This is a genomic window from Curtobacterium sp. 'Ferrero' (genome assembly GCF_002412165.1).
Taxonomy (GTDB): Bacteria; Actinomycetota; Actinomycetes; order Actinomycetales; family Microbacteriaceae; genus Curtobacterium.
Window position 1 is genome coordinate 1 of sequence record NZ_NXIA01000017.1, and the last position, 57,471, is coordinate 57,471.

53 protein-coding genes and 1 pseudogene (1 of these 54 only partly in view) are annotated in these 57,471 nt (G+C 70.4%); 35 read left to right on the forward strand and 19 right to left on the reverse strand.

All coding sequences use genetic code 11. From position 1 onward, the window contains the following. The 4 genes from Csp2054_RS18200 to Csp2054_RS13765 form a co-directional block, all read left to right on the forward strand. Positions 1 to 365, forward strand: a 365-nt coding sequence (locus Csp2054_RS18200) for a hypothetical protein (RefSeq protein ID WP_096900024.1), incomplete at its 5' end; no start/stop codon positions are given. Beyond that, complete coding sequence (locus Csp2054_RS13755) at positions 362 to 970, forward strand: hypothetical protein (RefSeq protein WP_096900026.1); 609 nt, start codon at positions 362 to 364, stop codon at positions 968 to 970. The genes Csp2054_RS18200 and Csp2054_RS13755, both read left to right, overlap by 4 nt. After that, the gene (locus Csp2054_RS13760) at positions 967 to 1,593 is read left to right on the forward strand and encodes a hypothetical protein (protein WP_096900028.1); all 627 of its coding nucleotides are present in this window, start codon (positions 967 to 969) and stop codon (positions 1,591 to 1,593) included. The genes Csp2054_RS13755 and Csp2054_RS13760 overlap by 4 nt, the downstream gene beginning before the upstream one ends. A 40-nt stretch (positions 1,594 to 1,633) precedes the next feature. Then, positions 1,634 to 2,230 carry a GNAT family N-acetyltransferase gene (locus Csp2054_RS13765; protein WP_176491709.1) on the forward strand — a complete coding sequence of 199 codons (597 nt, stop codon included), beginning with the start codon at positions 1,634 to 1,636 and terminating at the stop codon, positions 2,228 to 2,230. On the opposite strand, the gene Csp2054_RS13770 is transcribed toward Csp2054_RS13765, so the two are convergent. Together Csp2054_RS13770 and Csp2054_RS13775 are read right to left on the reverse strand one after the other, a co-directional pair. Continuing rightward, positions 2,227 to 3,570 carry a M23 family metallopeptidase gene (locus Csp2054_RS13770; protein WP_141399270.1) on the reverse strand — a complete coding sequence of 448 codons (1,344 nt, stop codon included), beginning with the start codon at positions 3,568 to 3,570 and terminating at the stop codon, positions 2,227 to 2,229. The genes Csp2054_RS13765 and Csp2054_RS13770 overlap by 4 nt on opposite strands. Positions 3,571 to 3,635: 65 nt before the next feature. Next, positions 3,636 to 5,294 carry a hypothetical protein gene (locus tag Csp2054_RS13775; protein ID WP_141399271.1) on the reverse strand — a complete coding sequence of 553 codons (1,659 nt, stop codon included), beginning with the start codon at positions 5,292 to 5,294 and terminating at the stop codon, positions 3,636 to 3,638. 98 nt (positions 5,295 to 5,392) lie between these two features. Here Csp2054_RS13775 and pyrE point away from each other — a divergent pair, with 98 nt between their 5' ends. The 4 genes from pyrE to Csp2054_RS13795 all read left to right on the forward strand — a co-directional run bounded on the left by pyrE (position 5,393) and on the right by Csp2054_RS13795 (position 10,511). Further along, positions 5,393 to 5,944 carry an orotate phosphoribosyltransferase gene (gene pyrE / locus Csp2054_RS13780; RefSeq protein WP_096900033.1) on the forward strand — a complete coding sequence of 184 codons (552 nt, stop codon included), beginning with the start codon at positions 5,393 to 5,395 and terminating at the stop codon, positions 5,942 to 5,944. Continuing rightward, positions 5,941 to 8,130, forward strand: coding sequence for a septum formation family protein (locus tag Csp2054_RS13785; RefSeq protein ID WP_096900034.1), 2,190 nt, complete (start codon positions 5,941 to 5,943; stop codon positions 8,128 to 8,130). The genes pyrE and Csp2054_RS13785 overlap by 4 nt, the downstream gene beginning before the upstream one ends. Positions 8,131 to 8,198: 68 nt before the next feature. Further along, positions 8,199 to 8,843 (forward strand): HEAT repeat domain-containing protein, encoded by a 645-nt coding sequence (locus tag Csp2054_RS13790; RefSeq protein ID WP_096900035.1) that lies wholly within the window; start codon positions 8,199 to 8,201, stop codon positions 8,841 to 8,843. Between the two features lie 381 nt (positions 8,844 to 9,224). After that, positions 9,225 to 10,511 (forward strand): sodium:proton exchanger, encoded by a 1,287-nt coding sequence (locus Csp2054_RS13795; RefSeq protein WP_096900036.1) that lies wholly within the window; start codon positions 9,225 to 9,227, stop codon positions 10,509 to 10,511. An 826-nt stretch (positions 10,512 to 11,337) separates the two neighbouring features. Here the strand turns inward: Csp2054_RS13795 and Csp2054_RS13800 are convergent. Further along, positions 11,338 to 12,027: a metal-dependent transcriptional regulator gene (locus Csp2054_RS13800; RefSeq protein WP_096900037.1), complete on the reverse strand. Its 690-nt coding sequence runs from the start codon at positions 12,025 to 12,027 to the stop codon at positions 11,338 to 11,340. A 22-nt stretch (positions 12,028 to 12,049) separates the two neighbouring features. Between Csp2054_RS13800 and Csp2054_RS13805 the strand changes: the two genes are divergently transcribed. Continuing rightward, a complete protein-coding gene (locus Csp2054_RS13805) occupies positions 12,050 to 12,931 on the forward strand; it encodes a CPBP family intramembrane glutamic endopeptidase (RefSeq protein ID WP_176491710.1) in 882 nt (293 codons plus the stop codon). Between the two features lie 91 nt (positions 12,932 to 13,022). Here Csp2054_RS13805 and Csp2054_RS13810 read toward each other — a convergent pair whose 3' ends face one another. Continuing rightward, the gene (locus Csp2054_RS13810; RefSeq protein WP_096900039.1) at positions 13,023 to 13,820 is read right to left on the reverse strand and encodes an HAD-IIA family hydrolase; all 798 of its coding nucleotides are present in this window, start codon (positions 13,818 to 13,820) and stop codon (positions 13,023 to 13,025) included. Positions 13,821 to 13,935: 115 nt separating this feature from the next. Between Csp2054_RS13810 and Csp2054_RS13815 the strand changes: the two genes are divergently transcribed. Together Csp2054_RS13815 and Csp2054_RS13820 are read left to right on the forward strand one after the other, a co-directional pair. Continuing rightward, a complete protein-coding gene (locus Csp2054_RS13815) occupies positions 13,936 to 14,607 on the forward strand; it encodes a TetR/AcrR family transcriptional regulator (RefSeq protein ID WP_096900040.1) in 672 nt (223 codons plus the stop codon). Next, a complete protein-coding gene (locus Csp2054_RS13820; RefSeq protein ID WP_096900041.1) occupies positions 14,604 to 15,242 on the forward strand; it encodes a TrmH family RNA methyltransferase in 639 nt (212 codons plus the stop codon). The genes Csp2054_RS13815 and Csp2054_RS13820 overlap by 4 nt, the downstream gene beginning before the upstream one ends. A gap of 31 nt (positions 15,243 to 15,273) precedes the next feature. On the opposite strand, the gene Csp2054_RS13825 is transcribed toward Csp2054_RS13820, so the two are convergent. Further along, a complete protein-coding gene (locus tag Csp2054_RS13825; RefSeq protein ID WP_096900042.1) occupies positions 15,274 to 16,494 on the reverse strand; it encodes a PP2C family protein-serine/threonine phosphatase in 1,221 nt (406 codons plus the stop codon). Positions 16,495 to 16,623: 129 nt separating this feature from the next. Beyond that, positions 16,624 to 17,274 (reverse strand): response regulator transcription factor, encoded by a 651-nt coding sequence (locus Csp2054_RS13830; protein ID WP_096900043.1) that lies wholly within the window; start codon positions 17,272 to 17,274, stop codon positions 16,624 to 16,626. A gap of 194 nt (positions 17,275 to 17,468) precedes the next feature. Here Csp2054_RS13830 and Csp2054_RS13835 point away from each other — a divergent pair, with 194 nt between their 5' ends. Genes Csp2054_RS13835 through Csp2054_RS13870 form a run of 8 tightly spaced genes read left to right on the forward strand, consistent with a single transcriptional unit; the run spans position 17,469 to position 25,872 of the window. After that, entirely contained in the window at positions 17,469 to 18,392 is a 924-nt protein-coding gene (locus tag Csp2054_RS13835) for a bacteriorhodopsin (RefSeq protein WP_176491711.1), read from the forward strand. Further along, positions 18,379 to 19,641 carry a lycopene cyclase family protein gene (locus Csp2054_RS13840; RefSeq protein WP_096900045.1) on the forward strand — a complete coding sequence of 421 codons (1,263 nt, stop codon included), beginning with the start codon at positions 18,379 to 18,381 and terminating at the stop codon, positions 19,639 to 19,641. The genes Csp2054_RS13835 and Csp2054_RS13840 overlap by 14 nt, the downstream gene beginning before the upstream one ends. Before the next feature lie 5 nt (positions 19,642 to 19,646). Then, a complete protein-coding gene (locus Csp2054_RS13845) occupies positions 19,647 to 20,735 on the forward strand; it encodes a Brp/Blh family beta-carotene 15,15'-dioxygenase (protein WP_141399272.1) in 1,089 nt (362 codons plus the stop codon). Continuing rightward, the gene (locus Csp2054_RS13850) at positions 20,732 to 21,823 is read left to right on the forward strand and encodes an AI-2E family transporter (protein ID WP_176491712.1); all 1,092 of its coding nucleotides are present in this window, start codon (positions 20,732 to 20,734) and stop codon (positions 21,821 to 21,823) included. The genes Csp2054_RS13845 and Csp2054_RS13850 overlap by 4 nt, the downstream gene beginning before the upstream one ends. Positions 21,824 to 21,882: 59 nt before the next feature. Then, the gene (locus tag Csp2054_RS13855) at positions 21,883 to 22,167 is read left to right on the forward strand and encodes a YrhK family protein (protein WP_096900048.1); all 285 of its coding nucleotides are present in this window, start codon (positions 21,883 to 21,885) and stop codon (positions 22,165 to 22,167) included. A gap of 12 nt (positions 22,168 to 22,179) precedes the next feature. After that, positions 22,180 to 22,701 (forward strand): CBS domain-containing protein, encoded by a 522-nt coding sequence (locus Csp2054_RS13860; protein WP_096900049.1) that lies wholly within the window; start codon positions 22,180 to 22,182, stop codon positions 22,699 to 22,701. After that, on the forward strand, positions 22,698 to 23,984 hold the full coding sequence (locus Csp2054_RS13865; RefSeq protein WP_096900050.1) for an SLC13 family permease: 1,287 nt from the start codon (positions 22,698 to 22,700) through the stop codon (positions 23,982 to 23,984). Before Csp2054_RS13860 ends, Csp2054_RS13865 begins: the two co-directional genes overlap by 4 nt. A 37-nt stretch (positions 23,985 to 24,021) precedes the next feature. Then, a complete protein-coding gene (locus Csp2054_RS13870) occupies positions 24,022 to 25,872 on the forward strand; it encodes a BCCT family transporter (protein ID WP_096900051.1) in 1,851 nt (616 codons plus the stop codon). A gap of 213 nt (positions 25,873 to 26,085) precedes the next feature. Here Csp2054_RS13870 and Csp2054_RS13875 read toward each other — a convergent pair whose 3' ends face one another. The 5 genes from Csp2054_RS13875 to Csp2054_RS13895 form a co-directional block, all read right to left on the reverse strand. Beyond that, a complete protein-coding gene (locus Csp2054_RS13875) occupies positions 26,086 to 27,153 on the reverse strand; it encodes a LacI family DNA-binding transcriptional regulator (RefSeq protein ID WP_096900052.1) in 1,068 nt (355 codons plus the stop codon). A 155-nt stretch (positions 27,154 to 27,308) separates the two neighbouring features. Then, a complete protein-coding gene (locus Csp2054_RS13880; RefSeq protein ID WP_096900053.1) occupies positions 27,309 to 28,109 on the reverse strand; it encodes an NAD-dependent epimerase/dehydratase family protein in 801 nt (266 codons plus the stop codon). Positions 28,110 to 28,220: 111 nt separating this feature from the next. Further along, on the reverse strand, positions 28,221 to 30,455 hold the full coding sequence (locus Csp2054_RS13885; protein ID WP_096900054.1) for a YhgE/Pip domain-containing protein: 2,235 nt from the start codon (positions 30,453 to 30,455) through the stop codon (positions 28,221 to 28,223). 1 nt (position 30,456) lies between these two features. Then, positions 30,457 to 31,179 (reverse strand): hypothetical protein, encoded by a 723-nt coding sequence (locus tag Csp2054_RS13890; RefSeq protein ID WP_096900055.1) that lies wholly within the window; start codon positions 31,177 to 31,179, stop codon positions 30,457 to 30,459. After that, positions 31,176 to 31,832 (reverse strand): TetR/AcrR family transcriptional regulator, encoded by a 657-nt coding sequence (locus Csp2054_RS13895; protein WP_096900089.1) that lies wholly within the window; start codon positions 31,830 to 31,832, stop codon positions 31,176 to 31,178. Before Csp2054_RS13895 ends, Csp2054_RS13890 begins: the two co-directional genes overlap by 4 nt. 226 nt (positions 31,833 to 32,058) lie before the next feature. Here Csp2054_RS13895 and Csp2054_RS18205 point away from each other — a divergent pair, with 226 nt between their 5' ends. Then, on the forward strand, positions 32,059 to 35,649 hold the full coding sequence (locus Csp2054_RS18205; protein WP_176491713.1) for a S8 family peptidase: 3,591 nt from the start codon (positions 32,059 to 32,061) through the stop codon (positions 35,647 to 35,649). A 75-nt stretch (positions 35,650 to 35,724) separates the two neighbouring features. After that, positions 35,725 to 35,895 (forward strand): hypothetical protein, encoded by a 171-nt coding sequence (locus tag Csp2054_RS18210; protein WP_176491714.1) that lies wholly within the window; start codon positions 35,725 to 35,727, stop codon positions 35,893 to 35,895. A gap of 133 nt (positions 35,896 to 36,028) precedes the next feature. Here Csp2054_RS18210 and Csp2054_RS18215 read toward each other — a convergent pair whose 3' ends face one another. Then, positions 36,029 to 36,187 (reverse strand): hypothetical protein, encoded by a 159-nt coding sequence (locus Csp2054_RS18215; RefSeq protein WP_176491715.1) that lies wholly within the window; start codon positions 36,185 to 36,187, stop codon positions 36,029 to 36,031. Between the two features lie 169 nt (positions 36,188 to 36,356). Here Csp2054_RS18215 and Csp2054_RS13905 point away from each other — a divergent pair, with 169 nt between their 5' ends. Continuing rightward, complete coding sequence (locus Csp2054_RS13905) at positions 36,357 to 37,652, forward strand: adenylosuccinate synthase (protein ID WP_096900090.1); 1,296 nt, start codon at positions 36,357 to 36,359, stop codon at positions 37,650 to 37,652. 2 nt (positions 37,653 to 37,654) lie between these two features. Beyond that, positions 37,655 to 38,212 (forward strand): low molecular weight phosphatase family protein, encoded by a 558-nt coding sequence (locus Csp2054_RS13910; RefSeq protein ID WP_176491716.1) that lies wholly within the window; start codon positions 37,655 to 37,657, stop codon positions 38,210 to 38,212. Between the two features lie 39 nt (positions 38,213 to 38,251). Here the strand turns inward: Csp2054_RS13910 and Csp2054_RS13915 are convergent, their stop codons facing one another. Then, entirely contained in the window at positions 38,252 to 38,971 is a 720-nt protein-coding gene (locus tag Csp2054_RS13915; RefSeq protein ID WP_176491717.1) for a CPBP family intramembrane glutamic endopeptidase, read from the reverse strand. 154 nt (positions 38,972 to 39,125) lie between these two features. Here Csp2054_RS13915 and Csp2054_RS13920 point away from each other — a divergent pair, with 154 nt between their 5' ends. From Csp2054_RS13920 to Csp2054_RS17850, 7 genes are all read left to right on the forward strand, one after another. Then, on the forward strand, positions 39,126 to 40,574 hold the full coding sequence (locus tag Csp2054_RS13920) for a polysaccharide biosynthesis tyrosine autokinase (RefSeq protein WP_096900059.1): 1,449 nt from the start codon (positions 39,126 to 39,128) through the stop codon (positions 40,572 to 40,574). Positions 40,575 to 40,650: 76 nt separating this feature from the next. Continuing rightward, positions 40,651 to 41,529 carry a hypothetical protein gene (locus Csp2054_RS13925; protein ID WP_096900060.1) on the forward strand — a complete coding sequence of 293 codons (879 nt, stop codon included), beginning with the start codon at positions 40,651 to 40,653 and terminating at the stop codon, positions 41,527 to 41,529. A 13-nt stretch (positions 41,530 to 41,542) separates the two neighbouring features. Next, complete coding sequence (locus Csp2054_RS13930; RefSeq protein WP_255252755.1) at positions 41,543 to 43,009, forward strand: sugar transferase; 1,467 nt, start codon at positions 41,543 to 41,545, stop codon at positions 43,007 to 43,009. A 134-nt stretch (positions 43,010 to 43,143) separates the two neighbouring features. Continuing rightward, a complete protein-coding gene (locus tag Csp2054_RS17845) occupies positions 43,144 to 44,271 on the forward strand; it encodes an O-antigen ligase family protein (RefSeq protein ID WP_141399273.1) in 1,128 nt (375 codons plus the stop codon). Next, positions 44,258 to 45,547, forward strand: coding sequence for an oligosaccharide flippase family protein (locus Csp2054_RS13935; protein ID WP_096900062.1), 1,290 nt, complete (start codon positions 44,258 to 44,260; stop codon positions 45,545 to 45,547). Before Csp2054_RS17845 ends, Csp2054_RS13935 begins: the two co-directional genes overlap by 14 nt. A 14-nt stretch (positions 45,548 to 45,561) precedes the next feature. Beyond that, positions 45,562 to 46,650 carry a glycosyltransferase family 4 protein gene (locus tag Csp2054_RS13940; RefSeq protein ID WP_176491719.1) on the forward strand — a complete coding sequence of 363 codons (1,089 nt, stop codon included), beginning with the start codon at positions 45,562 to 45,564 and terminating at the stop codon, positions 46,648 to 46,650. A gap of 319 nt (positions 46,651 to 46,969) precedes the next feature. Beyond that, positions 46,970 to 47,503 (forward strand): hypothetical protein, encoded by a 534-nt coding sequence (locus Csp2054_RS17850; protein ID WP_141399274.1) that lies wholly within the window; start codon positions 46,970 to 46,972, stop codon positions 47,501 to 47,503. 394 nt (positions 47,504 to 47,897) lie between these two features. Here Csp2054_RS17850 and Csp2054_RS13945 read toward each other — a convergent pair whose 3' ends face one another. Then, entirely contained in the window at positions 47,898 to 49,013 is a 1,116-nt protein-coding gene (locus Csp2054_RS13945) for a glycosyltransferase family 4 protein (RefSeq protein WP_096900064.1), read from the reverse strand. Between the two features lie 915 nt (positions 49,014 to 49,928). After that, positions 49,929 to 51,080 (reverse strand): glycosyltransferase, encoded by a 1,152-nt coding sequence (locus Csp2054_RS13950; RefSeq protein WP_217990926.1) that lies wholly within the window; start codon positions 51,078 to 51,080, stop codon positions 49,929 to 49,931. Positions 51,081 to 51,284: 204 nt separating this feature from the next. On the opposite strand from Csp2054_RS13950, the pseudogene Csp2054_RS13955 reads away from it, so the two are divergent. The 3 genes and pseudogenes from Csp2054_RS13955 to Csp2054_RS13965 all read left to right on the forward strand — a co-directional run. Beyond that, positions 51,285 to 52,004: pseudogene (locus tag Csp2054_RS13955) on the forward strand (GDP-L-fucose synthase family protein); the annotation flags it as partial. Between the two features lie 36 nt (positions 52,005 to 52,040). Beyond that, a complete protein-coding gene (locus Csp2054_RS13960; protein ID WP_141399275.1) occupies positions 52,041 to 53,861 on the forward strand; it encodes a DUF4012 domain-containing protein in 1,821 nt (606 codons plus the stop codon). Between the two features lie 393 nt (positions 53,862 to 54,254). Continuing rightward, entirely contained in the window at positions 54,255 to 54,818 is a 564-nt protein-coding gene (locus Csp2054_RS13965) for a sortase (protein ID WP_096900067.1), read from the forward strand. A gap of 75 nt (positions 54,819 to 54,893) precedes the next feature. Here Csp2054_RS13965 and Csp2054_RS18220 read toward each other — a convergent pair whose 3' ends face one another. Next, positions 54,894 to 55,067, reverse strand: coding sequence for a hypothetical protein (locus tag Csp2054_RS18220; protein ID WP_176491721.1), 174 nt, complete (start codon positions 55,065 to 55,067; stop codon positions 54,894 to 54,896). Between the two features lie 134 nt (positions 55,068 to 55,201). Beyond that, a complete protein-coding gene (locus Csp2054_RS13970; protein ID WP_176491722.1) occupies positions 55,202 to 56,077 on the reverse strand; it encodes a VanZ family protein in 876 nt (291 codons plus the stop codon). Positions 56,078 to 56,336: 259 nt separating this feature from the next. Here Csp2054_RS13970 and Csp2054_RS13975 point away from each other — a divergent pair, with 259 nt between their 5' ends. Beyond that, positions 56,337 to 56,666: a hypothetical protein gene (locus Csp2054_RS13975; RefSeq protein WP_096900069.1), complete on the forward strand. Its 330-nt coding sequence runs from the start codon at positions 56,337 to 56,339 to the stop codon at positions 56,664 to 56,666. Here the strand turns inward: Csp2054_RS13975 and Csp2054_RS18225 are convergent. Then, positions 56,647 to 56,802 (reverse strand): hypothetical protein, encoded by a 156-nt coding sequence (locus tag Csp2054_RS18225; RefSeq protein WP_176491723.1) that lies wholly within the window; start codon positions 56,800 to 56,802, stop codon positions 56,647 to 56,649. The genes Csp2054_RS13975 and Csp2054_RS18225 overlap by 20 nt on opposite strands. On the opposite strand from Csp2054_RS18225, the gene Csp2054_RS13980 reads away from it, so the two are divergent. Then, positions 56,795 to 57,172, forward strand: coding sequence for a hypothetical protein (locus Csp2054_RS13980; protein WP_096900070.1), 378 nt, complete (start codon positions 56,795 to 56,797; stop codon positions 57,170 to 57,172). The genes Csp2054_RS18225 and Csp2054_RS13980 overlap by 8 nt on opposite strands. An 85-nt stretch (positions 57,173 to 57,257) precedes the next feature. On the opposite strand, the gene Csp2054_RS13985 is transcribed toward Csp2054_RS13980, so the two are convergent. Then, a protein-coding gene (locus tag Csp2054_RS13985) for an SOS response-associated peptidase (protein WP_096900071.1) crosses the window boundary here: on the reverse strand, positions 57,258 to 57,471 show its 3' portion. It continues 515 nt past the right edge of the window; only the last 214 of its 729 coding nucleotides appear in the window; the start codon falls outside the window, past its right edge; the stop codon is at positions 57,258 to 57,260.

A 57,471-nucleotide genomic window follows, 5' to 3' on the forward strand; every position in this document is an offset into this window, starting at 1 on the left:
GCGGGGCCGTGCCCGGCGGGGCCGTGCCCGGCGGCACCGTGCCCGGCTGGGACCGGATCGGGTCCGCAGCGCTCGTCCGCACCGCGCAGGCGGTCGCGGCCGAGGCGCTCCGCGCACCGGCCCGGGAGGTCCGTGCCCGGGTCACCGACGACGGCCGCGGATCCCTGGCGGTCTGGGTCACCGCACCGCTCGTCCTCCCCGTGCTCGGCACCGGGGCCGGACGAGACGAGCCGGTGCTGCGCACCGCCCACCGGGCGCGGCAGGTGATCGCCGAGCGGGTGCGGGCCATCACCGGACGGCAGGTCGACCGGGTGGACGTCGTCCACGCGTCGTCCGTCACCGAGACCCACGGGCGGGTCCGGTGACCGACGCGACGCGCCCCACCCACCCCGACCGCGACCGGGTGTGCGCGAGGGTCCTCCGCCGGGAGACCCGTCCGTCGCGCTCGGGGACGGTCGTCCTCGCGATGCTCCTCACGCTCCTCGCGTCGGCCGCGATCGTGTCCGTCGCCGCCGTCGTGCTGCTCGGACAGATCGTCGCCGGTACCGACCCGCGATCCGTCGTCGATGCGGCCGTCCGTGCTCCGCGGGGGACCGACACCACCGTCGTCGTCACGGTCGGTGTGGTCGTCGCGGTCGTCGGGCTGGTGTTCCTCCTCCGCGGGCTGCTGCCCGGCCGGCGGCCCCGCCACACCGTGCCCTCGCACCGGCTGGCCGTCGTGCTCGACGACGAGGTCGTCGCCTCCGCGGCCGCCCGTGCGGCCCGGTCGGCGACCCGGCTCGGACCCGACGCAGCGGTCGGCACCGTCGGACGGCGGACCGTCGACGTCGTGCTGCGGCCCGCGGCCGGGGTCGACGCGCCCGTGGTCGCCGCCACCGAGGCGGTGCAGCGGGAGCTCGACGCCCTCGACCTCCGGCCGACGGTGACCGCGCGCGTGCGGGTGCAGCCGACGGGACGGATCGACGGGTGAACGCCACGAACCGGGTCGTCGGCCGTGTGGCGCTGGTGGTCGTCGGGCTGCTGCTGCTCGTCCTGGGCGCGGGTGCGGTCCTCGTGTCGACCCTGCCGACCGCGGCGGCGCTGTGGCACGGCCTCGCACGGCCGGGCCTCGACGCGCTCGGGACGGGTGCCGGTCGCGACGCCGGCGTGCTCGCGTGGACGGTGGTCCTCGGTGGGGCCGTGGTGGTCGGGGTGCTCGCCCTCGTCGTGCTCGCGACCATCGGGGGCGGGCGGACCGGGGTGGTGCTCGAGGACGGCGGCGACGGGGACCGCGGCGACGGTGTGGGTGTCGACGGTGCCGGTGTCGACGGTGTCGTCCGGATCGAGTCGGCCGCCGTGGAGCACGCGCTCTCGGCCGCCGTCGGTGCCCTGCCCGAGGTCGCGTCGCTCGTGGTGGACGTCCACCGTGTCCGGGGGCTGAGTGCGGTCCGGGTCCTGGTCCGCGCCCGTCGAGGAGCGTCCCCGCGGGTGATCACCGACCGGGTCGAGGTGATCGTCGCCGACCTCGACGCGGTGCTCGGCGAGGAACTGCCGGTCCTGCTCGAGGTGGTCCGTGGCGGGCTCGGGGCCGGCCGGGAGTCCCGCGTGCGCTGACCCCCTGTGCGGCGGGCTGGAGTCGTGGGAGAGTCGTGCCGTGACGTGGGACGGGGCCGCCGAGGCACAGCGGTACGGCGAGCAGGTGCTCGAGGGCGATCGGGTGCGCCTCCGGGCGTTGGTGGACGGCGACCTCCCGGACCTGGTGCGGTGGTGGCAGGACCCGGCGTGGGCCGTGCTGCAGCAGGTCCTCGTGCGACCGCGGCCGGCGGAGCCGATCGCAGCGATGTTCCGCGACTGGAGCACGAGCGAACGGAGCGGCGACGTGGGCTTCAGCGTCGTGGACCGCGCGTCGGGCACGCTCGTGGGCCACGTGACGCTCTTCGGTGCCCGGCTCCCGACCCGCGCGGGCCGGCTCGCGGTCATGATCGGCAGCGAGTTCGTCGGGAAGGGGTACGGGACGGACGCGGTGCGCGTGCTGACGGACTACGGGTTCCGCGAGATGGGGCTGAACCGCATCGAGCTCACGGTGCACGCCTTCAACGACCGGGCACGAGCCGTCTACGCCCGGGTCGGGTACCGCGTGGAGGGCGTCCGACGCGACGCGACCTTCCACGACGGGCACTTCCACGACGAGGTCCTCATGGCCGTGCTCGCCCGCGAGTGGCCGACGGCCCCGGGAACCCCGGCCGCCTAGAAGGAGACGCCCCGGGCCGCGAAGAACGGCACCGGGTCGATCGTCGCACCGCCCGAGTGGACCTCGATGTGGGAGTGGCACCCGGTGGAGTTGCCCGTCGACCCGACCAGGGCGATCAGCTGCCCGGCCGACACCTGCTGGCCCTTGCTGACGCGATAGCCGCCCGCGACGATGTGCCCGTACGCGGTCTGCACCCCGCCGGCGTGGGAGATCCGCACGTAGTTGCCGTACCCGCCGTACCAGCCGACGTAGTCCACGGTGCCGGCCGCCGCCGCGACGATGGCGGAGGAGCAGGGGCTGCCGAGGTCGACCCCGTCGTGCTTGATGACGGTGCCGTAGATCGGGTGGACACGGTTGCCGTACGGGCTCGTGATCCAGCCGCTCGCAGGTCGGACCCAGCCGGATCCGGACCCGGAGCCGGCCGCGCCGCCCGAGGAGCCGCTGCTCGGCGCACTCGACGAACCACCCGTGGAACCCGCGGCGGCTGCGGCAGCGGCGGCCGCTGCGGCACGGGCGGCCCGGGCTGCGGCCTCGCGTGCCGCCTTCTCCTCCGCCGCCTTGCGGATCGCCTCGCCCTTCGCGAACTCCTGCTCGGAACGCACCCGCCCGGAGGTGAGCGACGCGAGCTGCGCGTCGAGCCTGGCCTTGTTCGACTGCTGCTCGTCGTACGCGGCCTGTGCCCGGTCCGAGGCCGCCTGGGCTTCCTCCATGCGCGCCTGGGCGGCCTGCGCGAGCTCGTCGAGCTCCTCGGCGGCGCGGTCCGCCTGCGCCTGGAGCGACCTGGCGACGCGGGCATCGGCCGACGCCTGGGCCTCGACCCGCTCGGCCTGTTCGGACAGCTTGCTGAGCGCCCCGAGGCTGTAGAGGAGGTCCGACGCGTCCTGGTCACCGATCACGTTCGCCGTGACGTCCGAGCCCCCGGAACGAGCCATCTGCGCGGCGAGCTGCCCGGCCTGCGCGGCGCTCTGCTCCGCGGTCTCCGCGTGCTCTTCGGCGTCCTGGCGGAGCCGCTGCTCCTTGGCGGCGGCGTCCTGTGCGGCGGTCTGTGCCTCGTAGAACGCCGTGCCGAGCCGCTCGGCCTCGGCCTGTGCGTCGTGGACCCGGGTGGACAGTCCCGCGATGATGCCGCGGATCTCGGTGATCTGGTCCTGCTTCGCGGACTCCTTGCTGCGCGCGGCGAGGACGTCGTCCCACGACGGGTAGGCCGCGGCGCCGGCGGACGGCGCGTCGAGAACCACGGTGCCGACCAGCCCGGTCAGTGCCAGGACGGTGGCGGCCAGACGGAGGCGGACGGGGCGTCGGTGGTCGGAGGCGCGGGTCACGGTGACGAGCCTATACATCCTCACAGGCTCGGACGGGCCGCGGCTCGCCGCTGTGGACGGAGCCACGACGCGGAGGACGGCGCTCAGAAGCCCCGCTGCCGCCGGATCTCCGCCGCGCTGTCGACGACCAGTGTGCGGAGTCGCGCGGCGCCGGACGTGCCGGCGTAGTCGTACACGTCGAACCCGGTGCAGTGGACGATCGAGGCCGGTTCGCCGAGCGAGTCCTCCACCGCGGTGGTCCAGACGTCGCCGGACCCGATCACGACGAAGGTGGGACGGGCCCCGCGGTAGGCCCCGAGGTCGACCAGCCAGGGGTACGTGGCGAACGTGTCGCGGACCTGCAGCAGCTCGACGTTGGGCGCCGCGTAGGTGGCGAGCGGGCGCACGGTCCAGAACTGCCCGACCCCCGTGACGTCGCGACCGGCGGCCCAACGGTCGAGGCAGGCGGCGGGCTGGTACCGGGCGTCGGCGACGGCACGGACCGTCCCCGGGGCGGTGGCGATGCCCGCGACGAGGACCCCGGCCGCCCCGATCGCGAACGCCGTCCGGATGCCACGGAGGGGCCGGTGCACGCGGGTCCGGCGGACCGCGCTGCGGGTGAGTTCGGCGACCGCGACCAGGGCGAGCAGCGGTGCGGTCACGACGGGCTCGAGGTAGCGCGGGGTGTCCGACCCGGCGACGAGCACGCCCACGGACACGGCCACGACCGTCACGAGCGGCAGGGCGGCGGCGACGAGCACGGTGCGGGAGGTGCGCACACGCCAGGCCCACACCGTGCCGCCGACGGACAGCAGCACGCCGATGAACAGCAGCAGCAGCCCGGCGTCGCCGGCGGCGCTGCCGGCCCGGTCGTCCGTGAGCGCGGCGAAGAACGCGAGCGTGTCGGCCATCCGCTCCGGGTGGACGTAGGTGCTCGGGTCGAGGGACACGAACGGTCGGAGGGGGATGCGCAGGAGGTACCCGACCACGGACGCCGTCGTCAGGGTCGCCGCGATCTGCAGCGTCGGACGCCACGGCACCCGGCGTGCGACCGCGAGCAGCACGAGCGTCAGGATCGCGGGTCCCGCCGACCACGGCACGTACAGCGGGTTCGACATCGTGGTGAGGGCGGCGACGAGACCGAGCGTCACGAGCACCGCGACCGAGGCGCTCCCGGTCCGCACGGCACGCAGCACGAGGACGGCGGTCGCGAGGAGGGCGAGCACCGCGCCGTAGTAGTAGGTCGTGGTGAGCAGCAGCGACGCCAGCTCGAGCGACGTCGCGGTGACGGTCGACTCGGTCAGCACCAGGAGCGTCACGAACCCGAGCGCCGAGCACGACACCGCGATCCGGGCCGCGCGCCGGGCGGACGGCATGAGTTCGTTCGTCGCCGCGCGCAGGAGGGCGTACAGCGCGAGGAACACGAGGACGCCGTTCAGTGCGAGCGCCTGCTGCGGGGTCGCCGTCACGACCGAGCACAGGAGGTAGACCGGCAGTTCCGGGAAGAAGAACAGCGCCGGGGACATCGCCCACTCGAACGGCTGCCCGGCGTCGAGCGAGCGCCGCACCAGCGGCAGAAGCACCGAGTCGCCGTCGTACCAGAGGAGCGCGACCCGGGGCGTGGCGATGACGTGGCGCAGCGCGATGACGGACAGGGCCAGCGCGACCAGGGCGCCCACTGCCTCCCGGCCGACCGCGACCCACCTGCCCACGCGGGCCGCACGCCCGGCCGGCACGGCTGGCGGCGGTGCGGTGTGGGGCATGCTCCGGAGCGTACCGAGCGCTGCTCGGCGCGTGCTGCCGGGCGGACAGCAGGTGCACAGGAGCGCCGGAGCACCCCGACCGGCTACTCTGGTGCGCTGTGACTGACGTGCGCGCCCAGCTGATCGACCACATCGCGGCCGAAGCCGTGTTCCACGGCGACTTCACGCTGACCAGCGGGAAGCAGGCGTCGTACTACATCGACCTCCGCAAGGTCAGCCTCGACCACCGCGTCGCGCCGCTCATCGGGCAGGTGATGACGGACCTCATCGCTGAGGTGCCGGACGTCGCGGCGGTCGGCGGGCTGACCATGGGCGCGGACCCGATCGCCAGCGCCGTGCTGCACCAGGCGGCTGCCCGTGGGCTCACCTACGACGCGTTCGTCGTCCGCAAGGAGCCGAAGGACCACGGCCGCGGCCGGCAGGTCGAGGGGCCGGACGTGCGCGGCAAGCGCGTCGTCGTGCTCGAGGACACCTCCACCACCGGCGGCTCGCCGCTCAAGGCGGCCGAGGCGCTCGAACGCGAGGGCGCGATCATCGCGGCGGTCGCCGTCGTGGTCGACCGGGACACCGGCGCCAAGGAGCGGATCGAGGCGGCCGGCTACCCCTACTACGCCGCGATCGGGCTGGCCGACCTGGGGTTGTCCGCGTGACCGGGGAGCGTCCGGACGACGCGCAGCGCCCCGAGGACACCGACGGCCCCGCAGACGGGACCGACGGCCTGGAGGCACGGCGCGCGTCGGACGCGGACGCTCCGTTCCGCGGTCTCCGCAGTGCCGCGGACATCTTCGGCGCTCCCCGCTCGGCCGACGAGTGGCCGTCCCGACGGGAGCGTCGTGAGGCGTTCAAGGCCGCGCAGGAGACCGGTGCGCCGCTGCCCGAGCCGTTCGCGGCGCCGGTCGACGAGGACGCCGAGCCGTCGGCTGCCCCTGCCTCCGACGACGCTCCTGCGCAGCAGCCCGCCGATGACGCCACGCAGGCGATCTCGATGCCCGAGGAGCTCTCGGCGCCGTCGCAGCACGCCCACCCCAGCTCGATCCAGCTGCCGACCGCGCAGTCGACCCGTGACGCCCGGGCGGCCGAGGCCCGTGCGATCGACGAGGAGCGGCGTCGCACGGACCCGACCGGCACCGGACGGACGGACGTCGACTGGCTCGGTCGGGCCAACGGGACCGACACCGACGCGGTCACGGTCGGCGAGCCGGTGCCGCGACAGCCCCTCGGCGTCGAGGGCGCGCTGCCGCCCGCCGACGAACCGCCGAGCTTCACCGACCTGCTCCGGGTCGCTCCCGACGACGGTGCCGGGGTCCCCGGCCCGGGCCGTCCGTTCGACTGGGCCGTGCACGACGACGCGACGGGGGAGGTCCCGACGACCCTGACCTCGGACGCGTACGACACGACGGCGCTCGCGGGCGGGTCGTGGTCGCTCGCGGACGAGACCGACGACGACGTGGTGACCGGCGAGGTCCCGACGCCGTCCTCCGGGGTGCCGGCCGCCCAGGCGCTCGACCTGCCGCCCGCGCCCGCCGCGCTCCCCGTCGATGATGGCGCCCCTGCCGTCGGAGGAGCTCCGGACGCGGGTGCTGCTGCGGCTGCTACCGGTGCCGCGGCTGCCGGTGCCACTGGGGACGACGGACTCGCTGACCCGGCCCCGACCGCGGCGTGGTCGCTCGCCGACGAGGCCGAGGCGACCCCGACCGTCGCCTTCGAGCCCCCGCGCGCCGCATCCGGTACCCCGTGGTGGGCCGAACCCGACGACAGCGTCCCGCCGACCGCGGCACCGCCACTCGTCGAGCCCGCACCCACGGAGTACCCCGCCCACCTCCCGCCGTCGGTCGGGCAGGACTTCGACGCCGTCCTCGGCGGGTCTGCCGACCGGGAGCCCGAGCACGACGCGGACGACGGCCCCGGGGCCACCACGAGCCGCCCGGACCCGGAGGACATCGACCAGTCGGAGTGGTCCGGCCGCGAGACGAGCGACACGAGCGCGATCAAGGACCTCTTCGGCACCGCCGCGGTCGACCAGCTCGGCTCCTCGGGCTACGACCCGCACGACACCGGCACCGCGATGATGCCGGCGGTCGGTCGGGCGACCGAGCCCAGAGCTGCAGCGGGTGCCTCCGCTGCAGGTGGCTCCGCTGCCCGTGCCTCCGACGCGACCCCGGCGGACCGGGCCCCGGGGCAGCAGGGCGTCATCAACCAGCAGTTCGCCCGGCTGCAGAGCGAGGGCAAGCGCGGCAAGCAGCTCCTCTTCGGCGGGGCGGTGGTCCTCATCGTCGTCATGCTCGTCGCCGTGTTCCTGCTGGCGCGCTGGATCATGGGCAACACGGTCTCCGACCACCTCACCTCGCCGTCCGCGTCGTCGACCGCGGCCGCGCAGTCCGCCGCCCCGTCGGAGCAGGCCTCGTCGACGCCCGCGGCAGCGGCTCCGACGGCGGCGGCCGGGCTGCAGTTCGCCACCACGCAGGCGACACCGGGCGAGCACGCCTGGACGGACCTCGCCGGCGGCGAGTGCCTGTCGCCGTACACGAACGCGTGGGCCCAGACGTTCACCGTGGTCGACTGCCAGACGCCGCACCTCGCCCAGCTCACCGCCCGCATCCAGGTGCAGGCCGGGGCGTGGCCGGGGCCGGACGCCCTCGCTGCGCAGGCCTCCGAGCAGTGCCAGACGTCGGCGGCGCTGAACACGTCGGCCGCCGCTGCGTACGGCGACGTGCAGGTGCAGGGCTCGTACGCGCCCGACCAGGAGACATGGGACCGCGGCGACACGTACATCTCGTGCTTCGCGACGCGGTCGTCCGGCCAGACGATGACGGGGTCGCTCGCCCCGGCGCAGTAGGGCGGAGTCCCCGCAGCCGCAGCCGGGCGGACGTGCGACCCGGGGGCCGCCCGGTGTTCGATGAGGGGATGAGCATGCTGACCGACGCCCTCGCCGACCCCCGCTCCTCCGTCCGGCTCCGAGCCGTGATGGCCGCCGGGACGACCGCGGACCCAGCAGACCTCGACGTGCTGCTCGAACGGTGCGCCGTCGAGCCCGACCTGCAGGTCCGCGAGGCCCTCACCTGGTCCCTGGTGCGGCTGCCGGCCGACCTCGTGGTGCCGCGGCTCGTGTCCGAGCTGGCCCGACCGGAACCGCAGGCCCGCTCCCAGGCCGTGCACACCCTGTCGAAGATGCACGACCGGTCGGTGTACTCCGAGGTCGCGGACCGGCTCGGCGACACCGACCCCTCGGTCCGTCGGACGGCCTGGCGTGCCGCGGCGGTCCTCGCACCGGACGACGAGCGCCCTGCACTGGCACGACGGCTGGCGCGCGAGCTCGGCGACGGCGACCGTGACCGTCGGCTCGCCCTGAGCCGGGCCCTCGCGTCCCTCGGCGAGGACGCTGCGCGCCCGGCCCTCGCGGAGGCCGCGGCGCGACGTGGCGAGACGGTCCACGAGCACGTCGCAGACACCGAGCGCCTGCTCGACGACCCGGACGCCGCGTCCGCCCTCGCCGTCGAGCGAGCGCGTCGCGAGGTCGCGCTCGGTCGGAGCAAGCGCGCCTCCGGTTGACCGAGGCGCGCTCCTGGAGCGCGCTGCGACCGGTCGCACGTGACCAGGCGACGGACGGGAGGCCCGTGGCGGGCCCGCAACGGGCCTCCCGTCCGTCGGCGGTGCGGCCCGGCCGCTCGCGGCGGGTCGGAGAACACCCGGATTCGGGCCGCCGAACAGGCCGGATCGGCTTGCGTCAGGGACCGGACACCGGCCAAGGTGGGTATCGAAGGGGAGTAGCTCCCAGCGCGTGCATCGACACACTGGCCATCACGACGATCGGCCCGGTGCACCACCCGATCCGTGGCGACAGCCGCGCGGGCGAGCGAGACCTTCGGCCGTTCCGCCGTGGCCGAGGTCCTCCCGTGACGCTCCGCCGTGGCTCCGACCAGGAGACCCACCATGACCGACACCCTCTCGACACCCGTGCAGGCTGCTGCCGTCCCCGCACGCATGGGGCCCAGCGCCTGGGGGCGGATCGCGATCTGCGTCGTCCTCGCGCTGCCCGCCGTCGTGTTCCGGATCGGTGGCCTCGCGCCGAACCCGATCGTCGACCTGCTCGTGTTCGGCGGTGCCGTCGTCGCCGCCTCGTTCCTGCTCGCCTGGGCCGCCGAGGCAGCGCAGAAGGACATCTCGGGCGCGCTCGCGATCGCAATCCTGGCGCTCATCGCCGTCCTGCCCGAGTACGCAGTCGACCTGTACTACGCGTTCCGGTCCGGCTCCGACGCCTCCTACGAGCAGTTCGCCGCCGCGAACATGACCGGCTCGAACCGGCTGCTCCTCGGCTTCGGCTGGCCGCTCGTCGTGATCATCTCGCTGCTCGTCGCCCGACGCTTCGTGCGGGCGGGCTCGATGCCGCCGATCGCGACGAAGGTGCTCGAGCTCGAGCGGTCCGCGCGACTCGACGTCGGGTTCCTCGCGCTGCTGGCGGTGGTCGCGTTCCTCATCCCGCTGATGGGGTCGATCCCGCTGTGGTTCGGGTTCGCGCTGCTCGCCGCGTTCGTCGCCTACCTGTGGCGTGCCGCGAAGGCCGAGGACGGGGACGACGACGAGGAGCTCGTGGGCATGGCGGGCAACATCGCCTCGATGCCGCAGCGCGCACGTCGCTGGACGATCGCCGTCCTGTTCGTCGTCGCCGCCGGGGTGATCCTGGCCTCCGCCGAGCCGTTCGCCGACGCCTTGGTCGAGTCCGGCAGCGCGCTCGGCATCGACAGCTACTTCCTCGTGCAGTGGCTCGCGCCGCTCGCCACCGAGGCGCCGGAGTTCATCGTCGCCGCGCTGTTCGCCCTGCGGGGGATGGGCGGGGCCGCGATCGGGACGCTCATCGCGTCGAAGGTCAACCAGTGGTCGCTCCTCGTCGGCTCCCTGCCGATCGCGCACGTGCTCGGCGGCGGGACCACGGGCGGGCTGCCGCTCGACGCCCGGCAGGTCGAGGAGTTCATGCTCACCGCCTCGCAGACCGTGCTCGGCGTGGCGATCATCATCGCGCTGCGGTTCCACCGGTGGTCGGCGATCGCGTTGCTCGCCCTGTTCGCGGTGCAGTTCGTCGTCACGGACACGGGCGGGCGCTGGGTGTTGAGCATCGTGCACCTGGTCGTCGCCGCCGTGGTGTTCTGGATCCACCGGCGGGACGTCCTGCCCACGCTCGCGGCACCGTTCCTGCGGCAGCGGGCGGTCGAGCGCGGCTGACGCGGGGACTGTCACCTGCGTGCCCGGGCCGGTCGCCAGTGGGCGGGGCGCGCCGTGCGCAAGGCGTCGAGCGGGCGCAATGTGTGGGTCGGTGGCGCTGAGCGGGACGCTTTTCGCCCGTCGGGCGGCCTGACGGGGGCGCGCGCGGACAGGAGGAGCGGTGCGGGCCGGTGTCGTGCCTCCCGTCCGGCGGGTGCTGCGTCGCGTACGGACGGGGCGCGCCGTGCGCAAGGCGTCGAGCGGGCGCAATGTGTGGGTCGGTGGCGCTGAGCGGGACGCTTTTCGCCCGTTCGGCGGGCGGGCGGCAGGCGGACGGCAGGCGCGGGCGGGGTGCGCCATGGCCAGCGTCGAGCGGGCGCGATGTGCGGGTCGGCGGCGCTGAGCGGGACGGGTTCTGCCCGTTCGCCGGCTGCCGGTGCACGCGCGGACGGCGGGCGCGGTGCGGGTGGGGTGCGCCGTGCGTCATGTCGAGCGGGCGCGATGTGCGGGTCGGCGGCGCTGAGCGGGACGTATCTCGCCCGCTCGGCGCGCGGGTGTGCGCGCGGGTGTGCGCGCGGGCGGGAGGCGCGGTGCGGGCCGGGTAGGTGCCTCCCGTCCGGCAGGCGCGGGCGGTGCGCGCCGTGCGCGCGGTGTCGAGTGGGCGCTGTGTGTGGGTCGGTGGCGCTGAGCGGGACGGGATCCGCCCGTTCGGTGGGCTGCGGGTGTGCGCGCGCACGGGAGGCGCGGTGCGGCTGGGGACGCGCCCCCCGTCCGGCGGGTGCTGCGTCGCATCCCGACGGGACGTGTTCCGCCCGTTGGCCGGCCGGGCGGGCCGCGGCGGGTCCGGTCAGTCGTCGTCGGGGGCGAGCCAGATCGCGGACGCGGCGGCGGCGGGCAGGTCGACGAGCGACTCCGCGCCGTCCGGGCCGCGGCGTGCGACGGCGATCACCCCCGCGTAGTCCCGCACCTGCTCGACCCGCAGGTGCGTCCCGAGGGCGACACCGAGTTCGTCGAAGTACCGCAGCAGCGACGGGTCGTCGTCGGACACCCGGTCGACGATGCCGCACGACCCCGGCTCGACCGTGCCGAGGAGCGCGCCGGGGGAGTCCGGCAGCGAGCCGTCGGCGCGCGGGATCGGATCGCCGTGCGGGTCGTGCGTCGGATGGCCGAGGTCGGCGTCGACCCGGTCGAGGAAGGTCTCGGACACGGCGTGCTCGAGGGCCTCGGCCTCCGCGTGCACCTCGTCCCAGCCGTAGCCCAGCCGCTGCACGAGGAAGGTCTCGATGAGCCGGTGGCGACGGACCATCGCGACCGCGACCTGCTGCCCGAGCGGGGTCAGCACGACGCCGTAGTACGGGGTGTGCTCGATCAGGCCGTCGCGGTCGAGCTTCCGGAGGTTCCCCGAGACCGTCGACGCCGAGACCTTGAGCGCCGCGGCGATGTCCCGCGTGGCAAGTCCGGCTCCGCCCCGCTCGCCGGCCTTCCACACGAGCTTCACGTAGTCCTCGGCCATGGTGCTGAGGGAGGGAAGCCGCATGAGCCAATGGTACAAACGGGACGTGACGTCAGCAGCCCCGGTCCGCCGCCGACGGTGGCCGGTGCCGCCGTCGCTGCTCGTCGGCCTCGCGCCGCTCGTGGCCTTCGCCGCGGTCAGTGCCTGGCGCGCCCGTCCGAGCGACGACTACCCGACCCTCGGGCAGACGGTCGACAGCGTCGTGCGGTCCCTCGTGGTGCCGGAGGGCATCGCGTTCGCCGTGCTCGCCGTGGTCGTCACCGGGCTCGGCTGGTGGCGGATCGCGACGGTCGACCCGGCTCGCTCGCCGGTGCGGTGGGCGGCGATCGCTCCGCTCGGCGTGCTCGTGGTCTGCCTGCTGCGGCTGCCCCTCGTCGACTGGAGCGCGCTGCCCGTGCGGTACTTCCTGCTCCTCACCGTGGGCGTGCTGTTCGTCGGCGCGTTCGAGGAGCTCATGACCCGTGGTGTGCTGCTCGTCGGGCTCCGGCGCCGTCTGCCCGAGTTCGGTGCGTGGGCGGTGTCGTGCGTGCTGTTCGGTGCGCTGCACCTGCTCAACGCCCTCGCCGGCGCGGGCATCGGCCCGACCCTGCTGCAGGTGGGGTTCGCGGCGGCGTTCGGCTCCACCCTCTACGTCGCGCGACGGCTGACGGGCACCCTGCTCGCGCCGGTCCTCCTGCACGCGTTCTGGGACTTCGGGTCCATCGGCTTCTCGGCCACGGCGGAGCCCGGTGACCTGACCCGGCTGACGATCGTCGGGGTCGTCGGGCTGTTCTCGTTCGGGGTCCTCGCGTTCGGCGTCGCCGCGGGTGGGGTGCTCGCGTGGCGTGACGACCGGCCGCGCCGCCTGCGGCGCCGGTGGCGGACGGTACCGCCCATGGCAGCCATCGCGGTGCAGGGTGGCGAGCCGCGCCTCCCGACGGTCGTCTGACGCGACACCGCCCGGAACGCGGGCAGCACGCGCGACCACCGCGCGAGCAGCACGCGCGACCAGCGCGTGAGCAGCGCGAGCGGCAGCGCGCCTAGATCTCCACCTCGAAGGGCTCGGTGCGCACGAGCTCGTGCACGCCGGAGATGACCTCGCTCGGCCGGAACGGGTACTTCTCGATCTCCGCCTGGTCGCTGATGCCCGTCATCACGAGCACGGTGTGCAGCCCCGCCTCGATGCCCGCCTGCACGTCGGTGTCCATCCGGTCCCCGATCATGCCGGTGTTCTCCGAGTGCGCGCCGATCCGGTTCATCGCGGACCGGAACATCATCGGGTTCGGCTTGCCGACCACGTACGGCTGCTTGCCGGTGGCCTTCTCGATCATCGCGGCGATCGCTCCGGTCGCGGGGAGCACACCCTCGGCGGAGGGGCCGGTCGCGTCGGGGTTCGTGACGATGAAGCGGGCGCCGTCGCGGATGAGCCGGACGGCCTTGGTGATCGCCTCGAAGGAGTAGTTGCGGGTCTCACCGACGACGACGTAGTCCGGGGCGGTCTCCGTCATGATGAAGCCGGCCTCGTGCAGTGCGGTGGTCATGCCGGCCTCACCGATCACGAACGCCGACCCGCCCGGCATCTGGGACCGGCAGAAGTCGGCGGTCGCCAGGGCGCTGGTCCAGATGCGCTCCTCGGGGACCTCGAGCCCGGACCAGCGCAGGCGGGCGCTCAGGTCTCGCGGCGTGAAGATCGAGTTGTTCGTCAGGACGAGGAACTCGGTGCCCTCATCGAGCCACTGCTGGATGAGCTCCGGAGCACCCGGGAGCGCCTGGTTCTCGTGGACGAGCACGCCGTCCATGTCCGTCAGCCAGCACTCGACCTCACTGCGGTTCGCCATGGCCACACCCTAGTGCGGGGAGGTTGCCCGGACCTCGGCGGAGGGCCGGACACCGAACGTCGGTCGGGTTCCACGCTAGGGTTTCGGTACGCGTACCCGGAGAAGGAGTCCCACCGTGCTCGTCGACCCCGCCGCTGCCACGACCGACCCCGGAGCGCCGGCACCGCAGCGCCGCCGCGGGCGTCCGAAGGTGCTCTCGCGCGAGCAGGTCGTCGACGCCGCGACGCGGATCGCCAACGAGGAGGGCCTCGAGCGCCTGTCGTTCCGGAGCCTCGGCGCAGCGCTCGGCGTCGCCCCCATGACCGTGCACCGGACCATCGGCGGCCTCGACGACCTCCACGCCGAACTCGTCCGCCGCACCGTCGACGAGTTCGCCTCCACGTTCGTCTGGCCGTCCGACTGGCGAGAGGTCGTCCGGGTCTTCGCGTGCACCTTCCGTGACCTCATGACCACGCACCCGCTCGTGCTCGAGTCGCACAGCCAGCACGCGCCCCTGGCGTCGTCGGAGTCCGACGCGGTGGTGCGCCGGGTGGTGGACGCCCTCCGTGAGGCGGGGCTGCCCGACCGGGAGGCGATGTACGCGTTCTTCGTCGTCTACGACTACGTGGTCGGGCACGTCGGCGTGCTCGTCGGGCGCGGGACGTCCGAGGCCGGTCGTCCGGAACGGCACGCGCTCGTGGGGGAGGTCCTCGGCGAGCACTCCTACGACGACCGCTTCGCCCTCGGCATCGACGTGCTGCTCGCCGGCATCGAGGCGCGTGTCCGGCGCTCTACCCTGGGACCGTGACCGACGCACCGCCACCGCCGACCCACGAGGCGACGACCCACGGCGTCGGACCGCACCCGGAACCGTGGCCGGACGACCCGCGTCTCGACCCGGAGCTGCTCGCGAACGGTGACACCCGCAACGTCGTCGACCGCTACCGGTACTGGAGCATGGACGCGATCGTCGCCGACCTCGACACCCGGCGGCACGCGTTCGACGTCGCGATCGAGAACTGGCAGCACGACCTGAACATCGGCTCGATCGTCCGCAGCGCGAACGCGTTCCTCGCCGGCACGGTGCACATCATCGGTCGTCGGCGCTGGAACAAGCGCGGCGCGATGGTGACCGACCGGTACCAGCACGTGCGCCACCACCCCGACGTCACGGCGTTCCTGGAGGCCATGCGTGCCGAGGGGCGGCCGGTCGTCGCGATCGACAACACGGCGGGCGCGCAGCGCATCGAGACCGCGGCCGTGCCCGAGCGGTGCGTGTTCCTGTTCGGGCAGGAGGGGCCCGGGCTGACCGACGAGGCGGTCGCGGGCGCGGACGCGCACCTCGAGATCACCCAGTACGGCTCGACCAGGAGCATCAACGCCTCCGCCGCCGCGGCGATCGTCATGCACAGCTGGGTCGTGCAGCACGCGCGTCCGAGCTGACGCGGCCGGCGGCGGTGGGGCCGACCACCCGTCAGCCGGGAGGCGCGGGACGGTCCTGCCCCGCGCCTCCCGTCCGTCGGTCCTCGCCGCCCGCACCGGCGCGGGTGAGGACCACGACGGTCACGTCGTCCTCCGCGCGCTCCGCTGCGCGGAGCCGCACCGCCTCGAGGAACCGCGCCGGGTCACCGACCCGTCGGAGGGTGTGAGCGAGGTCGGTCAGGGCGTCGATGGTGCCGTCGCCGAGGTCGAGCGCGCCGTCGCTCGCGAGGATCAGCGCGTCCCCGGGGGCCAGCGTGAACCGCGTCACCGACCGGGGCGCACCCGACGGGTGCAGTCCGAGCGGCAGGTCGTGCGAGCGCAGGAGGTCGTGCCCTCCGTCGGCGTGCACGAGGACGACGAGCCCGTGGCCGGCGTCGACGGCCTCGACCGCACCGGACGCCACGTCGACGCGGGCGTGGAACAGGGTCGCGAAGGCGCTCGCGGCCGTGAGGTCCTCGGCGAGCGCGGGCTCGGCGACCGCCAGCGCATCGGCGGGGGCGAGGTGCCGGTGCTGGCGGAGTGCGGCCCGGATGCCGGCGGCGAGGATGGCGGCCGGTTGCTCCTTGCCCATCACGTCCGCGAGGGTCACGACGAGGTGATCGTCCGTTCGGGACCAGTCGTGCAGGTCCCCGCTGGTGTCGCCGTAGGGGACGGAGGTGCCGGCGACGCAGAACCCGTGGGTGTCGAGCGGCGCCGGGGTGAGCGCACCGACGACGTCGCGGAGCCGGTCGCGCTGCAGCCCCTGGCCGAGTGCCCGTTCCGCCCACCGGCCGAAGTCGATGAGGGCGGCTTCGTCCTCGAGCGAGAAGCTCCGCGGTTCGACGTCCATCAGGCAGAGCGTCCCGACCGGCAGGCCGCCGGGCATGACGAGCGGGACCCCTGCGTAGAAGCGGATGCCGCGCCGGGTCACGCCCGGGAGGTCCGCCGTCCTCGGGTCTGCGGTGGTGTCGGGGACGATCGTCGGTTCGGGGTGCCGGATCGTGAGTTGGCAGAAGGACCAGCCGAGGGGGCCGGAGACGATCTCGTCGGGGACGTTCGGCGTGAGGGTGTGCAGGGTGTCGTCGTCGAGGACGTTCACGTAGGCGAGCGGGACCGTGAAGACCTCCCGCGCGATCCGGACGATCCGTTCGAACCGCTCGGCGGGCGCGGCGTCCACGACGTCCAGCGCTGCCACGAGTGCGGCCCGTGCGGGACCGAGTCCTCCGTCGTCCATCGCCCGTCCTGCTCCCGATCCGCCCGGCCCGGGGTCGGTCGTCGACGGGGGGCCACCGCGTGGTGGGCGCGGCGGGGACCAAGCTACTCGGTGGGTGCTCCGGGCACGAGGTCGGTCGTGCCCGGCGGCCTACGTCGGCAGCCGGTCGATGCCGCGGTGGTCCGGCCGGAACCCGTGCTTCGTCCCCCAGAGGACGGCGTCGACCCGGTTCTCGGCACCGATCTTGCTGTAGAGCGCCCGGATGTGGGTCTTCACGGTGTTCGGGCTGAGGTGCGTGAGTTCGGCGATCTCGGCGTTGCGCTTGCCCTGGGTGATGAGCGCGAGGATCTCGGACTGGCGGTCGGACACGCCGTGGGTCCGACCGGGCCAGTCGACGCCCGGTCCGCTCGGGACACGGCGGCGCGGCGCCCCGAGCACGCGCTCTCCCGCGGCGACGCGGACGAGGGCGGTCGCGAGCTCCTCGCCGGACATGCTCTTCGGGAAGTACCCGGTCGCTCCGCGCCGGACCGCGGCCTCGATCAGGTCGCGGTCCATCTTCCAGGTGAACACCGCCACGGTGTGGATGCGGGCGTTCGCCGTCAGCCGTGAGACGTCGGCGTCGTCCGGTTCCGGCTGGGCGAAGGTGTCGTAGAGCGCGACGTCGACGTCGACGTCGACGCGGTGTCGGGCGTCGAGCTGCACGACCTCGATCTGGTCGGCGAACGGGGCGAGCATGTGCGCGAGGCCGCGCAGGACCAGTTCGTAGTCGTTCACGAGCGCGACCCGGATGCGTCGGGACATCTGACTCCTCTCAGGACCACCCCTGGGGGTGACACGACCGGTCGACGGCGCGGGTTCCGTCGGTGACGTCAACGCTACGGAGGGTCATGTACCCCGGTTCGCAGCGATGGCTGGGAACACCGACATTTGCATCAGTGCAAGTTCCTCACCTGGGGCGCGACCTGCGTCCCGGACCGTCACGAAAGGACCAGTCCATGCTCGACTCGCTCGCGCCGTGGAACGCCACGCTCACCCTGGCCGAACACTCGGTCATCGTCTACGCCCTGTCCGTCGCCGGACTCGCCCTGTTCGCCTTCTTCGTCAAGTCGTGGGTCTCGACGAACGAGGTGACGGGCCGCTACCGGAACGGCGTCTACGCGGGGATGTGCATCACCGGCATCGCCTTCCTGTCCTACGTGCTCCTCGTGCTCGAGTTCGCGCTCGGCTACGACCGCAAGGGCGACTCGTGGGTGCCGAACGCCAACGCGATCCTGTCGTGGGCGCCGCGGTACTTCGACTGGACCGTCACGGTGCCGCTGCTCGTCGTCGAGCTCCTCGCGGTCGCCACCCTCGCCGGTGCCGCTGCACGGCGACTCCGGGCGGTGGGGATCGCCGCCGCGTTCCTGATGATCAGCACCGGGTTCATCGGCGGCGTCGTCATCGACTCCGGCACGAACACGGGTGCCCTCTGGACCTGGGGCATCATCTCGGGCGTCTTCATGGTGATCCTGTACTTCCTCGTCATCTACGTCGTCGTCAAGGCCGGGCGTGACCTCCGCGGCACCGAGGCAGCGGCCACGCTCCGGAACGCCGGCATCCTGCTCATCGTCACCTGGATGGCGTACCCGGTGATCTTCGGCCTGCAGGGCTGGGGCCACGGCGGCGCGATCATCACGTGGATGCAGGTCGTGCTCTCCGCCGCCGACATCGTCGCGAAGGTCGGGTTCGGCGCCATGATCCACAAGGTCGCCAAGCTCCGCTCGGCCGAGGACGTCCGCGCCGGGCTGGACACCCTGCCCGAGTCGCTCTGGGTCTCGTCGGAGAAGCTCTCCGACGGCGTCCTGCCCGCGCCTCGATCGCTCGCCGGGTCCGCCGCCTCCGTCCCCGCCGGCGACGGCGAGCACCGTGCGCGTCACTGACCGGACCGACACCACCGCCCCGGATGTCACCGCGGACGTCGCGATCATCGGGGGCGGGTGCGCCGGACTCGCCACCGCCGTGCGGCTCGCCGCGACCCGCCCGGACCTGGACGTCGTGCTGCTCGAGGGGCGGTCCTCGGCCGACCCGCGGTCGTGGTGCTCCTGGGACGACGGGTCGGACCCCGTCCCCGAGGCGCGGTCGGCCAGCTGGGACCGCTGGGAGGTCCGGACCGACCGAGGGACCGCCATCGGCTCCGATCCGCACCACCCGTACGTGCTGGTGCGGGCCGCCGACCGGTGGGCAGCCGTCGAACGGCGGACCCGCGGCGCCGTCCGGCTGGTCCGCGGCGCCGTCGTGAGCCGGGTCGACCGCTCCGGCACGACGTCGACCGTGCACGCGGGTGCGGACACAGTTCGGTCCCGTTCGGTGCTCGACGCCACCGGCCCGCGGTGTCCGGAGCACGTCGCACCGGGACGGGTGCTCCTCCACCAGCGCTTCGTCGGGCAGTGGATCGAGACCGACCGCCCGGTCTTCGACACGAGCACGGTCACCCTGATGGACTTCGCCGACGGGGACGACGCCCGCCGCGCCCGGCACGTGCGGTTCGTCTACGTGCTCCCGGTCACGTCGACCCGGGCCCTCGTCGAGAGCACGCTCTTCACGGCGGACGCGGCCGACCCCTTCGACCACCGCGCGGCGATCCGCGCGTACGTCGGCGACCGCTGGCAGCTCGCCGACGACGCGTGGGAGGTGACCGAGGAGGAGGCCGGCTGCATCCCGATGACCGACGCCCCGGCCGGTGACCTCGTCGGACGCCTGGCCCGACCCGCCGACCGGCCCGGCGCCGGCGGTCGCGGCGGGCCCGGCGTCGCCCCGACCCTCGACGCCGTCGCGGGGACCACGCGACCGAGCAGCGGGTACGGGTTCGCACGGACCAACCGGCACAGCGAGACCGTCGCCCGGCACCTCGCCGACGGGACGCCGGTGCCGCCCCACCGCGACCGAGCACGGACCCGGTTCCTCGACGCCGTGTTCCTCCGTTTCCTCCGCGACCGGCCGGGCGACGCCCCCGAGGTGTTCCGACGCCTGGTGGCGATGCCCGGTCCGCTCGTCGTGCGGTTCCTGACCGAGCGGTCGACGCCCCTCGACGACCTCCGGATCGTGCTCGCGCTGCCGAAGCCGCCGTTCCTCGCCGCGCTCGCCGCGACCGTCCTCGAGCGTCGTCCGCGTCGGGACGCCCGACGGTGACCGCCGTGGTCGGCCGGTCCCCGGTCGCCGCCCCCGCCGCGGCTCCACCGGCCCTGCGGGCCCGGCTGACGGGCCGGGTGCTCACGCCGGTGACCGTGACGCTCGCCGTGGTGACCGTCGGCTGCGCGCTCGTGCTCGTGTCCGGCGGGCAGGTCCCGATGGTGCTGCAGCTCGTCCCCTTCGCGGTGAGTGTGCTCGTGTTCGGCCTGCCGCACGGTGCGCTCGACCACCTCGTGCCGGCTCGCCTGCGGTCGGGGACCGGGGTCGCGCGGTCGGTGACCGTCGTCGTCGTGCTCTACTTAGTGGTCGGCGCGGCGACGGCGCTGCTCTGGACGGTGTCGCCGCTCGCCGGGTTCGCCGTGTTCGTCGGCATCACCTGGTTCCACTGGGGACAGGGCGACCTGTTCGTCGACCGGCTCCTCGGCGACGGCGCCGACCGACCGCGGGGCGCGTGCCTGACCGTCGCCGTCCGTGGCGCGTTGCCGATGGTCCTGCCGTTCGTCGCGCAGCCGGGGGCGGCGACGGCCGTCGTGTCGGGGACCATCGCGTCGATCGCCGGCGGTGGCGGTGGCGGCGCCGGGCCCGTCGGCGTCCCGGTGCCGGTCCGCATCGTCGCCGGTGTGGTCGTGCTCGCGCTCGTCGTCCTCCACCTGGTCGCCGTCCGACGCGGTGGTGGTCCGGTCCGTCGGCAGGCGTCGGAGGACCTCGTGCTCGTCGCGTTCTTCGTCCTCGTGCCGCCGGTGCTCGCCGTCGGGCTCTACTTCACGCTCTGGCACGCCGTCCGGCACATCCTCCGGCTGGAGCTGACCGACCCGGACGCCGCTGCCGAACTCGAGCGCGGGCGTCTGCTCGCGCCCTTCCTCCGCTTCGCACGACAGGCGTGGCCGATCACCGCGATCGCCGTCGCCATGCTCGTCGCGCTCGCCGTCCTGGTCCGCCACGCAGACCTCGGGGTGTACCTTGCGCTGATCGCGGCCTTGACGACACCGCACACCGTCGTCGTGACCTGGATGGACCGGGTCCAACGGACCTGGCGACCGGCCGCGGACGCCGCGATCAGCCCGACGACGCGAGACGAGACGAGACGACCGTGACCGCTGCCAAGCCCTCCGCCCTGCGCACCGGCGCCGTCTACGCGACGAGGCTGCTCGTGATCGCCGCCGCCGTGGCGGTCGTCGGGTGGGTGGCGTTCTCGCTCGCCAACGTGGTGGTGCCGCTGCTCATCGGGGTCGTGGTCGCCGCCCTGCTCGTCCCGGCCAGCTCCTTCCTGCAGTCGCACGGGGTGCCCAAGTGGCTTGCGATCCCCGCGGTGCTGCTCGGCCTGGTGCTCGTCCTCGCCCTGCTGGTGTTCCTCGTCGTCTGGCGCGTCAGCGACCAGCTCCCGGAACTGGAACGCCGCACGGTCGACCTCGTCGGCAGCGTGCAGGACCTGCTCCGGCACCCGCCGTTCGGCCTGCCGTCGGTCGACCTCGACACCGTGTCGACCGACGTCGAGACGTACGTCGAGCAGCACGCCGACGAACTCCAGCGCGGCGTGGCCGTCGCCGGTGCCACCCTCGTCCACCTGGGCGAGGGGCTGTTCATCATCACGTTCGTCACGATCTTCGCCCTGACCGGTGGCCGCCGGATGTGGGAGTGGGTGGTGTCGCTGTTCCCCCGCGCGGCGCAGCACCGCCTCGGCGTCGCGGGTGAGGCCGGCTGGGCGACCCTGACGCACTTCATCCGCGTGCAGGTCGTGATCGCGGCGACGGACGGCATCGGCATCGCCCTCGGCGCGCTGATCCTGGGCGTGCCGCTCGCCGGTCCGATCGGCGTCATCGTCTTCGTGGGTGCGTTCGTCCCCGTGGTCGGCGCGTTCGTCGCCGGGGCGTTCGCGGTCCTGCTCGCGCTCCTGTTCAAGGGGTGGGTGGTCGCACTCGTGATGCTCGGTGTGGTGGTGCTGGTCCAGCAGCTCGAGGGGCAGGTGCTGCACCCCTTCCTCACCGGGTCGGTCGTCGCCGTGCACCCCCTCGGCGTGCTGCTGGCCGTGATCACCGGCACGACGGTCGGCGGGATCGCCGGCGGGTTCTTCGCGGTCCCGATCGCGGCGACGGCGAACTCGATGATCCGAGCGGCCCGTGAGGACGACCCGGACGTGCCGGTGACGCTGCCGATCCCGCAGTCGGCGGAACCGGCGCAGTGAGCCCGTCTCCGACCGCGGAAGGTTGTACGCGCACAACCGTCTCCTGGTTGGATGCACAGGTGAACGATCGACAGCACGACACGACCATCCGGCTCGGCCCGGACGAACTCCGGATCCGCGGGCTGTACGAGACGATCAGCATCGTCAACGACGTGATGGTGGCCCTGTGGTTCGTGGTCGGCAGCATCCTGTTCTTCTCGGAGGCGACCAGCACCGTCGGCACCTGGTTCTTCCTGGTCGGGAGCGTGCAGCTCCTGATCCGACCGGTCATCCGGCTCTCGCGACGCGTCCACCTCGGTCGCATCGCCCCCGACGGCCCGAACTCGTCCGCCCGCGACTTCTGAGCAGGAGCACCCGTGCACGCCTCCGACATCACGACCACCCTCCCCGTCGTCGACCGGTCCACCCCGGCGCTCGACGCGATCCGCCTGATCGCCGACCAGGACCTGGTCGGCCTGGTCGTCGCCGAGCAGGACGGCCACCCCTCGTCCGTCGTCTCGAGCGTCGACGTGGTGCGCTTCATGCTGCCCAACTACCTGCTCGACGACCTCTCCCTCACCAACACGGTCGGCGACGTGGGGCTCGAGGACCTCCGCCAGGCGCTCGAGGGCCGCACCATCGGCGACCTCGTCGACGACTCCGGCGTGACGGTCCGGTCGGTGCTCGTCGTGCCCGACGACGCCGGACCGGTCGAGATCGCCGCCCGCATGGTCGACGCCCGGACGCAGGTCGCGCTGGTGGAGGACCCGTCGAGCGACGAGCCGCTCTTCGTCACGCTGCCGGGTCTCCTGGACGCCGTCGTCGCGCGTTGGGACGCAGCCGAGCGGCGCGGGACGTCGGGCGCGCAGGCGACCGACGAGGACGGGGCGTCCGAGTGACGGTCCAGGTCGTCCTCGCGATCGCGGTCTTCGTCGTCGCGTACGTCTTCATCGCGACCGAGAAGCTCCCGCGCGTCCTCGTGGCGCTCGGCGGGGCCGCGCTCATGGTGCTCATCGGCGCCACCGACGACGCCGCCGTGTTCTTCTCGCAGGAGACCGGCATCGACTGGAACGTTGTCTTCCTGCTCCTCGGCATGATGATCATCGTCGGGATCCTCCGCCAGACCGGGCTCTTCGAGTACCTGGCCATCTGGGCCGCCAAGATCGCCAAGGGCCGGCCGTTCCGGATCATGGTGATGCTCATCGTGATCACCGCGGTGCTGTCGGCGTTCCTCGACAACGTGACGACGATCCTCCTGATCGCGCCGGTGTCCCTGCTCGTCGCCCAGCGGCTGGGGAAGTCGCCGGTGCCGTACCTGCTCGCCGAGGTGTTCGCGTCGAACATCGGCGGCACGGCCACGCTCATCGGCGACCCGCCGAACCTCATCATCGCGAGCCGCGGCGACCTCGGCTTCAACGACTTCATCGTCGAGCTCGCACCGATCATCGTGGTCCTCGTCGCCGTGCTCGTGGGCCTGTGCCGCATCCTGTTCCGGTCCACGTTCGCGTACGACGCGGACCGTGCCGAGCGGGTGATGGCCCTCGACGAGCGCGAGGCGATCCGCGACCCGAAGCTGCTCGTGAAGTCGCTCGTCGTGGTCGGGCTCGTGCTCGTCGGGTTCGTCACCTCGACGTTCACCGGGCTCGAGCCGGCCATCGTGGCGCTGCTCGGTGCCGGGCTGCTCGTGCTGCTGGCCCGGCTCGAGCCGAAGCGCGTGTTCGGCGACGTCGAGTGGGAGACGCTGCTGTTCTTCGCCGGCCTGTTCGTGATGGTCGGATCGCTCGTGAACATCGGCGTCATCGAGGCCATCGGCCAGGCGGCGAAGGGCGCCGTGGGCGACCACTACTTCGCCGCCAGCGGGATCCTGCTGTTCGGCTCCGCGGTGTTCTCCGGCATCGTCGACAACATCCCGTTCGTCGCGACCATGGCGCCGCTGACCGCCGACATCGTGCAGTCCGGCGGCGCCGCCGCCCACCCGCTCTGGTGGGCCCTGGCGCTCGGCGCCGACCTCGGCGGCAACCTGACCGCGGTCGGCGCGAGCGCGAACGTCGTCATGACGGGCATCGCCAAGCGGAACGGGCACGCGGTGTCGTTCTGGCAGTTCACCAAGTACGGCCTGGTCGTGACCGCGGTCACCGTCGGGCTCTGCTTCCCGTACATCTGGCTCCGCTACTTCCTGTGAGCGGACACACACTCCCGAGGCAGGCACCATGGATGACATGGCAACGACAGACCAACCCGCTCCCGTGACCGCGGACGGTGAACCGCTCGGCACGCCCGTCCGGACCACCCCGAAGCTCAAGACCTGGGTGTTCTGGCCGGCCGCCGTGATCGTGCTCGGCTTCGTCGCCTGGACGCTCATCGCGCCCTCGTCGGCCGAGTCGGCGTTCGACGCCCTGCAGGGTGCGATCGTGCGCAACTTCAGCTGGTACTACGTGCTCATCGCCGCGTTCTTCGTGGCGTTCTCGCTCTTCGTCGGGTTCAGCAAGTTCGGCGACATCAAGCTCGGCAGGGACGAGGACGACCCGGAGTTCTCGACCGGCTCCTGGTTCGCCCTGCTGTTCGCGGCCGGCATGGGCATCGGCCTGGTGTTCTACGGCGTCTCGGAGCCGCTCAGCCACTTCGTCTCCCCGCGGCCCGGCGTCACCGGGGACGAGCAGTCGCTCGCACAGCAGGCCATGACCCAGACGTTCCTGCACTGGGGTCTGCACGCGTGGGCGATCTACGTCGTCCTCGGGCTCGCACTGGCGTACGCGATCCACCGCCGGGGCCGTCCGGTGTCGATCCGCTGGGCGCTCGAACCGCTCCTCGGCGCCCGCGTGAAGACCGGGTGGGGCAACGTCATCGACGTCATAGCGCTCATCGGCACGCTGTTCGGCGTCGCGACCTCGCTCGGGCTCGGCGTCATCCAGATCAGCGCCGGCCTCGAGAGCGCGGGCATCGCCAAGGCCAGTACCGTGAGCGAGATCGCGATCATCGCCGTCATCACCGCGCTCACCATCGTCTCCCTCGTCACCGGCGTGACGAAGGGCATGAAGATCCTGTCGAACTTCAACCTCATCCTCGCCGCCGCGCTGCTCCTCTTCATCCTGATCGTCGGCCCGACGCAGTACCTGCTGCGCGACTTCGTGCAGTCGATCGGCGCCTACCTGCAGAACCTCGTCGGACTCTCGTTCAACGTCAGCGCACAGCAGGGTGCCGCGGGCGAGGCCTGGCAGGCCGCGTGGACGACGTTCTACTGGGGCTGGTGGATGTCGTGGGCGCCGTTCGTGGGGATCTTCATCGCCCGCATCTCGAAGGGCCGCACCGTCCGCCAGTTCGTCTTCGGCGTGCTGCTCGTCCCGACCGCGCTGACCATGCTCTGGTTCGCCGTGCTCGGCGGATCGGCGATCCACCGGCAGATGGACGGCCAGGGCGGACTCGTCGGCTCCGACGGGTCGGTGAACGTCGAGAGCTCGCTCTTCACGCTCCTCGGTGGCCTGCCCGCCGGTGTCGTGCTGACGTTCGGCGCGATCCTGCTCATCGGCGTGTTCTTCGTGACGTCGTCCGACTCGGGCTCGCTCGTGATGGCGATGATCGCTTCCGGCGGCGACATCGAGCCGAAGAACTGGCTGCGCGTGTTCTTCGCCGGTGTGTCCGCGCTGCTCGCCGTGGCCCTGCTGCTCACCGGGGGTCTGAACGCCCTGAAGACCGCGGCGATCACGACCGCGTTGCCGTTCAGCATCGTGCTGCTGCTGACCTGTTGGTCGACCGTGATCGCGTTCACCCGGGAACGTCGGGCGTACGACCGCGCCGAACGGGCCCTCCTGCTCGAGCGTGTGGGGGAGTACTACGGCCTCGAGGTCGACGCCCCCGCGGAGCGCGGCATCCACACCGGGCTCGGTCGGCCGTGGCACGTGATCAAGCAGCGTCTGCGCCCGGACCGCGACCGGGCGCAGTCGCGACCGGACGTCGCCCTCGAGCCGGACCCGCCCGTCCGGACCGGTGACGTCTCACCCGACCCGGCGCTCGACCCACGGCTCGACGTCGCGGTGGCGCAGACCGAGGACGGACGCCCGGACGACCGCTGACGCCATGGTGGGCGGGCGGCGCTCCGGCACCGTCCCGCCCGCCGCGCGCAGGACGTGCGCAGGGCCCGCGCAGGACGTGCGCAGGGCCCGCGCAGGACGGGCGCCGGACGCGCGCGGGACTCACGGGGCGCGCGCACGACGCGAGCAGCGCCTGGGTGCCGCCCGCCCGGGCCGCGGCCGAGCCGATGTCGGCGTCCGACCCGGCCCATGTCCTCAGCGCGGAGCGGTCGTGCGGCGTGCGACCAGTCGGGGTTCGACCAGGATCTCGCGCGCCGGCGCCCCCGGATCGGCGATGCGCGCCAACAGCCGCTCGCCGGCCCCGCGACCGATCTCCACGCTCCGGTCGTCGATGCTCGTCAGCCCCACGTAGCGGGTGGCGGCGACGGGGGTGTCGTCGTAGCCGATCACGGACACGTCCTCCGGCACCCGGAGCCCCCGCTCGGCGAGTGCGGACATCGCCCCGAGTGCCATGACGTCGTTCGCGGCGAACACGGCGGTGACGTCCGGGTGGGCGTCGAGGAGTGCTCCGAGCGCGCGCACACCGGTGTCCTCGGTCGGGTCGCCCGGCACCACCGAAGCGACCACGGTGGGCACGGCAGCGAGGCTGCCGGAACCGGCCGACCCGTCGACGCGACCGGCCGCGACGGCGGCGATCCGTGCCTCCAGGCCGGTGCGCCGCTCGACGGACGCGGCCGAGCCCGCCCCGACGAAGCCGATGCGCGTGTGGCCGAGTCCGAGCAGGTGGTCGGCGGCGATCGCGCCGCCGGTGCGGTCGTCGTTCGCGACCGTGTCCGCGCGGGGCACGGTCGCGCGTCCGCCCGCGACGACGAGCGGCATCGAGGCCGGGACCGCGACGTCGGCGTCGGGCTCGCCGGCGATGACGATGCCCTCCACCCGCATCGAGAGGAACCCCTCGACCGGCGATGCGTCGAGCCCGGTGTTCAGGAAGCGGTCTGCGACCACGAGCCGGTGCCCCTGCCCCTGCAGCGACTCGCGGAGGCCGGTGAGCAGGTCGACGAACCACTGGTTCCGGAAGTCGTCGAGCACGACGCCGACGGTGCGGGAGCGGGTGCCGGCGAGGGCGACGGCCGCGGTCGAGGGGCGGTAGTCGAGATCCTGGATGGCGGCGAGGACCGCGGCCCGGCGCTGCTCGCTGACGCGCGGCGACCGCTGGAGCACGAGCGACACGAGCGACTTCGACACACCGGCGCGAGCGGCCACGTCGTAGATGGTCGCCGGCTTGGCGCCGGCGCCCGGCGTCCGGTCGCCCATGATCGGCATCGACCTCCTGTGTCCCCGACGATCCTACCGGTGGCCGCCGACGGTGCCCGTCGGCCCGGTGGGTCGGACGGGAGGGCCGGCGGCTCGGACGGGACGGGGTGGCGGCTCGGACGGGAGGCCCGGCGCGGCTCCGCCAGCCGGCTCCGGTCGTGCGCTCAGTTCGTCCGGCGACCGAGCGGCAGGTCGGCCATCCCGCCGCCGAGGAACCGCATGTCCTCCTCCGGCAGGGCGTCGCGCTCGTCGGCGTCGAGCGCGTGGAGGGCGTCGTCGACCGGCCGGAAGTCGATCGCCTCGCCCGCGGTGAGGTCGGCGGGGGAGCCCGTGTTCCGGGACACCGCCCAGACCACGTGGTGGCCCGGCTGCGTCAGCGCGACCGTCGCCGCGACGAGGCGTGCGAGGTCGTCGGGCGAGGTCCACATGAGCAGCGCCCGTCGGGACGTCGGGCGTTCGCCGAACGCCCCGATGCGGGCGGAGACGACCGACATGTCGAACCGGTCGGCGAACAGGCTGCCGAGGAGCTCCATCGCGGCCTTCGTCACCCCGTAGTAGGTGTCGGGTCGGGGGACTCGGTCGCCCGGGACGCTCGACGGCGCGTCATGCTCCGGCACTCGGCCGACGGCGTGGATCGAGCTCGCCAGCAGCACACGGTGCACGTCGTTCGCCGCGGCAGCCTCGAGCACCTCCTTCGTGCCGGTCAGGTTCGTGGCGACCAGCGCGTCCCAGGTGTCCTCGGTCGGGATGCCCGCGAGGTGCACGACGGTGTCGACGTTCGGCAGGGCGGCCTCGAGGACGGTGCGGTCGTCGACGCGCCCCGCGACGTACCGCTCGCGGTCCCCGACCGGCGGGTCCGGGGTGCGGTCGTCGAGCAGGACGAGGTCGTGTCCGGCCGCCAGCAGCCGGGGTCGCAGTGCGGTCCCGATCCGTCCGGCAGCCCCGGTGATCAGCAGCGTCGCCATGCGCGTGACGGTACGCGGGGGTGGGTGTGCGGCGGCGCGGTGTGACGCGCGCGGGCGTGCGGCGGGGTGGGCGCGCGGGGGCGGGCGGGAGCCGTGCGGCGCCCGCTCCCGCTACCCGATCAGGCTCGGGCGCAGGTCCCGCAGCGTCCGGCTCCGGGTCTGCCGCGCGGTGACGAGGTACGACACGAGCAGGGCGCCGAGCAGCCAGCACAGCAGCACACCGGCGTCCGACCACGCCGTCGCCGCTGACCCGCCGTACATCGTCTGCCGGATCGCGTCGACGGAGTAGGTCATCGGCAGGGCGAAGTGCAGCGCGGCCAACGGCCCCGGCAGCGTCTGCCACGGGAAGGTTCCGCCGGCGGTGACGAGCTGGACGAGCATGAGCACCAGGCCGAGGAACTGTCCCACCGACCCGAGCAGCACGTTGAGCGCCATGATGATCGCCGCGAACGTCGCCGACGCGAGCACCATGACCCCGATGGTCGGGCCGGCCTGCACGACGTTCAGGTCGAGGGCGAACCGGACGATGAGGAACAGCGCCACCATCTGCACGACCCCGAGCAGCACGGGCGTGAGCCAGCCGCCGAGCACGACGCGGAGCGGCTTCCGGACCGCGGTGATCGCGCGCTTCGAGATCGGCTTGAGGATGAGGAACAGCGCGTACATGCCGATCCACGCCGCGAGCGAGATGAAGAACGGGGCGAGGCCGGCGCCGTAGTTGCCCGCCGACGCCACGTTGTCGTCCTCGACCTGCACGGGGTCCGAGATCACGGACGCCTGGTCCTCGCGCGAGGAGGCGGTGGACGCCGGGATCTTCGTGCGGCCCTGGTCGAGCTTGTCCGCCAGTTCCGTCGACCCGCTCTCGAGCTTCGTCAGACCGGACGCGAGGGACTTCGCACCGTCGTCGGCAGAGGCAGCACCGGTCGCGAGCTGGGACGCGCCGTTCGACAGGGTCGGGGCGGCCGCCGCGAGCTTGGACGTCCCCGCCGCGACCTGTGACGCTCCGTCGGACAGCGTGGACGCGCCGTCCGCAGCCGAGGCGATGCCCGACGACAGCTCCGGAGCCTTCGCCGCGAGCGTCGACGTCCCCGCCGCGAGTGCGTCCGACCCGTCGGACGCCTGCTGGATCCCCGAGGTCAGGGCCGGGGCCTTCGCCGCGAGGTCGGCTGCGCCGGCGGCGAGCTTCGCGGAGCCGGAAGCGATGCCCTGGACCCCGCTGGACACGGTCGAGGCGTTCGTCCCCAGCGTCGTCGTGCTCGTCTGCAGCGCGTCGAGCGAGGCGAGGAGTCGGGTCTTCTGTTCCGCGGTCAGGACGGTGGAGGTCGCCACGACCGGCTTCAGCGACGACACGAGCTGCGGGGACTGCTCGGCGAGCTGCTCGACACCCTCGAAGAACGGCGTCGACGCGTCGGCGAGTTCCCCGCTCTTCGACGCGAGCGTGCCCGCGCCCTCCGACAGGGCCGCCGTGCCGGACGGCAGGGCGGCACTCGCGTCCCGGAGCTGGTGCAGCCCGCTCTGCAGCTGCTGCGCGCCCGTGTTGAGCTGCTGCGTCTGCGACGGCAGCGCGGCCGTCTGCTGCTGGGCGTCCGACAGACCGGACGCCAGCTTCGACGCCCCCGCCGCGACCTGCTGTGCGCCGCTGTCGAGCTGCTGCGTCTGCGACGGCAGGTCCGCCGTGCCGGCGGCGAGCTCCGAAGCCCCCGACGAGAGCTGCCCCGTGCCGTCCGCGAGCCGGTCGGCCCCGTCCCTCGCGCTCGTCGCTCCGGACGCGAGCTGCCCCGCACCGTCGACGGCGTCGCCGAGGCTGTCGCGCACGTCGGCGAGCCCGACGAGCAACGTCTTCGCCGCCTGTTTGCCGACCCGCTCGGCCACGGCGGTCCGCATGGTCTTGCCGGCCTGTTCGGCGATGGTCGACGCGAGGTACGAGTTCGTGTCGGCGGTCGTCAGCGTGAGCTTCGCCCGCTCGGGGTCGTCGGTCTGCGCCGAGACGAGCGCTGCCGAGAAGTCGTGGGGGATCGTCACCACGAAGTCGTAGGTGCCGTTCCGGACGCCGGAGCGCGCGTCGGCTGCGGTGGTCTCGGTCCACCGGAAGTCGCCGCCGTCGATCGCCTCCTTCGCGACGTCCTTGCCGTAGTCGACCCGGTCGCCGTCGAGCGTCGCGCCGGCGTCCTGGTCGACGATCGCGGCGGGCACCTGGTCGAGGTTGGCGTACGGGTCGCGGTTGGCCCAGAGGTAGGCGCCGCCGTACAGGAGCGGGACGCACATCAGGGCGATGAACGCCAGACGGGCGAGGGGCGTGGCGGTGAGGCGCGCGAGTTCCGCGCGGACGAGCGAGGTGGTGGTCACGTCAGGACGCTTCCTGGAGGCGCGGGTCGTCTCCGTCGATCGCGGTTGCGGTGGAGGGGGCGGTCGCGTCGTCGGGGCCGTCGGTGGTGGTGGTCGTGGGCGCCTCGGCGGGCGCGGGGATGGTGTCGAGGAGGGTCGCGGCGGTCTGCGCGGCCGCCTTCGACGTGACGAGCAGGACGGTCACGCCGCGGACCGCGAGGTCACGCACCACGGCGAACCAGTCCTCGACCGCGCCGCCGTGCCGCTCCGGGGACGTGATCACGAGACCCGTGACGCCCTCGCGGAGCAGCGCGAGCTCGGCGAGCAGGCGGACCCGGACCTCGGTGGGGACCCGCTGCACGTGCGTGTCCGCGTAGTGGATGGTGCCGAGCGACTCGAGGACCGTGTCGACGTGGTCGCGGGAGGGGCGACGGCCGGCGTAGGCGAGCTCCTCGCGGACGATCCGTCGGACGGTCATCACCGGGAACGGCTCGGCGACGCCGGGGGTGTCCACCAGGGCGAACGCGCGGCGCACCGCTGCCGGGTCCTCGTGTCCGTCGACGTGCACGCGACCGCGGTCGGGACGCATCCGGCCGCCGGCGACGAGCGAGGCGAGCACGGGTGCCTGCTCGGTCTCGACGGCGACGACGCCCGGTCGGCCGGGGCCGGCGACCGCGGACACGGTCGGCAGTGCCGCACCCGGTTCGTCGCCGATGCCGACGTGGTCGAGCTCGAGGGTGGTCATGCGCGGTGCTCCTCGGGGACGCCGGCGCTCGCCGGGCTCGGTTCGGACAGCAGTGCGGTGCGCCAGTCGATCCCGGCGATGCCGAGCGCGGAGAGCACGACCATGCGGCGGCCGTCCTCGTCGCTCGTGCCGGAACGGACCGCCTCGTCGAGGACCACGATGCAGGCGCCCTCCACCAGCCGCCCGAGGGTGCCGGCGTCGACGTCGCCGCGCATGCTGCCGTCGGCGATCCCGAGCGCGCACGCCTCGCGCACCTGGGCACGGAGCGGCGCGAACACCGCGGCGACCGACTCGCTGAACGGGCTGCGGACCGCGACCCTGGCCATCGACCGGACGTGCGAGACCTCGCTCCAGAGCGCCACCGCGATCGCCGCGATGCGTGCGGCGGGCGGCAGGTCGGCCAGGTCGTGCGCGGCGGGCATCGTGGCCGCGACCCGGGCGGCACCGGCGGTGACGACCTCGCGCACCAGGTCGTCCCGCGACGGGAAGTGTCCGTAGACCGCACGGCGGGAGAGCCCGGCGGCGGCGGCGATGGTCTCGAGCCCGGCGTCCGGGTCCCGCTGGAGTTCCCGGCGCGCGGCGTCGAGCAGGGCTGCGCGGTTCTCGGTGGCGTCGCGGCGGAGCGCGCGCTGCGGGTGGTCGGTGGCGGTCACGCGCACCATCGTAATAACGTGCACACCACTGTGCAAGTTATGGTTCGCAATACCCGTGAACGGGGGTGTCCCCCGAAGAGCGGACTAGGCGACCTTGGAGATCGCACATAACTTCACAGGAATCCCATCACAACCACGGACGGAGCCAGGAGTGCGCCCTCAGAACCGTGCAACACCGCCGAACCCCTCGCGGGACGGCACCCCGAGACCGCACCGCCTCGCGCGCGTGCTCACCGCAGGCCTCGCCGCCGCGGCGATCGCGTGCGGCGGACTCGCCGTCGGCGGCGCAGCGAACGCGGCACCCGTCACCGGCACGTCGATCCCGGGGCTCAAGCTGGCGCAGCCCCTGCGTGACGCGAAGCCCACCACGACGGTGTCGGCGTTCGTGCGGACCACCGGCGCGGGCGCGCTCGAGGTCGACGCGAAGGCCAAGGGCGGCGACCTGGCCCGCTCGAAGGCCCCGTCCGCCCAGGCTCGGCAGCGGGTGCAGGCGATCCGGTCCACCACCGCGGCCGTCCGGGCAGCGGTCAAGCGCGCCGACTCCCGTTCCACGGAGCTGTACGCGACCGAGTACACCGTGCCCGGTGTCGCGGTCGTCGCCGACGTCGCCGCGCTGCAGGAGATCGCGAAGCGCTCGGACGTCGAGAGCATCATCCCGCTCACGCCGAAGAAGATCGCCGACCCGACCGTCAACGCCGACGCGTCGGCCGCGCCCTCCGGCGTGGACCCGAGCGCCGCGAAGGCCGGAGCCGACGGCGTCGCCCCGAAGAACGCCGCGAGCGACGTCTACACCCGAGCGCTCAACGCCTGGACGCAGACCGGCCACACCGGCAAGGGCGTCAACGTCGCGGTCCTCGACACCGGACTCGACTACACGCAGGCCGACTTCGGCGGTCCGGGCACCGCGGCCGCCTACCAGGCCGCGCTCGCGTCGACGGCCGCTCCAGCCGCGGGCTCGTACGACCCGCAGAAGTTCCTCGGCGGCTACGACTTCGCCGGTCCGACGTACAACGCGGACCCGTCGAGCGACGCCTACCAGCCGGTCCCCGCGCCGGACGACAACCCCATCGACGGCAAGGGCGGCGACCACGGCACGCACGTGTCCGGCACGGTCGCGGGCTACGGCCTGACCGCGGACAAGCAGACCTTCCGCGGCGACTACACCAAGCTCACGACGCAGCAGGTGCAGGACATGTGGGTCGGCCCGGGCACCGCGCCCCAGGCCGGACTCTACGCGCTCAAGGTGTTCGGCGACGGGGGCGGCTCGACCGACCTGACCGGTGCCGCGCTCGACTGGGTCGGCAAGGCGCTCACCGAGGGCAAGGACATCAACGTCCTGAACCTGTCGCTCGGCTCCGACTACGGTGCGTCGGACGACCCCGACAACGCCAAGATCGACGCGCTCACCGCCCGTGGCGTCCTGCCCGTCATCGCCTCCGGCAACGCCGACGACTTCACCGACATCGGTGGCTCGCCGGGCAACGCCGAGGGTGCGCTGACCGTGGCCGCGAGCGCCACCGGCCAGTCGCTGTACGACGGCGTCCAGGCGACCGCGCCGAGCTCGGTCGCGAAGACCTGGCGTGCGCAGTACTCGCAGGACTTCACGGGCACGCTGCCCGTCGAGGGCGACGTCGCCGTGCCGACCACGGACGTCGACGGCTGCACGCCGTTCACGGGTGCGGACGCCGCGGCGATCAAGGGCAAGGTCGCGTGGCTGAAGTGGACCGACGGCGCACTCGAGTGCGGCTCGAAGACCCGCTTCGACAACGTGCAGGCAGCCGGCGGTGTCGGCGTGCTGCTCGCCGGCACGCTCAACACCTTCAGCTCCGGCATCGCCGGCAACGCGACCATCCCGGGAGCCGAGCTGACCGAGGACAGCGTCACGGGCCTCCAGGCCGCCGCGAAGGCGGGGACCCTGCACGTGCGCTTCGCGGACGAACTCAAGGGCTTCCAGCTGGCCACCGACCCGGAGGCCGTGAACACGCTCGCGTCGTTCACCAGCCGGGGCGTGCACGGCTCGTTCGGTGACGTCGTCAAGCCGGACATCGCCGGCCCGGGCGTCAACGTCATCTCGGCCGCCAACGGCACCGGCGACGGACGCATGTCGATGAGCGGCACCTCGATGGCCACCCCGGACGTGGCGGGCATCGCGGCGCTCACCTTCGAGTCGCACCCGACCTGGTCGGCGCCCGACGTCAAGGCAGCGCTCATGAACACCGCGACGCACGACGTCAAGCAGGGTGGCACCACCGCGACCCTGCTCCGCCAGGGCACCGGCCGCGTCGACGCGCTCCAGGCGGTGAACGCCGACACCACGGTGCGCAGCGTCGAGAACGGGCAGCTCGTGACGGCCTCGTTCGGCGTCGTCGAGGTGTCCGGCAGGACCACCGAGAAGCGCTCGCTCCTGATCAAGAACACGGACTCCGTCGCGCACACCTACGACGTGGCCTACCAGCCGCAGGTGTCGCAGCCGGGCGTCACGCTCTCGCTCAGCACGAAGCGGCTCACCGTCGCGGCGAACCGGAGCGCCATCGTCGGCCTGACCTTCCAGGTCACCGACCCGACGAAGCTCCGCCGCGTGATCGACCCCACCCAGGAATCCGTCCAGCAGGGTTACCAGCGTGAGTTCGTCGCCGCCGCCAGCGGTGTCGTCACCTTCACGCCGACCGACAAGAGCCTGGACCCGCTCCGCGTCGGCGCCTACGTGGCTCCGAAGCCGGTCAGCTCCGTCAAGGGCAACAAGGTCGTCTCCACGAAGGGCCGCACGGCCGACCTCAAGCTGGTCGGACGCACGCTCGACCAGGGCGGGCTGACCACCGGCTACCACGCCGCGGTCGCGCCCTTCGTGCTCGGCGGCACCGACGGGGCCGAGCAGTTCCCCGCCGGTTCGGCGGAGCAGTCGCTGCGGGCCGCGGACCTCCGCGCCTGGGGCGTCAGCTACGACAAGGCTTCCGACACGCTCGCGTTCGGTGTGCAGACGAACGGTCCGGACGCCAACCCCGGTGCCGTGACCAACGTCGAGGTGTACATCGACGTGAACGGCGACGGCAAGGACGACTACGTGGTCTACGACGCGAAGTCCTCCGCGGTGGACGCCACGTTCGCGACCACGGTCAACCTGAACCCCGCGAAGGGCAAGGACCCCGTCGTCGACGCCTACCCGCTGAACGGCGGGGCGCCCGGTCAGGACGTCAACACGTTCGACAGCGCCGTCAAGGTGCTGCCGGTCACGGCGTCGGCCATCGGTGCGGCAGGCAAGACGATCAGCTACCGGGTCGTCACGGAGTCGGTGTACGCACCGGGGGCCGCCACCACGGGCTCCTCGGTCGTCGACCAGACCTCCACGGTGCGGTTCAACCTCGCCAAGCCGCAGCTGACCTTCGCGCAGGGCGGCCAGGGCGGCGTGCTGTTCGCCGACCAGGGCTCGCTCCAGGTCACCCGCGGCACCGGCGTGGCGAGCGCCCGCGCCCTGCTGCTCCACCTCGACAACGCGGTGGGCAGCCAGGCGCAGAGCGTCACGGCCGCGATCGCCCCGCCGCACCTGTCGCTGGTCAAGGGCAGCGGCGTCTCCATCAGCGGCAAGGCCAAGGTCGGGCAGAAGCTCAAGGCGAACCACGGCAAGTGGAACGGCACGGGCGTGACCTACCGCTACCAGTGGTACCGCGACGGCCGCGCGATCCCGAAGGCGACGGGCTCCTCGTACAAGCTCGGCACCTCGGACCGCGGCGGGCGCCTGACCGTGAAGGTCGTCGCGAGCGCCAAGGGCTACCAGGACGGTTCGGCGACCTCGAAGCCGACCGCGAAGGTCGCCCGCTAGCTCGACGGGTCGCCCGGAGTGCGCCGATGGGACAGGTAGTTAGACAAACTAGTTGTTTCGTGGAAAGGTGATCGCATGCGAACGCAGAGCGACATCCGGCAGCTCCGGGCGAACCCGATGGAGTGGCGTCGACGCGGTCTCACGCCGCCCGACGTGATCCAGGCCATGGTCGAGGAACGGCTCCGCGAGCCGGGCCACAGCCAGCCGGTCGGCGACCCGGTGTACGCGGACTTCTTCCGCAGCTGATGCTGCGAAGGCGGCCGCGATCGGGCGCGACCGAGCAACGAACGGGAGGCACGGTGCCAGCTGGCACCGTGCCTCCCGTCATGCTGTCGGTGGGCTCGCGAGGCCGAGCAGCCGCGGCTGCAGCCGCGGTTCGTCAGGCGTCCGGACGCTCGTCCGCCGCCTCGCGGGCGCGGTCGGTGTCGGGCATGACGTCGGACGGCGCGTGCTCGACGGAGCCGATGCCGCCGTCGGTCAGCTCCTCGGCCTGCTCGACGTCCTGCGCGCGGGTCGGGTCGTCCAGGGGGTCGCTCATGGTGGTTCCTCTCGTTGCGTGAGTCGTCCTCCACAGCGTGCTCCGCGCACGGCGTCATCCACACAGGAGCCGTCCGGACGGTGGCGTGCAGGTGGCCAGCCGATAGACTCGGGTGGACCACCGACCGGACGGGTCGCGTGCGGTCCTCCGCCAACGTGAGGAGAACCAGATGCCCGCAGCAGTGATCATCGGCGCCCAGTGGGGCGACGAGGGCAAGGGGAAGGCCACCGACCTCCTCGGGTCCCGCATCGACTACGTCGTCAAGTTCAACGGCGGCAACAACGCGGGCCACACGGTCGTCGTCGGCGGCGAGAAGTACGCGCTGCACCTGCTGCCGTCCGGCATCCTCACGCCCGGCGTCACGCCGATCATCGGCAACGGCGTGGTCGTCGACCTCGAGGTCCTGTTCCAGGAGCTCGACGCGCTCAAGGCACGCGGCGTCGACGTGTCGCGGCTGCTCGTGTCGGCGAACGCCCACGTCATCACGCACTACCACCGCACCATCGACAAGGTGACGGAGCGCTTCCTCGGCAAGCGCCAGATCGGCACGACCGGTCGCGGCATCGGCCCGACCTACGCCGACAAGATCAACCGCGTCGGCATCCGCATCCAGGACATCTTCGACGAGAACATCCTGCGGCAGAAGGTCGATGCGGCCCTCGACCAGAAGAACCACCTGCTCGTCAAGGTCTTCAACCGCCGCGCGATCGACGCGGACGAGGTCGTGGAGTCGCTGCTGTCCTTCGCCGACCGGCTCCGCCCGATGGTCGCCGACACCGCGCTCGAGATCCACCGGGCGCTCGAGCGGGGCGACACCGTCCTGTTCGAGGCGGGTCAGGCCACCATGCTCGACGTCGACCACGGGACCTACCCGTTCGTCACCTCGTCGTCCGCGACCGCCGGCGGCGCCGCGACCGGTTCCGGCATCGGCCCGGGCAAGCTCGAGCGCATCATCGGCATCGTCAAGGCGTACACCACTCGCGTCGGCGCCGGCCCGTTCCCGACCGAGCTGTTCGACGAGTCGGGGGAGTTCCTCCGCGCGAACGGCTTCGAGTTCGGCACGACGACCGGCCGCCCGCGTCGCTGTGGCTGGTACGACGCCCCGATCGCCCGGTACACGGCACGCATCAACGGGGTGACCGACTTCGTGCTCACCAAGCTCGACGTCCTGACCGGGCTCGAGACGATCCCGGTGTGCGTCGCCTACGAGGTCGACGGCGAGCGTGTGGACGAGGTCCCCGTGAACCAGTCGGACTTCCACCACGCCAAGCCCATCTACGAGGAGTTCCCCGGCTGGAACGAGGACATCACCGGCGCCCGGTCGTTCGAGGACCTGCCGCAGACCGCGCAGGACTACGTGCTCGCCGTGGAGCGGATGTCGGGCGCCCGGATCTCCGCGATCGGCGTCGGCCCCGGCCGTGACGCGATCGTCGTCCGGCACGACCTGCTCGGCGCGTCGGTCTGACCGTGCGGGTCCTGTTCGTCTGCAGCGGCAACATCTGCCGTTCGCCGCTCGGCGCGCAACTGCTCGTCGCCCGGCTCGGCCAGGACGCCCCCGCGTTCGTGGTCGAGTCGGCCGGCACCATCGCCGATGACGACGCGCCGATGGACGGCGCCGCTGCCGAGCAGTCGCTGCGGCTCGGCGGCGCCCCGTCGTCACACCGTTCGCGGTACCTGACGGCGCCGATCGTCGAGTCCGCAGACCTCGTGCTCACCGCGGAGCGTTCGCACCGTGCCGCGGTCGTGTCGCTGGCACCGCGGGCGACGAAGCGTGCGTTCACGATCAAGCAGTTCGCACGGGTGCTCGACGGGCTCGAGCCGGGCGACCTCGCCGGCGTCGACTCGGGTGCGGCTCTGGTCGAGCGGATCGCGCGGCTCCGGGGAGCGGTCGCGCCGCCCGCAGACCCGGCGGACGACGACGTCGACGACCCGTACCGGCGGTCGGAGGACACCCACCGCCGGGTGGCGGACGAGATCGACGCGGCGGTCGGGTCCATCGCCGACGCCCTGCGCGCGGTCCGCTGACCCGCGTCAGCGCCGGTGCGCGCCGTGCGCTGACCCGCGTCAGCGCGGCCAGGTCGCGACAACGGCCACCGCGTTGAACAGCACGTGGGCGACGACCGCGCCACCGATCCGGTCCGTCATCGCGACGAGCGTGCCGGTCAGGACGCCGAGCACGAAGGTCGTCAGGAACACCTGGAACCCGCCGACCGCGGTCGTCGCGGACCCGAGGAACAGGTGCGACAGCGCGAACAGGAACGCGGTCAGCAGGACGGCGAGCCAGCGGGTCCGTGGCGTCAGCTCGTCGGCCAGGAGCCGCTGGAACAGGCCGCGGAAGAACAGCTCCTCGAGCAGGGGGCTGACGAGCACGACGCCGATCGCCGACACCACGAGCAGTCCGACGTCCGGGGTGCCGAGCGACGGGACCGGTGCGAGCCCGGTGCTGCCCGTCAACGCCAGCGACAGGACGACGTCGAACACCCGCACGACGATCACGATGCCGAGCGCGAACACCAGGTCACCGAGCTCGACGCGGAACCGACCGAGGGTTCCCCGACCACTCCGGGCGAGCACCCACACGGCCCCGAGCACGAGCGGGACCCACACCGCAGCGTCGCCGAGCAGCACCTGTGCCACGGGTGACGGCACCGCACCCCGCAGCGTCAGCGCGCTCGCGATCCGCGTGAGCGCCACCGCCACCGCCAGCGCGATCAGCAGCGCGACGAGGTCCCGTTGCCGTGCCGTCGAGGGTTCACCGGCCGCCTGTTCGGGCTGCGTCGTCATGGGGCGAGCGTAGAGGACGCCCGGCGCGGATCCGGGCGCGGAACCGAGCGCCGCTCGAACCTGTGACATCATTTACATGTCGTGTGCTGGGAAACCCCCGGCTTGACCTGTGACGGGACCACAGGAACGGCGAGGATCGGGGAAGGCGGGCCGCGTGGAACTGCGCGACTACATCACTGTGCTCCGGAAGGGGTGGGTACTCATCCTGGTGCTGGCCCTGGTGGGCGTGGCAGCAGCGGCCGGGTTCTCCCTGCTGAAGAAGCCGGTGTACTCGGCATCCGCGCAGGTGTTCGTGTCGACGGAGACGTCGGGCAGCGCGAGTGACCTGGCGCAGGGCAACACGTTCACGCAGCAGCGCGTGCTGACCTACTCCAACCTGGTCTCGACGCCGATCGTGCTCCTGCCCGTGATCTCCTCGCTCCACCTCGACGTGAACGCGGACCAGCTCGCGAAGCAGGTGACGGCGACGGCGCCGACGAGCACCACCCTGATCTCGATCACGGTGCAGGACACCGACCCCGTCCGGGCGACCGAGATCGCGAACGCCACCTCGCAGAGCCTGACCAACGTCGTGCAGGACATCGAGGCGACCGACGCCAGCGGCAAGGCCACCGTCAAGCTCACCCGGGTCAAGCAGGCCGACGTGCCGAGCACGCCGGTCAGCCCCAACGTCCCCGTCAACGTCGCCCTGGGCCTGCTCGTCGGCCTCGCCCTCGGGGTCGGCATCGCCGTGCTGCGGGAGACCCTCGACAACCGTGTCCGCACCGAGCAGGACGTCGAGAAGATCAGCCCGAAGCCGGTCGTCGGCGGCATCGCGTTCGACAACAAGGCATCCGAGCGTCCGCTCATCGTGCAGGTCGACCCCCGCAGCCCCCGTGCCGAGTCGTTCCGCACGCTCCGCACCAACCTGCAGTTCCTCGAACTCGACGCCGGCGCCCGCACCTTCGTGATGACCTCGTCGATGCAGTCGGAGGGCAAGAGCACCACGGTCGCCAACCTCGCGATCGCCCTCGACAGCGCCGGGTTCCGCGTCATCCTGATCGACGCCGACCTCCGTCGTCCGCGCGTCGCCGAGTACATGGACGTCGACGGGGCAGCGGGCCTCACCGACGTGCTCATCGGCCGGGCCGCGCTCGAGGACGTCGCACAGCCCTGGGGCCGCGGCAACCTCGTGGTGCTCCCCGCCGGGCAGATCCCGCCGAACCCGTCCGAGCTGCTCGGCTCGAAGGCGATGGAAAACCTGATCGCCGCGCTCGAGCAGCAGTTCGACTACGTGCTCTTCGACGCACCGCCGCTGCTCCCGGTGACCGACGCCGCCATCCTCGCCAAGAAGGTCTCCGGCGCGATCGTCGCGGTCGCCGCCGGCAAGACCCACAAGGGCCAGCTCGCGGCCGCCGTGTCGTCGCTCGACAACGTCGCAGCGCCGATCGCCGGGTTCGTCATCACGATGATGCCGGTCCGCGGTCCCGGGGCCTACGGCTACGGGCGCTACGGCTACGGGTACGGCTACGGGCTGGACGAAGCCGAGACGACCCGTCGCGACACGGGAGCACCCAAGAAGGTGCGGGGCAAGCTCGGCACGGTGCGACGAGCAGATCGCTGAGGCCGGGGGAGACATGCGTGGTAGCCGGGGGACCCGAAGCGTCGGCAGCACCTTCAGACGGAACACCCTGATCGGGGTGGCCGCCGTGGTCGTGCTCCTCGTCGTGGTCGACGTGGTGCTCGTCGCGATGGCGATGGCGCGCACCGCGCCCGGCTCCTTCGGCACGCCGGGTCCGGTCCCGACCTTCGGCAGGACCGACACGGCGACGCCGTCCGCCACCCCCGACGCGAGCGCATCCGCCCAGGCCGCCGCGACCGCGTCGGCCAGGCGACTGCTGTCCGCAGTCGCCGGACGGGAGGCATGGCGCGCCTCCAGTGCGACCTGTTCCGACGCGCAGGTGGTGCTGGAACACACCGTCGACGGCGGAGCGACCTGGTCGCCCGTCGCCGTCGGCGACGACGTGCGTGCCCTGTGGGGCATGCGTGCGACGACCGCCGGTCTGTCGGTGCTGGAGGGTGTGGGCGAGGGCTGCACGCAGCAGGAGCGGACCTCCACCGACGGCGGGGCGACGTGGAAGGACGCGACGCCCGGCGCGTCGGGAGCAGCGATCACGCCCGCCGGCGTCCGCCTGGGTTCGACGGTCGTCGAGAACCCGTGCCCCGAGCCCGTCGACGCGTTCGCGGGCGACCGGACCTCCGTGGTGGTCTGCGACGGGCAGCTCGAGTGGCGCACCCGAGGCTCTGCCTGGGTCGACGTCCCGCTCGGCGGCGTCCGGGGCATCGCGGTCGACGGCGACACCTACACGCTGGCCCGGATCGGGACGTCGTCGTGCGACGGGGTGCAGATCGAGACGATGCCGGCCATGGACGTGTCCCCGGCGACCCGGACCACCCCGATCGGCTGCAACGACGTGACGACCGACGGGCCGATCGCCATCGACCGCGTCGGGGACACCGTGTGGATGTGGGCCGGTTCCGACGTTGCCGTGTCGGCGAACGGCGGTGCGACGTGGTGAGCCGGTGCTGGCCGTGACAGCCGAGAGCATCCGCGCTACCCCGTCGCAGGCGACCACGCGCGACTGGAGCACCCGGTACTCGCGCCGCGTGCTCGTCACGGACCTGCTCGCGCTGATCTGGGTCGTGTTCGGCGTGCAGATCGCGTGGCTCGGGTTCAGCTCGAACCTCGCGGCGAACAGCGCGGACCTGCGTCTCAGCTACTTCGCGATCTCGGTCGTCGTGATCATCGTCTGGATGATCGCCCTGGCGTTGTACGACACTCGAGGCGATCGCGTCATCGGCGTGGGCAGCACCGAGTACCGGCTGGTCGCCGACTCCAGCGTCCGGGTGTTCGGCTTGCTCGCCATCGCGGCGTTCCTGCTGCACGTGGACCTGGCCCGCGGGTACGTCCTCATCGCGTTCCCGGTCGGGATCCTCGTCCTGCTGCTGTCACGGTGGATGTGGCGGCAGTGGCTCGTCGCCGAGCGCAAGCACGGCGGGTACTCGGCGCGGGTCCTGCTCGTCGGTTCGACCGCGAGCGTGCTCCACATCGGCCGCGAACTCGCACGTGCTCCCGAGGCCGGTTACCGGGTCGTCGGCGCGACGGTGTCCAGCGGGACGCGCGGCGTGCTCGGCGGGTCGACCATCGAGAGCTTCGGCGGCATCGACGACGTCGCCGAGGCGCTTCGGCTGACCGGTGCCGACACCGTCGTCATCACCAGCTCCGACGACCTGCCCCCGGAGCGGGTCCGCCAGCTCAGCTGGTCGCTCGAGCCGGGTCGGCAGCACCTGGTCGTCGCTCCGAGCCTGACCGACATCGGCGGTCCGCGCATCCACACCCGCCCGGTGCAGGGGCTGCCGCTGATCCACGTCGAGACGCCGACGTACTCCGGCCGGAAGCTCTACACCAAGCGTGCGTTCGACCTGATCGGTTCGCTCGTGCTCATCGTCCTGCTCTCGCCCGTGCTGCTCGTCCTCACGCTCCTGGTGAAGGTCACATCGCCCGGCCCGGTGTTCTTCCTGCAGGAGCGCGTCGGCCTGAACGGCTCGACCTTCCACATGATCAAGTTCCGGTCGATGGTCGTCAACGCCGAGGCACGGCTGCAGGAGCTCAGCGCCCTCGACCGCGCCGAGGGCAACGCTGTCCTGTTCAAGATGAAGAACGACCCGCGGGTGACCCGGGTCGGTGCGTTCATGCGCCGCTACAGCTTGGACGAGGTCCCGCAGCTCTTCAACGTCCTGCTCGGCAACATGTCGCTCGTCGGCCCCCGCCCGCCCCTGTCTCGCGAGGTCGAGCGGTACGACTCCCACGTGCACCGGCGGTTCCTGGTGAAGCCGGGGATGACCGGGCTGTGGCAGGTGAGTGGTCGATCGGATCTGTCGTGGGAGGACTCGGTGCGGCTGGATCTGTACTACGTGGAAAACTGGTCATTGGTCGCGGACATGGTAATCCTGTGGCGGACACTACGAGCTATCAGTGCGGGGGGAGGTGCCTATTGAACCACGCACTCGGAGCGTGGGCGATCTCGCCAAAGAACGCTCATGCCAGCTCAACGAGCGTAACTCGCCACGAGGCCGCATTCTTCCTTGCAGTGGGTGCTTCAGCGGCCTTTCGGACGCTGCAGGTCGGTAGCGTGCATGTCTTCACGATTCTCGTCCTTCTCGCGTTTTTGATGCTTTGGAGCCGGCGTCGACTTTCTTCGAGTGCGACTCTGCTCGGCTTCGCCTTGCTATCCTGCATCGCGCTGGTCGATCTGTCCCTCCTCTGGCCCAATGATGCAGTGAACCCGCTCCTAGCAGTTCAATTTGCGCTCCTCGGGCTGTCAGCGCTCGTGCTTGCACTAGCTGCGGGTCCTATGCAGGTCAAATGGGTCTATCGCGGCGTTCTTTTCGGTGCTAGCGCTTCCTCTCTTGCCGCCGTCCTTCAGCAATTTCGAATTGTTAAAAGCGAGCTGTGGTTGGACAGCAGCGGGCTGGCACGCCCTACCGGGCTGGTTGGAGAGCCAGACTGGGCTGGGTTCTTCGCTGCCTGCGCCATCCTGCTGCTCATTCGCGGCGTCATGAGGAAAGGATCACTTTGGTGGCTGCTGCTTGCGGTCAACAGCGGCGCCGTAGTGTTCTGTTTGGCGCGCGCATCCTGGCTGGCGATGACGATCTCATTTTGTGTCCTCGTCATTGCGAAAATGACCAGGCGCCGGTCGGCTTACCCTCTAATTGTGGGGAGGCAGCTCGTACTCATGGGTAGCCTGGTGCTAGCGCTTGTTCTCGTTGTCGATGCGACATTCCGTGAAGTAGTGCAGAATCGCATTCTCAGTATATTCTCACCCGAGCACAGGGATCTCAACGCTGTCTATCGACAACAGCAACTGGACGGTCTGTGGACCCTTGTCCGTAGCGCCCCATGGCACGGGCTCGGCTTGTCTTCGAGCGCGAGGGTCAGTAGCACCGGAATCATCGGGGTTGACGGCAGCAACAGTGTCGCAACGAATTGGGTACTTGGCCTGCTCGCAGATGCCGGTGTGCTCGCCTGGCCCTTGTTCGTTGTGCTGGTCGTGATCGCACTTCGACGCGTGCAATCGGTGGGTGCTCAGCTATTTGTGATGGTTGCCGTGAATAGCTTGTTCTCTAACTTACTGTTTTCGCCCGTCATGTGGCTAGCAATCGCCTTCGCGCTTTCTAATGACGGGTCCGAAAGCGCCCCGGGCGCTCTTGTAAGCGGGTCAAGGTTCAAGATATCAGAAGAGCGGTATGTCGCAAAATAGCGTCAAATCTGCGATTCTGATTGCTAGCGTCGGCAACGCAGTGCCCGCGGCTCTCGGGTTCCTTAGCGCGCCGGTACTCGCACGCGCGTTCTCCACCTCGGACCGGGGGGAACTTGCGGCTGCGACATCGCTCTTACTACTGGCCACTAGTGCAATGTCGTTCGGAATCCCAGAATCGCTTACCTTCCACGTTGCCCGACGATTGGCTGGAGCGCATCTCGTGCTGAAGGCTAGCTTGCTAGTTATCTTCGTTGGGAGCGTGGTGTGGATCGCATTGGTGTGCGTCACGCCCGTCATCTACAAGAGCGAGCCCCAAATTCAGTCACTGGTCCGCATTGCTCTGGCTGCTCTCATACCGACCCTTTTAGTCGGGGCACTGCGAGGGATAGCGATCGGACAACAGCGCTGGTGGCTAGTAACTGTTGAGAAAGCCATAGGCGCCGCCTCGCGCCTGGGGGCCCTCGTCGTCCTTGTATTGTTAGGTGAACTCTCCCAATATGCGGCTGTGCTGATAGTTTCGCTCAGTGGTTTCTTCGGGGGGATAGTTTACGTTGGGCTCGCCTGGCGAGGAGGAGCCGGGCTTGAAATGAGAGCGGAGAGCACGAGCCTCAAGACTCTCATGTCCTACGGTAGCCGTGTGTGGGTCGGATCGCTGACGGGTATTCTCCTGAGCCGCCTAGATCAAGCGATAATGGCCCCGATTGCGGGAAGCGCAGCACTTGGGATTTACGTCGTCGCTGCGACCATCGTCGAACTTGCGCTGGTGCTGAATAGTGCGGTGAGCGCAGTCATGTTCTCAAAACAATCATCGACCATTGATGACGCGCAGCTGGGCTTTGCTGCTCGGGTATCAACGCTACTGACAGCGCTGGTGTCGCTCGCGATAGCGGTCGCGGCACCAGTGGCCGTTCCCCTTACTTTTGGCCCCGATTACTATGCCGCGATTCCGGTGCTGGGAGTTCTTCTGCTTGGTGTGGTGCTCGCCAACCCGGGGTCCGTGGCGGGTGCGGGTCTCAACGCGCGGGGCCGACCCGGTTTACGAAGCACAGCCCTTTTACTTGGTCTCGCCGTCAACGTACTGCTACTTTTTCCGCTCGGAGCAGCGTATGGTGCATTAGGGGCTGCCATAGCTACACTGGCTGGTACTTTTGTTGCGGGGTGGATGAATATCGTCTTCTTGCGTTTGTTCTTCGGAATCGAAAGTGTTCAGTTCATGGCGATCCGTTTGTCCGACTTGCGGAGGGTCGCGTCCGTGATCAGGCCGCGCAAGCAATGAAAACGAGGTTGTCAGTGGCTGAGAAGACCATTACGTACGTCGCGAGTACAGAATACGACGGCGGAGCCGAACGGCACATCAAGCGCCTTGCAGAAACTGTCCAACCCGACTGGACGGTTTCTCTGCTGGGCCACCTGGAGGCCTCTCGTGGTGCGCTACGTACGCTGGGGACATACGCGTTGGGTGGAAAGTGGGTGACGCGAAACCTTCCGCTGGCTTTCGTTCGCTTGCCTTTCGAAAGACGAAAAGCACTGAGGGCCGCGAAAGAATCGCCGTCGCTCATTTACCACATGCATTTCAAGCGAGAGCAGATTGGGTTCAGCCGTGCCTTCAGCAGATTGGGCTCAGTCATTTGGACAGAGCACGGTGTGTTTCCGGAACGGCTGTTCGGTCTGATTCTGCGACCGTTCTACCGACGAGCATCCCGCCATGTGGACACAATCGCATGCGTGTCGGAGAAGGTTCGAGATAGCTTGACAGTGGTCCTCGGTTCGGATAAGAAGCTCATCGTCATACCCAATGCCATCGATGTTGCGCGTTATAAAGAGGCGAGATTAGAAGAGCGCGACGCAGCAAGGATGAACTTCTCCTTCCCGTCGGAGCGTCGAGTCGCGCTAGTCATCGGCCGACTGGCAGCGGCGAAGCGTCCTGCGCTGGCGGTGGACGCTGCCTTAGCTGCAGGTTGCCTCGTGCTTGTCGCGGGATCCGGGCCCGAGGAAGCGCAGCTCCTAGCGAGGTACGAGCAGGTGAAGGAGGTCGTTATCGTCGGGGAGGTCGACGACACGCGACAGCTGTGGGCTGCGGCGGACGTCCACTTGTTTCTGTCCAATGGCGAGGGGGAGGGGCTGCCGACCGTGCTTCTCGAAGCGGCGGCGTCGTCTGTCCCCAGCGTCGCGGCAGTCGATGGTGGATTCGGGGAACTTGCGGTTTCGTTAGGTGGCATCGTTGCCGACCCCACTGTTCAGGCAATCGCGTCTGCAATTAAGGCGTCAGAGGTATTGACCATCGACCAGAATGTACTACGCGAGTATGATCTAGTTTCCTGGCGCCTCAGACACCTCCAGATGTACGAGAAGGCAGTGCGTGATGTTAAATATGAGTGAGTTGATGGGCCTCCTGCGGTCTGCACACTCGATGGCTCTTATGCAGCTACGAAATTATCTTGTCGGCTCGGCAGTGCTCGACCCATCGAGCGGCACGATTGTAAGTCTGACGTCTTATGGACCGCGCCTCGCTTACGTGCATCTAGCCATCGAGAGTATCGCGCGGGGAAGCTCGCGGCCTAGTCGACTGATACTTTGGTTGGAGGAGGATGCGAGTCGTCTTTCACTGTCTGCATCAATCAGACGGTTGCAGAGACGCGGACTCGAGGTCCGCTTTGTCCAAGACGTTGGATCTCACAAGAAATATTGGCCTCTAGTGGTGGACGACGAGTTTAGCGGTCAAGCGGTTGTGTTGGCTGACGACGATGTGGTCTATCCGACTTACTGGTTGACACGTCTGGAACGCGAGTACGCAAGGGGGCGGGCTGACGTCATTGCGCATCGGGCGGTTGAGATTGCGTTTGCTAGCTCGGGCAAGCCACTTCCGTATGCGATGTGGAAGCATGCGGGCGCTGCCGATGTCAGCGCGAGAGTCCTGCCCACGGGCGTCGGCGGAGTCCTCTATAGTCCGGCAGCGCTCGATGCCGTCCGTCGCGCCGGCGCGGGGTTCAAGGAAGTCGCGCCGCGTGCCGATGATTTGTGGTTGCATTTCTGTGTGGTGAGCGCCGGGTTCTGCCCCCTGCAAATCGAGGACACTTTGCGGCGAGACTTCGTTGATGTTCGTGGCACTGGTAGTCAAACGCTGACTATGGCTAATGTCGGTGGAGGCGGGAACGACGCGGTTTTTGCTGAACTTCTCATGTGGGGCTCGTACCGTGATGCGCTACGTCAGGGGTGTCACGCGGCCGATTAGCCAGATTGCCGTCGAGGTTCTTCGACTACTCCCAGGCATTCCACTCAAGCAAACGAGCGACTGCAGCGCGGGGGACGCGTCGCGTATACAACGTGCCCTGAGTTCACGTCGGCGCAAAGGCCGAGCGTGAGCCGAGGACCGTTGGTGTTGTAGCACGGTAGGGGAGCCCCGAGGGCGTCGTTGTAACACGCCTAATCGAGTACCAGCCGATAGGAGTGCTAGCGGGACAATCTACGGCAATGAGTTGTCTCGGCCCCGGCGAGCCCACGCAGATGGGGAGTAGTGCGTCGCAGGCATTTGCACGGTTCGGAGAATCAATTAAGAAAGCTCGTCGCTGAAGATCCCCGAGTCTGAACGGCAGGTCTGCTGTTGGACAGCTCACCAATTGGACCGCTCAGTCGGCTGGTTCATTGTTGACGTCTCCGTAGAGGTACTCGGCCGCAACTACTCTGCCATCGCGCAGAGGGAGGTCATCCGTCACACTCCCGGGGGACAAGCGTGCATCAAGGGCCAGGCATATGCTCTCGGCTAGCGATGCGGCGGAGGGCTCGTCGTGAGTCGCGAAGTGACCACACTTCCTCAGCCAAGGTGCGAGTCCAGTCTCGTTGGTCGTAACGACGGTCAGCCCGGCAACTAAGGCGTCGTGTATCGGCAGGCCGATCTGCTCCCGCCAGCGGCCGTAGCGAACCGATGGTGCGATCAGGATGCGCGAATCATTCAGCTCGTTCGCTATAGAACCTTGCGAGAGGAAACCAGCCCATCGCCTCGACGTTGACCGTAGACAGACGAAGCGCTCGACAACATCTCGCAGCTCGCCATCCCCGATAATGAGAAGCGACACATCAGGGCGGCGTTGCTCCACGAGGGGCCAAGCCTCGGTGAGAAGTTTGATCCCTTTACGTTCTTCTAGTTGGCCTACGAAGCAAGCCACGGGTCTGCGCTCGAGTCGATTCACCGCCCCCGGCTTTGCGGGTAGGTTGAGGATCACCGTACTGGCAATCCTCGGAACCAGAGGGAAGCTTCGATACGTGTCGCGCGCGGACGGACTCGCGAAGGCAAGGCGTTCGAAAGCGGCATATATGTAGATTCCGATGGTGTGCCGAAGCGCGACTGTGAGGAGTGGATTTGACATGCGCGGCCCGAAAAGTGCGCTTGAGTTATTATTCTCCAGGCAGTAGGTGCGGAATCGTCGCATTCGGCCGCGTAGTAGTCCTCCGATGAAAAAGCTACAAAAAGCTGCTACCTGAAGCGGGAGGAGGCGCATCCAGAGAGGCTCCCAAATCTCCACGAATGGTGCCTTAGTCGCGAGTAAAATGTACAATAGTTTTGTCGGGGTGATTCGCCGGATCGAGATGGCCTGGTCGTTGGTGAGATCGTATTTTCCCCACAGATAGTAAGTGTTCGCTTCCGGCCACTGCTCTAGCAGCTTTAGATGATAGGGCCGGAGCTCAGGAATCACCCGGAGTGGGATCGCTCTCATCCGTCGAGCCACTCGGCCCAAGAGGCGCATGCTCTTTCGTATACTACAAGCGAAGTGCCCGCCGATCTCGTTTCCCCCACAGCACTCTCGATGGCTCTTACCCAGCTCGAGACGTTCGAGGGGTCCGACACCAACGCGGGGTGTTTTGCGCCGTACATTGTCGAGAGCGAACTGTCCCGCGGGCCAACGACGGGAGTCGCGCGCTCGAGGGCTCTCAGGGCGATACCGGATTGGTAAAATCGGTGGTAAGGGAGCAGGATGGCGGAACTTGTATCAATTAGACCATCAAGTTCTGACTCCGAAACGAAAGTATCCGAGACAGTCCATCCCGTAACGGCGGGCCACCCGCGCCCAACGATTTCGAGTTTGTAGTTTCGAAGCTCAGGAGATCGGGACAGCTCCTCAAGGATGGAGATGTCACGGGTGCCTTTGAATTGCCCGAGTACTCGCACCGTAATGTGGCTCGGATTCTCCCGTCGGTGCACCGGCGGCAGCATCGGGTGGGGGAGCGTCTTAGCACGAGGCCTCGTGCGGGGCGCAAGATCCTCTTTTGCGGTGTCGGAATGCACGATGAATTGCCTAACGGGCATGCAACTGACCAGCCAACGCATGATGCGGCCGCTTCCGACGCTCCTCACCAAGGGCACAGGGTCGTGAACGACGATCCAGCAAGCTGCGCTGAAGTTTGCCAAGACGTCGAGGAAGCCGAGAGCGGGCCAGACAACGACGACGCGATCAGCTTCCTTTTTCGCGGCGTTGCGCATCTGCAGGTATTCAACTACCCATCGCACGCGCGACCCGTCCGGGCGTTGCGAAGGCTCGAGTATGGTCGAATGCTTGACTTGCGCCCCAGCTTTTTCCAGCACGTGCGTCAGCTCGGCGGAGTAATGCGACAGGGCGCGCCCCAAAGGATTGACGATAAGTACTCGTAACGCACGTTCCCCGTTAGTCATAGCGACGCTTCCTCAGGCTGAGCGCCCTGGTCGAATCGAACTTTCGCGCACCGTTCGCTCCTTGGTCCGCCAGGTTGCAAAGGCTGCGCTCGTAGGCCTCGCATACGCCATCCCAGGAGTAGTAATTTCCCGCTCGTTGCATAGCGGATGTTACGTAGGTTTCCCGCTCCGATGACTGCATCATGGTTTCGATGCCGTCGAGGACACTGTCAGAAGTTGCTTGAACGAACATGCCCCCATCGCCCAGGGTCTCGCGGTTATAGACCGTGTCGCGAGCTACAATTGGCGCGCCGCTTGCCATGGCCTGCACAAGCGCCGGGTTCGTTCCTCCGACGCTGTGGCCATGAAAGTAGGCCCCCGCATGCTGCCAGAGCGAGCGTAGCCGAACGTCATCGCTGACGTGTCCCAGCCAGGTGACGTTTGACTGCGCGTCAGCGAGCTTGCGGGCAGCAGCATCGAACTCCCCACCAAAGCCGTCGCTACCGACTATGACGACTGGCCACTTATCCGCAAGAGCAGGCACCGCCTCGAAAAACTGGATGACACTGTTCTCAGGTACGAAACGTGCAACGAGGAGGATATACCCGCGATGGTCCAGGCCGGATTCAGTTGGGAGTTCGCCATGCAGGTCACCGCCGTAGGGTATGAATGTCCCCCGGGTGTTGAAATCCTTTTGCCAACGATCTCCGATAGCTCGCGCGTCGAATACAAGTTCGTCAGCCCACCTCGCGGAAAGGATTGCGCCGGCTCGAAACACGGCCTTTGCGGCACGATTCCACTTTGCCCTATCCCACTCAATCCCATCGACGTTCATAAGAGTTGGAATGCCACGCGCGCGAAGCCCTGGCAGAAAGAACCCATTCGCAACGTTCATCACCAATGCTACGTCTGGCTTCGCTAGCATGGTCGAGATCGATGCCGTCGCGCCGAAGGATAGAGTGCTCAACGACTTCGAGTTGAGCCCAAAAGTGAACTTGCTATGTATTTCCGGCCTGGCTGAGTGATCGGCTTCAACAACAGATCCCTTCCGTCCGTAGACAGTTACATCCCAGCCGGCGTCCACGAGGTAGGGGGCGAGCCGGCGAATTGCCGTCTCGAAGCCGCCGTAGTAACTCGGGTATCCACGTGTGCCGATGATGGCCACAGATCGACTCACTGATCGCTCCACTCGTATATGACGGAAGTTTCATGCTACGGCCTAGACTGGAGTCCTCCTCACCATCACGAGCGTGAGCGGTCCCGACAACGATTCTGCTCTTGAGTCGCCGAAGAGATGAAATTTCGCCGACCTGCCCGCGTCCGGATCCGGTGGCGTGCGCCGAGGTTGGTTGCGGTCCTGCTGAACTAAACGATCCCACACGACCGCCTCAGAGAGAACCAGCAGATCCAGGTGAACGTCATGGACGCTGCTGTCGAGCACGGCGTCGAGCGCCTGGTCTTCCTCGGTTCGTCGTGCATCTACCCGAAGCTGGCCGAGCAGCCGATCTACGAGGACGCGCTGCTCACCGGACACCTCGAACCGACCAACGACGCCTACGCGATCGCCAAGATCGCTGGGATCCTCCAGGTGCAGGCAGTGCGACGGCAGCACGGGCTGCCGTGGATCTCCGCGATGCCGACCAACCTCTACGGTCCCGGCGACAACTTCTCGCCGACGGGCTCCCACGTGCTGCCGGCACTGATCCGCCGCTACGACGAAGCCGTGCGGGACGGTGTCGGCCGTGTCGAGAACTGGGGGACCGGATCGCCGCGGCGTGAGTTCCTGCACGTCGACGACATGGCGTCCGCGGTGTTCCACCTCATCGAGCACTACGACGGCCCCGGGCAGGTCAACGTCGGTACCGGTTCAGACGTGACGATCCGTGAGATCGCCGACACGATCGCGAAGGTCGTCGGGTTCGAGGGCGAGACGGTCTGGGACACGTCGAAGCCGGACGGCACGCCACAGAAGCTCCTCGACGTGTCGAAGCTCGCCGAGGCGGGCTGGACCGCGCAGATCGGGCTCGAAGAGGGTCTGCGGAGCACCATCGACTGGTTCCATGAGCACGCCGATTCGATCCGCCAGTGAACCCGAACGGACATGAGGGACCGTAAGGTTGTCAGCATGTCCGACCTGCCCGAGTCGCGACGCACTGCTGTACGCCGGGGGAACAGGGCCCGGACCGTGCTGTGGATCGTCCTGGCCATCGTCCTGCTGTTGATCCTCGCCGTCGCCTGGGTGGGCGTGCGGGGTGTGCTCGCGAAGGGGCACCTCGAACGGGCCGTGGCCGACGTCAGCACGCTTCGGACGCAGGTGACCGGTGGCGACAACGCCGGTGCGGTGAAGACGGCGGCGCACCTCGAGGACCAGGCCGGTGCAGCACGTTCCCTCACGGGTGACCCCGTGTGGGGCGCGGCCGAACACGTGCCGTTCTTCGGCACGAACCTGCGCGCGGTCCGGCAGGTCGCCGTCGTGGTCGACGACGTCGCTCGTGGTGCCGTGAAGCCCGTCGCGGGGGTCGTCGGGAAGCTCGGCACCGACTCGTTCGCACCGAAGGACGGCAAGGTCGACCTGGAGCCGCTCGTCCAGGCGCAGGCACCCGTCGCGCGTGCGGCCGCCACCATCGACCAGGCCGATCGTGACGCCGACGCGATCGACACCAGCGCCACGCTGTCGCCCGTCACCAAGGCGGTCAACCAGCTCCGGAACGCACTGACGTCGGTGAAGGGGCAGGTCGACACTGCCGACATGGTCGTGCAGCTCGCCCCCGGGATGCTCGGCCACGACGGCGACCGCAAGTACCTGCTGCTGTTCCAGAACAACGCGGAACTCCGAGCCGGAGGCGGCATCCCGGGCTCGGTCGCGCTCCTGAACGTGCACGACGGCGCCATCAGCCTCGCCGACCAGCGCGCCGGCTCGTCGTTCGGCCCGTACGAGCAGTCGGTCCTGCCGCTGGAGCAGGGCACCCGGAGCCTGTACGGCGACATCACCGGTCGGTACATGCAGGACGTCACGCTCACACCAAGGTTCGACGTCTCGAGCAAGCTCGCGCAGGCGATGTGGAAGAACGAGACCGGCACCCAGGTCGACGGCGTGGTCGCGATGGACCCGGTCACGCTCAGCTACGTGCTCAAGGCGACCGGGCCGGTGCAGCTGCCGACCGGCGACACGCTCACCTCGGACAACGCCGTGAAGCTGCTGCTGAGCGATGTGTACGCCAAGTACCCGGACCCGCAGGTGCAGGACGCGTTCTTCGCAGCAGCCGCGAGCGCCGTGTTCGAGAAGATCTCCACCGGCGGCTTCGACTCGAAGGAGTTCGTCAGCGCACTCGCCAAGGCAACGTCGGAAGACCGCACGCGCCTCTGGAGCGAGCACCCGTCTGAGCAGCGTCGGCTCGACGGCACCGCGGTGGCCGGCGCGCTGCCGACCGCGACCAAGGCCTCTCGGCAACTCGGCGTCTACCTCAACGACGGCACCGCTGCCAAGATGGACTACTACCTCGAGAAGACCGTCTCGGTCGGATCGTCCGTCTGCCGGAAGGACGGCCGCCCCACCTCGGTGGTCGAGGTGACGATCAAGAACACCGCACCGGCCGACGCCGCGACGAGCCTGCCCGAGTACGTCACCGGCGGTGGCGCGTTCGGCACGGACCCCGGACTCATCAAGACCCTCATCGCCGTCTACGCGCCGACGAACGGCATCTACCTCGGGTCGACACAGGACGGCAAGCAGGTCGGTGTGCAGACCGTCATGGACGGCGGACACCCGGTGGCGCAGCTGCAGACGCTCCTCGCCCCGGGCAAGAGCACGACGTTCCGCGTCGCGTTCCTCGGGAGCGCGCAGTACGCCAAGGCCGGCGTCGACGTGCTGTCGACACCGGGTGTGGAGTACAGCAAGCCGCAGCCGCTGCGGTTCGACTGTGCCGAACCACTCTCAGGCAACTGACGGTGTCGACTGCGTCGACGCGCCCGGACAGCGTTCTCGAACATCCGCAGAGCGCGATGTGACATGCCCCCACTTCGGGGGCGTGGTCGATCGTGCCAACGGGCGGCGTCCGGTCGATGACGCGGCTGCCGTGTCCGAAAATGCCCTTTGACCGGGGTTTTTTCTTCGCGGGGTAGAACCCCCGTCCTGCCCTGCGCCCCGTGCTGCTCGACCAGAGGTGATTCCGCCGTGTAACGGTTTGTGAAACTTTCGGTTCAGGTGGCAATCACCTGAAGATTCACGATACGTTGAGGGAACTTCGCCATAGCAAGTGCGTGCTCCAGACGTCTTGTAGGGGTGTACGGGCTCTGGTCTGCAGGGTCTGACGGATCAGATCACTAGGGGAATCACTTCATGAAGAAGCTCATCGCCGCTGCGCTCATCGCGGGCGCGGCCTTCGTCGCGGTCCCGACCGCCGCCAACGCCGCCGGCTACGCGCCGGAGACCGCGGGCACCGTCTCCGGCAACTACGTCGCCGGTGGCACCGCTGTCATCAACTTCAACGCCGACGTCTTCGCCCCGGGCGAGACCGTCAACGTGCAGGTCACCGGATCCGGTGCCGTCACGCTCGGCGCGCTGCCGACCACGACCGTCTCCAAGGCGTACACCGCCGGGGCCGACGGCTCGCTCGCGGTCCGCGTCACCTTCCCGGCCGGCGGCTCGGGTACCTACAACCTGACCGCGACCGGCGCCACCTCGGGCACCGTCGGCACCGCGTTCCTGACCATCGCGCCGTCCGGCACCGCCGGCACGACCACGGTCGCCGCCAACGGCAACAGCGGCACCGCGGGCGAGCTCGCCTTCACCGGTGGCACGATCAGCACCCTCGCCCTCTGGGCAGCCGGTGGCGCCATCGTCCTCGGTGGCGGCCTGATCGTCGTCCGCAAGTCGGTGCGTCGTCAGCGCGAGACCGTCTGAGCCTCGCTCCGCTGAACGAGACCCCCGGCACCTCGGTGCCGGGGGTCTCGTCGTGTCGCGGTGAGCGCTGACAGCTCAGTGGGCCAGCGCCGCGAACACCAGGAGCACCGTCAGGGCAGGACCGGCGGCCCAGATCCACCACGGGAAGAGCGTCGAACGCCGCACGCGACGGGGCTGCGGCCGCGGGTGCGGCGGAACGTGGGAACGGCGGCGAACGGGTGCCGCATCGAGCGTCGAGAGTCGGGTCACGGTGGAACGCTACGAAGCGGCCGCGCCGCGCACGAGACCCCGCCGGCGGTCGTGCGGGGATCCGCACGGGCATTTGCGGATTCCTCGTGTTCGGTTGCGGTCGCATCCCGACCACGGCGTCGATCCGTCCCCGGTCACCGGTGATCGCGCCGCAGGTGACCGCGGCCGAGGATGACCACGCCGACGACCACCCCGAGGACAGCACCCGCCGTGTTCGCGATGACGTCGTCGACCGATGCGGTCCGTGCCGGCAGGAAGAGGGCCTGCACCGTCTCGATGGCGCAGCTCGTCACGAAGCCGCCGAGCATGCCGACCCACCACCGCCGAGCGCCGAGGAACAGTGCGGCGAACATCCCGAACGGCGCGAAGAGCAGCACGTTCGCCGTGAACTCGACCGCGGAGTAGTCGAGCCACGTCGGCAGACCGAGTCGGTGCACCGTCGCGAGTGCCCGTGCCAGCCACGGATCGATCCCGCTGTCGACCGGAGTCCGCCAGGTCGCCACGAGCACGATGAGGGCGCCGTAGCCGACCGCGACCCACACGACGTTCCGCCGGGTGCGTGCCGACGGGGGAGCGGCGCGCGCCCGGACCTGCAGGAACGCGTCTCCCAACGCGCCGAGCGCGGCACCGACGAGACCCGCGAGCAGAACGTCCCGGAACCGACCCCAGGGCTCGGTCGCACGGACGGCCGAAGCCGCCGCGAACACCACGACGAGCGCCGTGGTCAGCAGGGCTCGCGTCAGCACGGCGTGCGGACTGGAGGCACGGCTCGCCACTGCGAGGACCAACGGCAGCAACGCGGTCACCGCCGTCACCACCATCGCCGCCGCGAAGCCCGGGTTGACGGCCAGCGTGCCGTGGCCCAGCGCGCGCAGCGCGCTGATCGCGGCTGCCGTGCCGGACCGCAGCATGTCCGCGGATCCGGGGAACAGGAAGAGGAGCAGCGCCGTCGCGAACGCGACCGTCAGCGCGATCGGCGCACCGGCCGTTCGCCTCCTCGTCGTCGTCACAGCCCGACCGTAGCTGCTCGTGCCTCCCGGCCGTCGATGCCAGCGATCCGGCGTCGCGACGCGATCATCCGCTGAGCGAGTACCCCGTCGGGGGACGTGTACCCCGAACGTGCGAGGTCGAGCCCCGGAAAACCAGGGATCGTCGATGATCTCCATGCGCGGAACCCGTGAATGCATGCGGCTGGCTGGCGGGTGGGACGGTCGGTCTCGTAGCGTTGCCGTGTCAGCAGATGTACCCCGGAACGTGAAGGAGCACGACATGAGCACCACCCTCCCGACCACCGCTCGAGCCGAGGTCACGCTCGACACCGACACCGTCGACACCATCGCGATCCTCGACGCCGACGCTGCCGTGCACGGCCGCGCGACGCGCGCCAAGCTCACCTGGACCCAGGAGGACGACGGCGAGTGGGTGGCGAACTACGGCGGCTACTTCGGCGGCGCCGTCGACAAGCGCGACGGACGCTACGTCGCCTCCGACACCTTCGGCCTCGTCGTCGGCGACTTCGCCTCGTTGGAAGAGGCGCAGGGCCGCCTCGCCGACCAGCTGCACGTGATGCTCCCGCCGGTCATCCGGCCGGTCGAGTGACGCCCGGCGCGAGCACGCCGAACCGAACCACCCGCCCAGCGGGCCCGAGCACGACCAGCACCGGAACCACGCGCACGATCAGCAGCACCGGAACCACCAGCACGACCAGCACCACGAGGAGCACCACGATGAGCACCACCGTCACCCACCGCCACGAGGCCGAGGTGACCACCGCAACCGCAGCGACGGCCGCGGTCACGACCACCGACGACGTCTCGCTCGACACCGCTGAGCTCGAGGCAATCGTCGGGCTCGAGGCGCAGGTCGGAACGACCGCCGTGCCGGCCGTTCCCCGCCTGACGTGGGCGATCGCCGACGACGGCCTCTGGGTCGCGAACTACGGCGGCTACTACGGCGGCACCGTCGACCGCCAGGGGGCGCACTTCTTCGTCGCCGACACCTTCGGGCAGTACGTGGGCGACTACCGCTCGCTCGACACGGCCAAGGCGAAGCTCGCCGAACGGCTCGACGTCGTCCTGCCGGAGGTCCTCCGCTCCGCCGGCTGACCCCACCCCGACCACCACGCCCCGTCCGGACGCCGAGTCCGACGGGGCGTTCGTGTGTCCGGGGTGCCCGTCGATGTCGCCGACGTCAGACCGGGTCGATCAGGTGCGGTCCGTCGTTCCGCACGCTGTTGACCGTCCGCGAGACCTCGTACTGCTCGAGCCCCGCGGCGACCGCGAGCGACTCGTGATCGAGCAGCGCGAGCAGGTCGTCCGTGCCGAGGCCGCCGTCGAGCCAGTCGTCGTACCCGTCGGGCGTGAGGAACGCCGGCATCCGGTCGTGCACCTCGCCCGGGGCCACG

Excerpts from the sequence above, each read along its gene's own strand:
- Csp2054_RS18210 (WP_176491714.1), top strand. The coding sequence starts at position 35,725 with ATGCGAACGCAGAGCGACATCCGGCAGCTCCGGGCGAACCCGATGGAG.
- Csp2054_RS13905 (WP_096900090.1), top strand. The coding sequence starts at position 36,357 with ATGCCCGCAGCAGTGATCATCGGCGCCCAGTGGGGCGACGAGGGCAAG.
- Csp2054_RS13770 (WP_141399270.1), bottom strand. The coding sequence starts at position 3,570 with ATGTATAGGCTCGTCACCGTGACCCGCGCCTCCGACCACCGACGCCCC.
- Csp2054_RS13830 (WP_096900043.1), bottom strand. The coding sequence starts at position 17,274 with ATGTCCCGACGCATCCGGGTCGCGCTCGTGAACGACTACGAACTGGTC.
- Csp2054_RS13890 (WP_096900055.1), bottom strand. The coding sequence starts at position 31,179 with ATGACCACCCTCGAGCTCGACCACGTCGGCATCGGCGACGAACCGGGT.
- Csp2054_RS13775 (WP_141399271.1), bottom strand. The coding sequence starts at position 5,294 with ATGCCCCACACCGCACCGCCGCCAGCCGTGCCGGCCGGGCGTGCGGCC.
- Csp2054_RS18215 (WP_176491715.1), bottom strand. The coding sequence starts at position 36,187 with ATGAGCGACCCCCTGGACGACCCGACCCGCGCGCAGGACGTCGAGCAG.
- Csp2054_RS13965 (WP_096900067.1), top strand. The coding sequence starts at position 54,255 with ATGAAGAAGCTCATCGCCGCTGCGCTCATCGCGGGCGCGGCCTTCGTC.
- Csp2054_RS13870 (WP_096900051.1), top strand. The coding sequence starts at position 24,022 with ATGGCAACGACAGACCAACCCGCTCCCGTGACCGCGGACGGTGAACCG.
- Csp2054_RS13810 (WP_096900039.1), bottom strand. The coding sequence starts at position 13,820 with ATGGCGAACCGCAGTGAGGTCGAGTGCTGGCTGACGGACATGGACGGC.
- Csp2054_RS13945 (WP_096900064.1), bottom strand. The coding sequence starts at position 49,013 with ATGCGCCTCTTGGGCCGAGTGGCTCGACGGATGAGAGCGATCCCACTC.
- Csp2054_RS13980 (WP_096900070.1), top strand. The coding sequence starts at position 56,795 with ATGAGCACCACCGTCACCCACCGCCACGAGGCCGAGGTGACCACCGCA.
- Csp2054_RS13935 (WP_096900062.1), top strand. The coding sequence starts at position 44,258 with ATGTCGCAAAATAGCGTCAAATCTGCGATTCTGATTGCTAGCGTCGGC.
- Csp2054_RS13975 (WP_096900069.1), top strand. The coding sequence starts at position 56,337 with ATGAGCACCACCCTCCCGACCACCGCTCGAGCCGAGGTCACGCTCGAC.
- Csp2054_RS13960 (WP_141399275.1), top strand. The coding sequence starts at position 52,041 with ATGTCCGACCTGCCCGAGTCGCGACGCACTGCTGTACGCCGGGGGAAC.
- Csp2054_RS13915 (WP_176491717.1), bottom strand. The coding sequence starts at position 38,971 with ATGACGACGCAGCCCGAACAGGCGGCCGGTGAACCCTCGACGGCACGG.
- Csp2054_RS13795 (WP_096900036.1), top strand. The coding sequence starts at position 9,225 with ATGACCGACACCCTCTCGACACCCGTGCAGGCTGCTGCCGTCCCCGCA.
- Csp2054_RS13875 (WP_096900052.1), bottom strand. The coding sequence starts at position 27,153 with ATGCCGATCATGGGCGACCGGACGCCGGGCGCCGGCGCCAAGCCGGCG.
- Csp2054_RS13835 (WP_176491711.1), top strand. The coding sequence starts at position 17,469 with ATGCTCGACTCGCTCGCGCCGTGGAACGCCACGCTCACCCTGGCCGAA.
- Csp2054_RS13800 (WP_096900037.1), bottom strand. The coding sequence starts at position 12,027 with ATGCGGCTTCCCTCCCTCAGCACCATGGCCGAGGACTACGTGAAGCTC.
- Csp2054_RS13790 (WP_096900035.1), top strand. The coding sequence starts at position 8,199 with ATGAGCATGCTGACCGACGCCCTCGCCGACCCCCGCTCCTCCGTCCGG.
- Csp2054_RS13825 (WP_096900042.1), bottom strand. The coding sequence starts at position 16,494 with ATGGACGACGGAGGACTCGGTCCCGCACGGGCCGCACTCGTGGCAGCG.
- Csp2054_RS13880 (WP_096900053.1), bottom strand. The coding sequence starts at position 28,109 with ATGGCGACGCTGCTGATCACCGGGGCTGCCGGACGGATCGGGACCGCA.